Source organism: Salegentibacter agarivorans, from assembly GCF_900113135.1.
GTDB classification, from domain to species: Bacteria; Bacteroidota; Bacteroidia; order Flavobacteriales; family Flavobacteriaceae; genus Salegentibacter; species Salegentibacter agarivorans.
Genome location: NZ_FOOH01000034.1, coordinates 1 through 41,450 on the forward strand (window position 1 = coordinate 1; position 41,450 = coordinate 41,450).

The window sequence follows — 41,450 nt, forward strand, 5'->3', positions numbered from 1 at the left end:
CTTCACCGACAACTAAGGCGTATGGGTTATAAGGGGAATTTTCTTAAGATATCGGTAACCCGATGGAGAAACTCCTCCACCAATTTAATACACTATGCCCTGCCCAATAAGTACTTCTCAGAATTAGGGTTGTACGCAATGGACACAGTTGAAGGGAATACTTTGCATCAGTACTATCAAACAGTACTGAATAAGATTTAACATGAGCCGTGTACGAGACCCGTATGCACGGTTCTGGAAGAGGGATGAAGATAATAAATGCTCAAATATTTATTATCTTCACCCTACTTGATTATGGAATCCTTTAAACGTCATCCTGAATTTATTTCAGAGCCTGCTCCGATTTTATATCGGGGATCTAGGTTGTAACTAATCAAAACATGTTAGAAGCTGAAAACAAGTTCAGCTTGACGTGTGGCCAGGCTTTTATTATAGCTTGTTTTATACTGAAATATTCTGGTTAAACTTATTGTGGCTATCTAATGTAAAACCTCCAAATCAAGTTTTTTAGAAGAATTTGCCTGTACTTTTTTAAATTCAGTTATATTTTCTTCAATTTCTTTATTCCAGAAAGGAATCATCTTTGAAAGTTTTTCCTGCCATTTTTCAGATTTTATTTTCTCAGGAAAAGCAATATTAATTACATTCAGCATAATAGAAACCGCTACTGAAGCTCCCGGCGACGCACCCAGTAAAGCGGTAATAGTACCGTCTTTGCTGTGAACTACATCGGTTCCAAATTCCAGAATTCCACCCTGTTCTTCATCCTTTTTTATAATTTGAACCCGTTTTCCGGCTACTTTTAATTCCCAGTCTTCCGGCCTGGCGTCTTTTATAAAAACCCTAAGATCTTCCATTCGGTCTGAATGGTCCATGGTGATTTGTTTCATCAGGTATTTTGTAAGCGGTAAATTATACCAAAAAACTCCCCACATAGAAGGAATATTTTCTTTATTTATGCTTTTTGGGAGATCTAATTTAGAACCTTCTTTTAGAAATTTAGTAGTAAAACCAGCAAAGGGCCCAAAAAGTAATTCCTTCTTTCCATTAATATATCTCGTATCAAGGTGAGGAGTAGACATTGGGGGAGCATCTGGTCCTGCTTTACTGTAAACCTTAGCCCAATGTTGGTCTATAACTTCCCGGTTTTTGCAAACCAGCCACTGGCCATCTACAGGGAATCCACCATACCCGTCTTTTTCCTCTATTTCTACTTTTTGAAGTAATGGCAATGCGCCGCCACCGGCACCTATAAAAACATGTTCGGCATCATAATATGTAACTTTCCCTGAGTCTAGATTTTGAGCTTCTACCGTCCATTCCAGGGTTTCATCGGGATCTACATCTAAAACATCGGTATTTCTTAAAACCGGTACATTAAATTGTTCTTCCAGAACTTTAAAATATTGTTGTGAGAGTGCTTCAAAATTAACTTCAGTGCCAATTTCCATTCGCGTTGCAGCCATTTTCTCATTCTCACGGCCTTTCGCAATTAAGGGAATCCATTCTTTTAATTTCTCTGGATCTTCAGAAAATTTCATTTCTTCAAACATTGGCGTTTGGACAAGCGCTTCAAATCGCTTTTTAAGAAAATTGATATTATCATCTCCCTGCACCCAGCTATGATGTGGAACCGAATGAATAAAGTTTTCAGGATATTTTATAAGTTTTTGGTCTACCAGGTAGGCCCAAAATTGTTTGCTGTTTTCAAACTGACTAAAAATTTCGATAGCTTTACTAATATCTATGCTACCATCAGCATTTTCTGGGATATAATTAAGTTCACAAAGTGCCGAATGCCCGGTACCGGCATTATTCCAGGCGCCAGAACTTTCTTGAGATACTTCGCCCAGCTTTTCAAAAATAATTATTTTGATTTTGGGATCTATTAACTTCAACATTAAAGCGAGTGTAGCGCTCATTATACCGCCACCTACACAAATAAGATCGTAGTTATTCTCTTTGAGTACTTTTTGATTCATAGCCTGGTTTTTCTCAAACTTAGAAAAATACCAAACCAATCTTACCCAATGAAATATTAAAGCTCGGGAGATTTAATTAATCTATGGTAATATTTCACTCAGATGTTGAGGTTTTATACTCGAGTTCTTTATGCTCGGTTCTAACTTTTTTTACACTTCTGTCTAGCACTAAACTAATAATTAATGCCACGATGATTAAAGCAGTAAAAACATAGAAAACTGGAATATAACTTCCCGTACGGGTATAGATTTGTGAGACCAGGGTGGGACCAATAAGTCCGCCCAGAGACCAGGTAGTTAATAAGTAACCGTGAATTGCTCCAAGTTCTTTTGTGCCAAAAAGATCGCCAATAAATGCCGGGAGATTAGAAAATCCGCCACCGTAACAACTTACTACAAGAAAAATAAATATTTGAAAAATAAGAGCACTTGTAATAATGGGCAGGGTGATAAAAGCAACGAGCTGAATTATAAAGAAAATAATAAACACTTTAGGGCGCGAAATATAATCTGAAGCTGCAGCCCAACCTAATCTTCCTCCGCCATTAAAAATTCCCATAATTCCTACCATAGTAGCTGCTGCACCGGCTGAGAGTCCAACGATATTTTGAGCCATTGGCGAGGCTACAGAAATCATCATAATTCCTGCGCTGGTGTTTATAAGCATCATCGTCCAAAGCATCCAGAAATGCTTGGTTCTAACAGCTTCACCAGACGTAGCTTGCGACAGATCTCTTTTTATTTTTTTGGTTCCGGCTTTTACCGCTGCTTCCATTCCCGTTGGCATCCAGTTTTTTGGCGGTGGTGCGATATAAGAAGCGCCAAGCATCATTAAAATGAAATAAGAGGCTCCTAAAATGTAAAAAGTAGTACTAATTCCTATAGATTCTATTAAACTCGCTGCAACAGGAGCAGTTACCAGAGCTCCGGTTCCAAATCCCAGAACAGCCATTCCTGTGGCTAAACCTCTTTTGTCTGGGAACCATTTTACTAAGGTTGAAACGGGCGCTATATAACCAATTCCAAGGCCGAGTCCACTTAATAAACCATAGGATAGTAGAAATCCTGTTAATGAATCCATTGAAATAGCAAATCCCGATCCCGCCTGGCCTAAACCAAATAAAACTGCGGCCAGCATAGCCGATTTTTTTGGGCCGCTTCGCTCTACAAATTTTCCGAATAATGCAGCAGATCCTCCACCGAGAACCATCATTATGGTAAAGGCGGTGGTAACCGATGCCATAGACCAGCCCTTGGTTTCTACAAGGGGTTGGGTATAAACACTGTATGCGTAAGCAGCACCTATTGAAATATGAATAAAAACTGCCGAAGCGGCAATAAGCCATCGGTTTTTGGTTGGAGCAATCATTTTAAAGAATTTTGCAAGGTTATATTGTTATTAAATTGAATAGGATAACAAGTATAAGTTTTTATTGCGGAAATATAAATGAATTGGCGGCAGTATTATTAATGAGGTAATAAAAAAGCCCGAAAATATTAATTTCGGGCATTAAGATTATTAAGTTAAGTCGCTGAATTAACTAATATCGTTTTCTTCAGTTTCTACGGGCTCAACACTTTCGCTTGCTTCTTCTTCCTCCCGTCTTTCTTCAAGAAAATCTTTCAATTCTTTTCCGTACATGGATTTTTTCACCTTTGGCTCTAAAGATTTATAGATGGTATCTAAATACTTAATATTAGCGTCAAAAACTTCAGAAAGGGCCAGATAAGGAGCTATTTCCAGGTCTTTATTGTTAATCGCAAAATTAACGGTGTAAAGATATTTACGTTTAAGTAAACTTTCATATTGTTTATTCACGTCAATCAGCTGTTCTTCGTTTTCATCGCGTTGGGCTTCAAAGTTTTGCTGAATAAGTTCCAGGTTCTTATCGTTGAAGCGTTGCATCATTGTGCGATATTCTTCTAATTTTTCCTGGTTCTTTGCCCCGGTTATTTCAGCATCGGTAACAAAATTCTCTAAAGTTGTATTGATAGTTACTTCTCCCTCTTCAGCAAAAAAGTCTATACGGTCGTCGTATTGGGAATTATCAACTTTTTTAAGATAGAGGTACATTACCTGTGGGCTTTCTATAAAAGCTTCCAGGCTAATATTGGCATCACCATTAACCACTACGGAGTCCATATCTACCATTAGAGTATCCTCTATCTTTTGAAGATAAACGGTTCCTTTTTTTAGGCCCTCAATATTGGCATTTACTATTAAGTTGCTTTCTTTATTATTACAGGAAGTAAGGGCGGTAATAGCCAATAAAAGAATGCTTAATTTTTTCATTTGTTTTATAATTTTCTCTGGTAGTGGGAATTTATCACAAGCTAATAATTCATCCTGCGAACTCCCATATTTAGTCTCCAGCAACTTGCTGGTTTCAGGTTTCTGATTTAGGCGGCAAATATCTTATAATTTTCTATTTTAAACTAACTCCCGGCGGCGATTTGCATTAAAATAGTAGTAAGAATTGCTCCATAGGTTCCAACTACATATCCAAACACGGCTAATAAAACTCCCACGGTTGCCAGGGAAGGGTGAAAAGCCGCAGCTACCACAGGGGCCGAGGCCGCACCACCAACGTTAGCCTGACTTCCTACAGCGAGGAAAAAGTAAGGTGCTTTAATGAGTTTTGCGGTACCAAAGAGGAAAATAACGTGAATAGACATCCAAATAAGACCAATACCAATTAGTCCCGGATTATCAAATACCATCCCAAGGTCCATTTTCATACCTATGGTAGCTACCAAAATATAAATAAAAATACTGCCTAACTTACTTGCTCCAGCACCTTCGTAGGTTTTGAATCGTGTAAACGAAAGCCCTATTCCAATTGCGGTAGCAATGGTAATCATCCAAAAGAAGGAAGAGGAAAAGGATGAAAGCGCACTTTTACTATCATTAAAAATTTCAAAATTTGAAGATAGATATACCGAAATTTCATCGGCTCCCCAGTGTGCAATTCCCACCGTTACAAAGGCCAGGGCCAGCATAATCATATAATCGGGTAGGTTGGGATTTCTGGTTACACTTTCAGCATAATTAGAAACTTTGTTTTTAAGTTCTGTAATTGCTGAATTATCGGCTTTTAGCCATTTATCAATTTTTTCGGTTTTACCAATTCCCATTAACAGTCCTGCCATAAGGAGGTTGGCTACTACAATATCTACTAAGACCATTCCGCCGTAAAGATCGGGGTTGTATTCGTAAATTTCCAGCATAGCAGCCTGGTTTGCGCCACCACCAATCCAACTACCGGCAATGGTAGAGAGACCTCGCCAAATAGCATCGGGACCAACACCACCCACGGTTTCTGGAGAAATAGCGGAAACAATTAGAATAGCTAGCGGCCCACCTACAATAATTCCTACCGTACCCGCAAAAAACATAATTAAGGCTTTTGGACCCAGGTTAAAAATTGCTTTCAGGTCTATGCTTAAAGTCATTAAAACAAGGGCAGCCGGTAATAGAAATCTACTGGCTACATAGTAAAGTTGAGAAGTACCATCGTCTATAAGTCCCAGGGAATTAAAGATTGCGGGAATTAAATAGCACATTAAAAGAGCCGGTACAATGCCATAGAATTTTTTCCAGAAACCAGCTTCTTTCGAAGAGGTATAAAACACAAAACCCAAAGCGAGCATTAAAAGTCCAAAGACTATAGCATCATTGGTAAAAACGGGAGTATCTTCCATAGGAAATTTTTATAAGCGGCGCCAAAATACAATTTTTCTTAAACTCTTCTTAAAGAATTACGGGAATCCTTCTGTTAGATTTGAAACAACTCTTTTAGGCTATTGGCTACGCCATCTTCCTTTCCGCTTTGGGTAACAATATTAGCAACTTCCAAAACTTCTTTTCTAGCATTACCCACGGCAACGCCCATTCCTACGCCTTTAATCATTTCTACATCATTATAATTATCTCCAAAAGCAATACTTTGCTCTGGCGTTAGATTGAAATGATTTTTCAATAAAAATTTAATAGCCGTAAGTTTTGAAATCTTTTTATTGGCAATTTCAAGGTATGTGGGTTTAGAACGGTATAAATGAAGTTCTCCAGGAAAATTCTCTGATAAATAATCTTTAATTTTATCAATATGGGCTTCGTCTCCCATTGCCATAATTTTATGAGCTCCTTTGTTATCTTTTTTCCATTCTGAAATTACTTCGCGATTAGATCTAAGTTCGGGTTTTACTTTGGTGTTATTTTCTTCCCTAGCAGCCCACTGGTCGTATTGCGGAACGTACCATTCGTCACTATTATATAAACTTAAATGGCAGTTCATACTTTTATTGAAATCAGAAAGATTTTCCAGCGTATTTAAAGAAATTTCAGTAGAACTTATAGCTTTCCTATCTACCAGTATTAATCCGCCGTTATAACAAATAATAGGTTGTTCTTTTATTTCAAGATCGGCTTGCAAATGTATCATTGCTGCTGGCATTCGGGCTGAAATAAGTACGAATGGTAAACTGTCTTTTAAATTTTTTATTGTTGAAATTGTGTTGGGAGATAATTCCCGGTCGTGGTTTAGTAGAGTTCCATCTATGTCTGAAAAAACGATCTTATATTGCATTATTCTTCTTCTTTTTTATTTTTTGGGTGACGTTTTGCTTCTTTTAGGGCTTTATTTAGCATCCACTCAATCTGCCCATTGGTACTCCTGAATTCATCAGCAGCCCATTTTTCAATGGCTTTCAGCATCTTCTCATCAACTCGTAGGGCGAATGCTTTTTTATTACTCATTTTATTTATTTTCCAGATTCTTAATAAAATCGGTTAAAACCGGAATTATTTCGGGATGCAATGGTAATTCAGGATTATTGTAAGTTTGATAGTTTTTAGTCAAATCTTTAGAATTCACTTTTCTAAAAACGTGGTTCATATTTTCCAATAGAACTAATTCTGAATTTTCGGCTGCTGTATGCAGTAATTCAGCCTGTTCTTCCTTTACCTGGGCGTCATTTGTTCCGTTTATAATCAAAACCGGAATTTGCAGTTTTGCAATTTCTTCAGCAGGATCATATTTTATCCAGGAGGCTAAAAAAGCCTGGTTTTGAGGACTAAATAATGAACCTAATATTGATGGGTAATTTGAACTACTTCCATTTTCTTTTATCTCCTTGAGGGCTTGCTCAATATCATCTTTAAGCTGAGGTAATTGAGCCGAAAGTTGTGCAGCCAGAATATTGTCTATACTTTCTCCCGCACCGGCAATAGAAATAAGGGCATCGGCATTATTTTTTGAAGCCAAAATGCCTATTAAAGAGCCCTGGCTATGCCCGGCAATAATTATATTGCTGAAATTTCTGTCTTTTTTAAAATGAATTAAAATATTTTCAACATCCAGTATAAGATCTTCAAACGAAAGTGAATCTAAATTTAACTCCTTCGCTTTCATAATACGTTTATCAAATCTAAAACTTGCAATTCCTTCAGCTGCTAATTCGTGTGCTATTTTTTTAGCAAAATCACTTTTATTATTCATCCCTTCGGGAGAATTCCCATCACGATTTGTAGGCCCCGAACCCTGAATGAAAATTACCAGTGATGGATTTTCAAATTCCGAAGGAGATGTAAGGGTTCCATCGGTAAATTTATCTACCGTAATTTCTTCTTCGGTAAATGTCTTTTCTTGTGCGGAGACAATAAAATTTCCGAAGAAAATTAGGAATAAGCTGAGGATTGAATTTCTCATACAATTTCTAATGATTTAAAGTGCCCGCGTTTACCACCGGCGTTGCATCTTTATCGCTACAAAGTACCACCATTAAATTGCTTACCATAGCGGCACGTCTTTCGGCATCAAGATCTACAAGATTCTTTTCGCTTAACTGGTGTAACGCCATCTCTACCATTCCCACTGCACCCTGTACAATTTTATGACGGGCGGCAACTATTGCGGTTGCTTGCTGGCGTTTAAGCATTGCGCTGGCGATCTCATTAGCATACGCCAGGTAACCAATTCTGGCTTCCAAAACTTCAATTCCGGCAATATTTAAACGTTCTTCGAGCTCCTTTTCCAGGGCGTCACTTACTTCGTTTACGCTGGAACGCAGGGTGATATCCTCGTCTAAGCCTTCATCTGCAAAATTATCATAAGGATAGAGACTGGCAAGTTTTCTAACTGCAGCATCGGTTTGTACCACCACAAAATTTTCATAATTATCTACATCAAAAGAAGCTTTGTAGGTATCACGAACGCGCCAAACCAGGATGGTGCTTATCATTACCGGGTTTCCTAATTTGTCGTTCACTTTTAGGCGCTCGCTATCAAAGTTTCGGGCCCTTAAAGAAATTTTCTTTTTGGTGTAAAATGGGTTCACCCAAAAGAGTCCGTTCTTTTTAACCGTTCCCTTGTAATCACCAAAGAGTAAAAGCACTCTGGAGCCATTTGGATTTACCAGGATTAGCCCGGGTAGGATAAAAAGCGAGATAATGATTCCCAAAATAAACCACGCATTATTTAAAATAATAAATCCGATAATACTTCCGAAGAATAATAATAGAAAAACAAACAACATAATATAGCCGTTTGAAGCATGGAGATCTTTTTCCTGAGTCATAATATTTAAAATTGGTTGATATTAAAATGATATCATAAATATATTGCATTAATTCTTAACTGAGAAAAATTTAACATATTAAAAATTTGGGCTTCGCTATATTTGCCGAAAATCTAAAGGAGATTCACCTATATCTTCTTAATCTTTAAAAATTCAATAAATGAAAAAATTACTGCTATTTGCTTTGTTGGTTATAATTGGAAACACCGGTTTCTCTAATGATAATGAATGGGGGAAAACCGGGCACAGGGCTACTGGAGAAATCGCCGAAAATTATTTAAATAAGAAAGCTAAAAAAGCAATAGATAAAATTTTAAACGGCCAAAGTTTGGCCTTTGTGGCGAATTATGCCGATGATATTAAAAGTGATCCAGATTTTAGGCAATATGGCCCCTGGCATTATGTGAATTTAGCCGAAGGACAAACTCAATATGATGAGAAAACCGCCAACCCAAAAGGAGATCTTTACCAGGCTATTTTAAAATGTAAAAAGGTATTAAAAGATGAAAATGCTTCAAAAGAAGACAGGCAGTTTTATCTGAAAATGCTGGTTCATTTTGTAGGGGACCTTCACCAACCTTTTCACGTGGGAAGAGCTGCCGATAAAGGCGGTAATGATGTGCAGGTTCGTTGGTATAACGAGGGATCTAACATTCACCGGGTTTGGGATAGCCAGATGATAGATTCTTACCAAATGAGCTATACAGAGCTTGCAGTAAATACCAAACAATTAAGCAGAGCTCAAATTAAAGCTATTGAAGAAGGAGAAGTTATAGATTGGGTGTATGAGTCTGGTGAAATGGCAAGCGAGCTTTATAATTCAGTTGAAATGGGGGAGAAATTAGGTTATGAATATATGTATCATCACCTGCCTACTGTTTTGCAGCAATTGCAAAAAGGCGGAATTCGTTTGGCAAAAATATTAAACGAGATTTACGGATAATTTGATTCCAAAACATTCAAAAAAGCCATTGTGGAAACTTCTACAATGGCTTTTTTTATTGAATTTGTCTAAAAGTTAGATTAATTCTGGGTGAAACATCTTTTTTGGTTTTTGGCAGCTGGTGTTTCCAATAATGTTGCATAATGCCTTTCATAATTAAGAGGCTGCCGTGCTGAAGTTCAATTTTTTCTTTCAGGTTTTTGTTGGTTTTATGTTTAAACTGAAAGCTACGAACGCCGCCCAAACTTATAGAAGCAATTAGGGGGTTTTTGCCTAAAACTTGTTCATCATCGGCGTGCCAGCCCATACTGTCGTTTCCATCACGATAAAGGTTTGCTAGGCAGGTATTGAATTCAAAGCCGGAAACTTCTTCGGTTTGTTGTTTTAGATCTAAAATTTCTGAAGAAAAAGTTTCGGGTTTTAACTGTAAGCCCGAATAGGTATAAGAAATTCCTTTTTCAGCAAAAAAAGCGGTTAAACGTGGCTGCGGAATTTCTTTGCCGAAGAGTTTAATATTTTGCTGTTGCCAGGAAACTTCCTTCAGCAATTTTTCGAATAAAAAATTGGCCTTTTCAGTATTAAGAAAATGGGGGAAATATTCTAATTCTGCTTGTGGCAAGCTAAAAATTTTAGACTTCATCTTTAAAATTGTAAATAAAACCAGGCCCAGTACATTAGAAAAAACTGTAACGGTATTCTTAAAATTAAAGCCCATTTTGGGATGTCCGCGCCGGCTTTTTTGGAAGAAAGCATATAAAAATGTACAAGTAGAAAAACTAGGAGCATTAAATTAATCCCGTAGATGGCCAGGTCTTTGGTTTCAGAAAAAAAGAGTAGAAAACCCAGAAAAATTTCTGCCAATCCGCTTAAAAAAACCAGTGGTTTATGCGCCGGTAAATATCGCGGCATAATTCGCATATACATTTGAGGTTTTATAAAGTGAATAATACCGGCTACGATGTACATCGCGCCCATTAGGTAAAGGTGCCAGGGATATTGCATAATTTAAAGATAAAAATATATTTTTATGAGAGCGTGTAATTATAATAATAATACCGCTAGGTATTAAAAATTTTGTGTAATTCACTAAAATAGAGTAATTTTCGGCTCCCAATTTACAACCTAACTTAATCTATATTGAAACATAATTACCTGCTATTTTTATTAGATAATTGAGATTAATATGCCCTGAGGTTTGTCTCATACATTAAATAATTTGTTCGCTACAACGGCTCGTTAAATCGAAGCCGCGTGTTGGAATAGGTTATATAGCTCAAGATTGTTTCCTCAATAAAAAGGGAACTTTCTCTAATCTCTACACAGTTTCAGTCTTAGAAAGTAAGGCTAATAAATTGGGAATTTTCAGCACTAAATTAATCTGTCTTAAAAAAGATGGGTATTTAATATTATTGGTCTTTTTAAAAGAAAATAGGGTTTTCAGAAAATATCTTTTTTACAAAACTTTTACCGTTTTAAGATGAATCCTAAAATTAAGGGAACTATTGGTTGGTCAAATATTAAAAAAAAGTTAATTTAACATAGTCTATAGCCCCTGGGTAAGAACTTAACAAGGAAAATAATTGAGTATAAAGTACATTTCTGTTTTACTAATTTCCCTGGTATCCGGCATTGCTTTCTCACAGTCTAAAGAAAGTGAAAGCTGTGATAGTATTAAGGAACTACTAGACTTATCTACAGATGCCATGTATTCCTATGAATATAACAAGGCCATTGATTATTCCCTGAACTTAATTGAGCTTGCCGAGGAAGAAAAAGATTACTACCACCTTTACCACGGCTATAATAACCTGGGAATTACGTACGATGAATTGTATGATACTATTAGGGCTAAAGAAAGTTATGAGAACGCGCTTAAGTATGCTAAAATTGTAGAGAACGATACTTTACTTTGGTGGGCATACAACAATCTTGGTAATATGTTTACTTCCAATAAGCAAACTATAGACCAGGGTTTTGCATATTACGATAAAGCGATAAAAGCTGCGTCTAACCTTGAAGATGCAGATAGTAGAGCCACACCGCTTATGAATAAAGGCTGGACGCATCTATATTTAGAAGAGTATGACGAAGCTTTTCCCTATCTAGTACAAGTCGAGAAACTGGTAGAAGATATCAAAGATCCTTATATGCTAAGCCAGGTTGCGTCCCTTTTTGGAACCTACTATTTAGGAAAAGAGAATTTAGAAGAATCTAAGAAATATTATGAAAAAGCTATTAAAATAGCTGAAAGAGATTCCCTGTATTATGAGGCGGTAACGGCTTATGATGGTTATGCTGAAGCTTTGTTTAAAAATAACGAATTTAAAGAAGCTTATAACGCGTTAGATAAATATATAGAATATGATGCTGAACTTTATGAAAAGGAAAAGCTAGAACAAATGGAATCTGCGCAGGCGCGGTTTGAAACCAAGCGCTATCGCGAAAATCTTGAAATAGCCAAAAGGGAGCAAAAGTATAAAGATGAGGTAATTGCCAAATCTCAGCAAAATTCCATCATCATGATTATTTCTTTAATCGTGATGTTATTTTTTATAATCCTGCTTGTTAGAAATAACAACTCAAGGAAAAAGCTAATTTCCCAACTAAAAAATAAAAACAGCGAATTATTTTCGGCCAAAGAAGAAGCAGAGCGTTTATCTATGCTAAAAAGCCAGTTTTTCTCTACGGTAAGTCACGAGTTAAGAACCCCGCTCTATGGGGTAGTAGGACTTACCTCGTTATTGCTGGATGATAAAAGCCTGAAGAAACACGAAAGCGATTTAAAATCCTTAAAATTCTCAGCCGATTATCTTTTGGCGCTAATTAACGACGTGTTGCAAATGAATAAAATGGAATCTAAACAGGTAAAACTGGAAAATGTTCCATTTAATCTTCATGAATTAATATTAAGTATTGTAAATACTTTTGAGTTTACACGACTCCAGAACAAGAATAAGGTACATTATAATATAGATGAAAACGTACCCCAAAATCTTATTGGAGACCCTGTAAGGCTTTCTCAAATTTTAATGAACCTGGTGGGAAATGCGGTGAAGTTTACCGAAAATGGTAACATTTATATAAATGTAGAGTTACAGGCTAAGGTAGAGGATAGAGCAATAATCTATTTTGAAGTAAAAGATGACGGAATTGGTATTCCAAAAAGCAAACAAAAATTAATTTTTGAAGAATTTTCTCAGCTTAAACCTTCAAATTATAATTACCAGGGAACCGGCTTAGGTTTGCCTATAGTAAAACGCCTATTACAGTTATTTGAATCTCAAATTCATTTAAAAAGTAAAGAAGGAGAAGGTTCTGTTTTTTGTTTTAGTTTAAGCCTTAAAGAAGATAAATCTTCAACAAAAAAAGTTGGATTTGCGCACGAAGTATATTTGGATAATCTAAAAGAAAAACAAAAAATACTTATTGTAGATGACAATCGGATAAACCAGGTAGTAACGCGACGCATATTAGAGAAACAGAATTTTGAATGCGTGGTTGTTGGCAATGGGGTAGAAGCTATAGAAAGAGTTACTGCCATGGATTTTGACCTTATTTTAATGGATCTAAATATGCCGGGAATTAATGGTATGGAAACTACCCAGCGCATTAGAAACCTGAGTAAAGACGTACCCATTGTTGCACTTACTGCAGTAGAAATTGAAGAAGTAAGAAATGAAATCTTCGCAGCCGGAATGAATGATATTATCGTAAAACCTTATGATATAGAACGATTCTACCAAACCATAAAGCGTAACCTAAACGCAAATTTAGAGACAAGCTCAAGGAATTAAAGTCTATTGGCAAACTTTCCCTTTGTATTAAAGCTTAATCATATAAAATAAAAAAGCCTGGAAAGTCTTGTTACCGTATAGCTGAACTTGTTTCAGCTTCTAACATCTTAGATACTGAAACAAGTTCAGGATGACGATTAAATCAACTTTCCAGACCTTTCTAAATTTTCCTTTTCAAGGAAATTATTTTACCATATCAAAACTACGTTTTACGAAATTGGTTAACTCTTCCCCTTTAAGCAGGTTTTGAGATAATCTCGCAAGATCCAGAGAATGCTTGATTAAGCGTTCCTGTTTCTTTTCGGTTTTGGTATTTAGAATATCAGAAATTAACGGGTGATTGGTATTTACCACAAGGTTATACATTTCTGGCATATTCCCCATTCCAAACATACCACCGCCACCGGTTTGCTGCATTTCCTTCATTCGGCGCATAAACTCCGGTTGTGTGATTAACAAAGGAGCAGCATCACTATCCATAGCTTCCAGTTGTACGGTATATTTTTCCTTCGGAATTACTTTTTCAAAGTCTCCTTTTAATTTCTCTTTTTCTTCTTCAGAAAGTTTTGAAATCTTCTCTTCGTCTTTTTTGATAAGGTTATCTACCTGATCTGAATCTACACGAACAAAAGTGATTTTCTCTTTTTCACCTTCCATTTTTTGAAGCAGGTGAGAAATAATTGGAGAATCTAATAACAACACTTTGTAACCTTTGGCTTTAGCTGCCTCAATATAACTGTGTTGCTCGTCTTGATTAGAAGCATAAAGCACAACCAGGTTTCCATCTTTATCGGTTTGGTTGACTTTTATTTTCTCCTGAAGTTCTTCAAAAGTGAAGTATTCATTCTCTACCGTTGGGTAAAGTGCAAACTTCTGTGCTTTTTCGTAGAACTTGTCTTCAGAAAGCATTCCGTATTCAATAACGATCTTAATATCGTTCCATTTTTGCTCAAAATCCTCACGATTATTATTGAAAAGAGATTTCAATTTATCGGCTACCTTACGGGTAATGTAGCTGGAAATCTTTTTCACAGCACCATCTGCCTGTAGGTAAGAACGGGAAACGTTTAACGGAATATCTGGAGAATCTATAACCCCGCGAAGCATCGTTAAAAATTCAGGAACAATTCCTTCAACATTATCGGTTACATAAACCTGGTTTTGGTAAAGCTGAATTTTATCCTTTTGAATATTCATATCCTGCGTCATCTTAGGGAAATAAAGAATCCCGGTAAGATTAAACGGATAATCTACATTAAGGTGAATGTGAAATAAAGGTTCCTCGAACTGCATTGGATACAATTCACGGTAAAAACTTTTGTAATCTTTATCTTCTAAATCGTTTGGTTGCTTAGTCCACGCCGGTTCAGGGTTATTGATAATATTATCTACCGTTTTGGTTTCTGCTTCGGCGTCTTCAGGAGCATCTTCCGGAAGTGGCAAAGTTTCTTCTTTTGTTCCAAATTTAATTGGGATAGGCATAAACTTGTTATACTTCACCAATAATTCCTGGATCCTGTTTTCTTCCAAAAATTCTTCATCTTCTTCATTTATATGAAGAATGATTTCGGTTCCTCGCTCTTTTTTATCGGCATCGCCAAGTGTGAACTCGGTTGTTCCCTCACAAACCCAATGCGCTGCAGGTTCATCTTTGTAAGATTTGGTAATGATTTCTACTTTATTCGCCACCATAAAGGCAGAATAGAAGCCAAGTCCAAAATGGCCAATAATTCCGCTGTCTTTAGCCGAATCTTTATATTTTTCAAGGAATTCCTCAGCGCCAGAGAAAGCTACTTCGTTAATGTATTTTTCAACTTCTTCTTTCGTCATTCCAACACCCTGGTCTATAACGTGAAGTTTCTTTCCTTCCTTGTCTACTTTAACCTCAATTACCGGGTTACCGTACTTTACATCGGTTTCCCCAATATCGGTAAGGTGTTTTAGCTTTAGAGTTGCATCTGTTGCGTTAGAAATCAATTCTCTTAGAAAGATTTCGTGATCACTGTAAAGAAATTTCTTTATCAGTGGGAAAATGTTTTCTACAGAAACATTAATTTTTCCGGTTGCCATATATTTTCGTTTTTAATACTATTTATTGTTGCTTACCTATAGTCAAAAAAAATACCATTAAAACTCCGCTGACAAACTGACATAACCTGTAATTAATAAAATATCATTTCGTCTAAACTGCTGAAATTCAATTTTAATAGGCAGAGATATTTTTAACAAACATTTTGTTTAATATTATGAATTAAAACTTAAACAAAAGTGTATCTTTGAAAAAGAAATAAAAATTATGGTTACAGCTAAAAAAAATACAACCAGGAAAGTTTTAGATAAAGACAAGCTTATTGCGATGTATATGGACTATGTATTGGAAGAAGAGAAGCGTCCTAAAACGGTTTATAAATTTTGTAAGGAGAATAAGATCAAAGAAGAGGAATTTTATAATTTCTACGGAAGTTTTGAAGGTTTACAGAAGGGAATTTGGGAGCGGTTTTATGAGCATACTATGAATGTGATTAATAAAAGTCCTGAATTTGACAGTTTTTCCAACAGGGAAAAAATGCTCACTTTCTATTACACCTTTTTCGAAATACTTACTGCAAATAGGAGTTACGTTTTGTTCTCATTAAAAGAACATGAAAGTCAGTTAAAAAACCTACAGCAGTTAAAAGGATTAAGAAAGAACGTGAAATCTTTTGCAACGGAACTTATTCAGGATGAAAATTCAGAAAAAGCAATATCAGCTTTACAACAATCAGAGAGAATATTTTCTGAAGCAACCTGGGTACAATTGATGTTTTTAATGAAATTTTGGATGGACGATAATTCTCCTCAATTCGAAAGCACCGATGTTGCAATAGAGAAATCTGTAAACACTGTTTTTGATGTTTTCGATAATACCCCGCTGGAACGGGTTATAGATTTAGGAAAATTCCTCTGGAAAGAAAAAATGGCTTAATTAAAGTCTACCCCAAATTATCATGAAAACTATAGATAAAATACCCACAGGCAAAATTGGCCGAACTTCAAAACTGGTGCAAACCGGAGTAAAGTTGGGAGGCAATTACCTTAAATATTACAGTAAAAGAGCTTTTGATTCTGAGCTTACCCGCGATGAATTAGACCAAAGCAATGCCGATGATATTTACGACAGCCTAAAAAGTTTAAAAGGAAGCGCGCTAAAAGTAGCCCAAATGCTTTCTATGGAAAAAAGCCTTTTACCAAACGCTTATGTTGAGAAATTTAGCCTGGCACAATTTAGTGTGCCGCCACTCTCAGCGCCTTTGGTGAGAAAAACTTTTAAAAAATATAACGGAGCTTACCCTGAAGAGTTGTACGATAGATTTGCTTCAGATTCTGTGAATGCGGCCAGTATTGGCCAGGTTCATAGAGCCGAAAAAGATGGGAAAAAACTTGCTGTGAAAATTCAATATCCCGGCGTGGCAGATAGTATAAGTTCAGATTTGGCGATGGTTAAACCTATTGCTACCAGAATGTTTAATCTTCAGGGTAAGGATTCCGCTAAATATTTTAAGGAAGTAGAAGGAAAATTACTTGAGGAAACCGATTATATTTTGGAAGTAAAACAGAGTAAGGAAATTTCTGAAGCCTGTGCGCATATTCCAAACTTAAAATTTCCAAAATATTACGAAGATTTATCCAGTGAGCGAATTATCACGATGGATTGGATGGATGGAAAGCATCTAAGTGAATTTGCGAAAGAAAATAAAGATCAGGAGAAAGCTAATAAGGTAGGGCAGGCGCTTTGGGACTTTTATATGTACCAAATGCATAGATTGAAGGAAGTACACGCCGATCCTCACCCAGGGAATTTTCTAATTGATAAAGATGCAAACCTTATTGCTATAGATTTTGGTTGCATAAAGCAGGTTCCTGAAGATTTTTATGTGCCATATTTTGAATTGGCAAAAAAGGAAAATATTAATAATCCTGAATTTTTCAACGAGAAATTATTTGAACTGGAAATATTAAGGGAGGATGATTCTGAACGGGAAATCAAATATTTTTCAGAATTATTTTACCAAATGCTGAATTTATTTACAAGCCCGTTTCACGAAGAAACTTTTGATTTTGCCGATGAAACCTTTTGGAATTCAATTACAGCATTGAGTGAAAAGTATAGTAAAGACACAGAATTACGAAAAATGAATGGGAATAGAGGCAGTAAGCATTTCCTTTATATTAATAGAACATTTTTCGGTTTATATAATTTATTGCACGATCTGGAAGCGAAGATCGAGGTTAACAAGTTCCGCGATTACATGTCATAATTGTTGGTTTTATTTATTGGTTAGGTTGTGGAAAAGCGTTATTACCATCTCTGGTAATGGCGCTTTTCCTATTTTTAAACCTAATTGACTTTGTGAAATAAAAAAGCTGTTTGAGAAGGTTTTAAAAACGTCATCCTGAATTTATTTCAGGATCTAACAAGTTGATTACTGTACTCATGTTAGAAGCTGAACCAGTTCAGCCTGACGGAAAAAAACATCTCTCAAACAGCCTAAAAAGTTGGCTATAATTTAGAATTTTAGTCTTTTAATTCTGCTGAAGTTTCAATGTTTCCAGATTCTTCTCTGTTTTTTACATATTTCTCTAACCATTGGTCTTGTTCCCAAAGCACGTGCAAAACAGATTCTTTTGCGCTATAGCCGTGGCTTTCTTTTGGTAGCATCACCAGGCGAGCTGTTGCTCCCAGCCCTTTTAGCGCATTAAAATAACGTTCACTCTGCATTGGGTAAGTCCCTGAATTATTATCGGCTTCCCCGTGAATTAATAATAGTGGAGTCTTCATTTTATCGGCGTGCATAAAAGGAGACATATTATAATATACTTCTGGTGCTTCCCAGTAGTTTCTTTCTTCACTTTGGAAACCAAATGGAGTTAGCGTTCTGTTATAAGCACCACTTCTGGCAATTCCCGCTGCAAAAAGATTGGAATGTGATAAAAGGTTTGCCGTCATAAATGCACCATAACTGTGGCCACCCACGGCCACACGATCACGATCTACATAACCTTTTTCAGCTACGGCATCTATTGCAGCCTTTCCATTTGCCACTAATTGTTCTCTAAAACTATCGTTTGGTTGTTCATTACCTTCCCCTATAATTGGAAAAGACGCATCATCTAATACCACATAACCTCGATTTACCCAGTAGATTGGCGATCCATAATAAGGATAAGTGAAATCGTTGGCGTTGGAAGTATTTTGCGAAGCTGAATTTTTATCCTTGTATTCTCTTGGGTAAGCCCAAACAATCATAGGATGTTCTTCGGGGTTTTCTTTATCAAAACCTGCCGGAAGATAAAGCGTTCCGTTTAATTCCAGGCCATCTTCGCGCTCGTACGTAATCACCTCTTTACTTACATTCTTAAGACTTTTAAAAGGATTTTCAAAAGAAGTGATTTGTGTTAAGTCTTCTTTATCGTCTATATCCCTAATGTAATAATTAGGATATTCGGTAGCCGATTCTATTCTTACCAGGATTTCCCCATCTTCAATATCTAATGCTTCTACAAGAGTTTCTTTTTTATCGTTGTATTCAGATTGGTATAAACGTTCAGTTTCACCATTTTCCAGATCTATTTTATCGGCAAATGGAAACTGACCTTCTTCACTATAACCTGCGCCAAGTAAAAAAGCATCTTCTCCGTCTAATTTTAATACATTTTGCCCAAATTCATTTTTAGTGGTTACAAATCGCCCGGGATCGCTATATCTATCCTGGTAATTTCTGTCAAAAATAACTTCAGGTTCTTCTGATGCATCAGATGGATTAAATACATAAGTTCAGGTATTTCTTGTATTCCACCAGTAATCATCAGCAAGAGCAATTTCATCATTTCCCCACGTAATTCCAGAAAAACGATCTTTTGTTTTTAAAATAGATTTTCCTTCACCCTTAAACGGAGCTTCCAAAACAAAAACCTCATCTCTATAATCTACTTCTACCTCCGGATCACCTTCATCCAAAGCTTTTACATAAACCAGGCTTGCCGGTTTGTCGTTTCTCCATTGCACGCTTCTTCTCCCGGTTTGAGTAGACATAAAACCTTGCGGAAGATCTTCTAATAGCGGTTCGTCGTTTACCTGGTTTACCAATTCTCCTGAAACTTTATAAATATTAGTTTCTGAAGGGAATCTATAATAAGGTACCAGGTAGGAAAAAGGTTTTTTGATATGATTAACCATCACATATTCTCCATTGGGAGAGAAGGAAACGCTGCTATACATTTTGGCATCCATCCATTTTTCGGAAGTACCGTCTAAATTAATTTTCACCAATTCTGAACGCGCTAATTGTTCAAAATTATATTCATCATTAGGATTTTTAAGTAAATCCTGGTAAGTACGGTTCTGAGCTTCTTTCCCATCACTCACAGAAATTGTTGGTCCGGTTGGAACTGCGGTCTCGGGATCAATTAAATCTTTACGATCCTCTGGAAGCATTTTTACTAAAACGGACGAGTTGTCTTTAAACCAGTTAATAACATCACGCATATTTGCGTTTAGGTTTGCATCGGTTAATTTTCTCGCTTGTGCATTTTCAATATCTAATACCCAAAGTTCTACGCCGGTATTTGTAGTATGGGTAAAAGCGATCCTGGATTCGTCTGGAGACCAGCTGAAATTTGATAACCTAGGATTTTCAGGCAGGCCCTTTACCTGGGTTGGTGTTTCGGCTTCAATTTCTTTTAATTCAAGATTGTTATAATAAGTTGCACGGCTGCTAATATTAGTTACAGGGTTAATTCTTAATCCGCCCAGTCTCAATTCTTCTTCGCTTAATTCAGCAATAGATTTATATTGGTCGCGATATAAAAAGATCATCATTTCCCCATCACTATCTAAAATTGTAGAAGGCGCCAGGGGTACATCTACCAAATTCAGGATCTCCTGTGGCGGTTTCTGGTAAGTTAAATTTTCCTGGGCAAAAAGCGTGGGCAAACTTAGCAATAGGCTAAAAATGCTTAAAATAATTTTTCTCATAAATTTGTGGTTTTAGGAAATGAAAATAAAAATGCGTCATAATCGCAGTCATGCTAATCTTTAGTATATTGCGGACCCATTTTTTATTAAATGCTTAAATTTAAATTCAATAAGGTCTAAATATACTAAACAATAGAATATGTATCAATCTAAAATAGCCGGAGTTGGGAGTTACGTGCCAGAAAATGTTGTTACTAATGATGATTTGGCTAAAAGAATGGATACCAACGATGAATGGATCCAGGAAAGAACAGGTATCAAAGAACGCCGACATATAAAAAAAGGCGACGGTAATTCTACCGCTAAAATGGGCGTAAAAGCCGCTAAAATTGCTATTGAACGTGCTAAAATAGATAAAGACGATATAGACCTAATAGTTTTTGCAACCCTAAGTCCAGATTATTATTTTCCTGGTTGTGGGGTTCAGGTTCAGGAAATGTTAGATATAAAAACCTGCCCGGCATTAGATGTGAGAAACCAATGCAGCGGTTTCATCTATGCACTTTCTACTGCCGATCAATTTATTAAAACCGGAATGTATAAAAACGTTTTGGTTATTGGAAGTGAAAACCATAGCGGTGGACTCGATTTTACCACACGTGGCCGGTCTGTTTCAGTGATTTTTGGAGATGGAGCAGGAGCAGTGGTTTTAACCCGAAGCGACCATAATGGAGAGGGAATACTTTCTACACACTTACATTCTGAAGGAAAACACGCTTTAGAACTTTCTTTAAAAGGCCCAAGTACAGAGCACTGGGTTCCTGAAATTATTGCTGAAAACCCACAGGGAGACGATATTCCTTATTATCCATATATGAATGGGCAATTTGTATTTAAAAATGCCATTCAGCGTTTTTCTGAAGTTATTATGGAAGGTCTAAAAGCGAACGGACTTGAAGTGAAAGATATTGATATGTTAATTCCGCACCAGGCAAATTTGCGTATATCACAATATGTTCAGCAAAAATTTAAATTGAGTGACGAGCAGGTGCATAATAATATTCAGAAATACGGGAACACTACTGCAGCTTCTATTCCTATTGCTTTATGCGAAGCCTGGGAACAGGGCAAAATTAAAAATGAAGATATAGTGGTTCTTGCAGCTTTTGGGAGCGGATTTACCTGGGCAAGTGCTGTAATTAGCTGGTAAGAATATTAATTACTAAGATTAAAAAAGGTTATTTCGTTGCGCGAAATAACCTTTTTTATTTTCTAAATTCTTATAGAAATTTCTTCTGAAAAATTGATTCAAACTTTCCTGAAATATCGGAACAGGTCGTAAAGTCCAAAAACTATAAAACCAACCGCGAGTACCGAGCCAAAATTATCGGTTTCTTCTGCAGATAGGTGTGAATAGAGTCTATAAACTCCATAAACCAGAAATAGAATTCCCAGTATTAAATACCATTTATTACGTCTTCCTCCTTCGTTGAGGTTACTCATCTGTATAATCTTTTGGGAAGGTGGTTTTAGCTATTTTCAAGGCTTCGTCGTAATGATTTTTAACTACAAAAAGTTGCACCTGTCCTCGTAGGCCTCCGCCAAATCCGGCTCGTAATCCTGAATCAAAATCGTTTCTAACCCGGGAAGAAATATTGGCTTTATCAAATAATTCCTGCAAATATTGCACATTGGGCTCCGAACCCGTATATACTCTTTCGTAAGATTCGTCTAAACTCATAATTAATAGTTTTTAGTCCTATCTAAAATACAAATAACAATATAGCTTAATGTGTATTTTATACTGAGTTTAACGTTCTATGCGTTATAATATTTACTTCGCCAAATAGCCGAACTAAAATTCTTTCCTTTTTTGAAGCCATAGAAAATTGAAAGTCCTGCCACCCATTTAAAAACAAAGAAAAAGATCAAAAAAAACTGGGTAGTGGTTTGCTGTGGTGAGAAAAGTCCGTCGGGAATTAAAAGTGCAATTACAAAGCTAAGCACAAGCAAGAAGCCAACAAAATTCTCAAGATGTCTAAACGGCCACATTAATAATTTTCTCAATCGATGTAGGTCGTTGCCCCATTTATGTATTAGGTAAAAATAATCGTTCCCCATGGGAGCGAAAAGTAAGGGATCGTCAGCATTTTCCAGTTTAAAAAGTTTAGATGGCGCAACTATTTTAAAACCTTTCAGGGTAATTTGTTGTTCCTTTTCTATAGCCTTAATCCTGCTCACGGCTTCATAAGGAATTTTACCTTTAAAATAACTGCTGTCTAAGAAGCGTAGGCGATAATCAATACATAGTTTTTCAATATCTGAGAGATGAAAAATTCTAGAGCTTTCTAATAAATCAAGATTAAAATGGTTGTTTCCAGAATTTCCACCTTGAATCTCTTTTAGAATATTATCGTCCTTAGTGGTTTCCTGTTCAAAGATTTCCTGAACCTGTTGCAGAATATTTTCAGAAGAAACTCTTTGTTTTCGGGATTTATATAACTGCTCTTCCAGATTAGTGCGGCGCAAGCCTAACTTCAACTTCATTTTCTTTTTCTTTAGCATCTTTCACTAAATTAAGTAATTAAGATGATTCATGCAATCCATTTTTTTAACCGAATGCATGTTAAACCTTTCATAATTGGTTAAATTTAGAAATTGTTTAACTAAAATAGAATTAAATTAGACAAAAGTTGGATAATTAGGTTTTCTGAATAAATATTCGCAGAACAGATTTTATCTAATAAATCACTTAAAAATAATTGTTATGAGAAAATTAAAACACTTAGGAATTCTTTGTTTCCTATTTATTGGAGGGACTTTAATGGCCCAAAACGGATCTACAATGGTTGGTGGTGCAGAAATGTACCCCAGCAAGAATATTGTGGAAAATGCTTCACAATCTAAAGATCATACCACCCTCGTTGCAGCAGTAAAAGCTGCCGGTTTGGTAGAGACTTTACAGGGCGATGGTCCTTTTACCGTATTTGCTCCCACAAATGCGGCATTTGAAAAACTACCTTCTGGAACCGTGGAAACTTTACTAAAGCCAGAGAATAAAGCTAAACTACAAGCAGTACTTACATACCACGTAATAGCTGGGAATTTTAGTGCTAACGATGTGGTAGCGGCAATTAAAGAGGCTGATGGTAAAGCCACTTTTGAAACGGTAAGCGGTGCAAAACTTTATGCTATGATGGAAGATGGTAAAGTAAAGCTTAAAGACGCTTCAGGGAATGTTGCAACTGTAACTATTGCAAATGTGAACCAGTCAAACGGGGTTATTCACGTAATTGATACTGTAGTATTACCGGGGAAATAAATTGCTATTGAAAGAAAACTTAAGAGCGGCCTAAATGGCCGCTTTTGTTTGTTAATTAAATATCAATTAGGAAAGATCCTTTTTTTAATTATAAAGTAAAACTTATTTTCATTTAAATTTGAAACTTATGAAGAAATTGAAACTTTTAATTACCACAATTATGGCGGCTGCTTTTTTGATGTCTTGCGGCTCTGGAAGCAATATTTCTAAAGATTCTTCCAAAAAATTAAAAAATTACGATACCTATTCTTATTTGCCAAATCAGGACACTATTTTGAATCGGGATTATAATAATGACCGTGTACACGAGGTGATTATCTCTACCATAAACAATAATATGGCTAGCGAAGATTTTGCAATAGATAATCGTCAACCCGATGTGTTAGTCTATGTGCACACTATGTTTGATGAAAAGGTAGATGTAAATGCGAATCCTGTGTATACAAATTTCTCATATTATCGTCCGGGACTTTATATAGGGCCATATTATGAAGATTATACCTACGAGAATTATTTTACGATTCAGCGTATTGGAGCCGATGGTGCCATTAGACAAATACCTTATAAAGAAAAATCTATTGTTATAGATTTTATAGACCGCAGAACCAATCAAATCTTATGGCGTGGAACCGCCGATGAGGAAATTGGGTCAAGAAGATTAGAAAGAGATCTAAGAAATTATGTAGATGAAATCTTTAAAAAATTTCCATAGTTTATCTTAGCTAAAAATAGAAATTGGCTGTTTAAATGCTCCTAACGTCACTCTGAACTTGTTTCAGAGTCTAAGCTAAATTGAAACTTAATTCAAGTTAGAACCTGAAATAAATTCAGGTTGACGTAAGATGGAAATTTAAACAGCCAATTTTATATAATTACCTCAACTCAGCCTTAAGTTCTTCTTCAAAACTTTGCTGAAGCTTTTTCATCATTTTATCTACCTGCTTATCGGTTAGAGTTTTGTGTTCATCCTGAAATTTAAAACTCACAGCGTAACTTTTCTTGCCTTCGGGAAGATTTTTTCCCTGGTAAACATCAAAAAGATCAACTTCTTTTAAGAGTTTTTTCTCTGTTTTTAAGGCTATTTCTTCAATTTGATCGTAAGAAATATTATTATTCAGTAATAAGGCAAAATCACGTCTTACGGCCGGATATTTAGGAATTGCGCTAAAATTAGTTTTCCTGGATTTTACAACGTCCAGTAAAGCATCCCAGTTAATATCGGCATAAAGTACTTCCTGCTCAATATCAAAATGCTTTAAAACCTTTTTGCGAATCACTCCAAAAGAAACCAGATTGTTTTTTGCTGAAGAAAATATAAGTCCTTCAGAAAATACATCAGATTTTACTGCGGAAGGCTTTAAATTTTCAATTCCAAATCTTTGAAAAATTGACTGAATTACTCCTTTCAATAAAAAGAAATCTGTTCTGGCAGAAACTGAATTCCAACGTTCGGCATTTCGGTTTCCACTAATAAAAATGGAGAGGTGTTTGTTTTCTACACGGCTTCCATTAAAATCGTGATACGTTTTCCCGAATTCAAATAATTTAAGATCACTGCGTTTCCTGTTAATGTTATAACTCACAGACTCCAGTCCCGAATATAACATAGATTGTCTCAAAACAGATAAATCCTGACTTAACGGATTTAGCATTTGAACATTCTGAGATTCTTTAATTTGCTCACTCAATCCAGAATAAGCCGGTGTAGTTAAAGAATTGGCCATGGTTTCATAAAAACCCTGACCCACCAACTGGTTGGCAATTATATTTTGAAGTTTATAATCTTCATACTTTGAAGAATTAGCAACTGAAGCATTTAGTTTTTCGCCAAATTTAATATTGTTATAGCCATAAACTCTTAAAATCTCCTCTATTACATCGGCTTCCCGCTGCACGTCTACGCGATAAGAAGGAATGGTAAGTCCCATCCCGGTTTCGGTAACATTGTTTACCCTAATTTCAAGCGACGCAAGGATAGATTTTATAGTTTCTTCTTCAAGATTTTCCCCAATTAGTTTATTCACTTTATCAAAGGTTAGGAAAACCTGGAAATCTTCAATTTTCTTAGGATAAAGATCATCAATATCACTGGTTACTTCGCCGCCGGCAATTTCTGTAATTAAAAGTGCAGCGCGTTTTAAAGCATATTCAGTAATGTTGGGGTCAATTCCTCGTTCAAATCTAAAAGAAGCATCGGTATTTAAACCGTGTCTTTTTGCCGTTTTTCTAACGCTCACCGGGTTAAAATAAGCGCTTTCTAAAAAGATTTGGGTGGTAGCCTGGGTTACCCCGCTGGTAGCACCGCCAAAAACTCCTGCAATACAAAGCGGTTTTTCGGCATCACAAATCATTAAATCTTCTTCGTGAAGCTCTCTCTCTACTTCATCCAAAGTGGTAAATTTCGTTCCTTTTTCCAGGGTTTTTACATTGATTTCATTACCGGCAATTTTTGCAGCATCAAATGCGTGTAGCGGTTGCCCAAGCTCGTGCATCACGTAATTGGTAGCATCTACCACGTTGTTTTTTGGGCCAAGACCTATCGCTTTTAATCTATTCTGAAGCCATTTTGGTGATTCTTCTACTTTAAGCCCGGATATAGTAACGCCGCAATATCTCGGTGCCAGCGCCGAATCTTCTACCTGTATCTGTACTTTTAAACTTCTGTTGTCTACATGAAAACTACTAACTGAAGGGGTGATTAGTTCTAAATTCCTTCCTTGTTGGGTGTAACCGGCTTTTAGATCTCTGGCAACGCCCCAGTGGCTCATTGCATCGGCACGGTTTGGAGTAAGACCAATTTCAAAAACCTGGTCGTTTTCAACATCAAAAATTTCGGCAACAGGAGTTCCGGGAATTAGGTCGTCTTGCATCACCATAATTCCTTCATGGCTTTGTCCCAGGCCAAGTTCTTTTTCAGAGCAAATCATCCCGTAACTGGCTTCACCTCTAATTTTACCTTTCTTAATTGGCCAGGCTTCACCTTTTTCATCATAGAGAGTTGTACCAATAGTCGCTACAGGAACTTTTTGCCCAGCACCAATATTGGGTGCACCGCAAACAATTTGTACGTGCTCGCCATTTCCTAGATCTACGTTAGTAAGTTGTAGCTTATCAGCATTTGGATGACTTTTACATTCCAGCACGTGGCCCACAACAATACCTTCAAGACCACCTTTAATGCTTTGAAAAGGCTGTAGTCCTTCTACTTCAAGGCCAAGATCGGTGAGTAATTCTCCCGTTTTCTCCGAATCTTCGGGAAGTTTAATAAATTGTTTAAGCCAGTTATATGAAATTTTCATGTCTCAATATTTTCAGTTCGCAAAGATAGTATTACGAATAGTTTTGGCATAATTTCAAATTTTAATTTTATGCCTTATTTTAAGAAATGTGAGAATTAAGAATGAGGAAGAAGATTCATCATTTTTTTAAACCTTAAGTCTAGCTAATATAATTCCAGATATTTTTATGTTTTGCCACCTGCGCGTAAGTAAAACGAAGCACTTTATTCTTTTCCATAGAGAGGTTAGAATCCTCTTTTAAAATCTTCATAGCGTGATGTCGCGCCAATTTTAGGATGTCATTATCCTTAACAATATCGGCGATCTTTAAATTTAAAACACCGCTTTGCTGGGTGCCCATAATATCGCCGGGGCCTCGTAATTTTAAATCAACCTCGGCAATCTCAAATCCGTCGTTGGTTGCGGTCATGGTTTCCAACCTGGTTTTACTGTCGTTAGATAATTTGTGACCCGTCATTAAAATACAGAAACTCTGTTCGGCACCACGGCCTACACGTCCTCTCAGCTGGTGAAGCTGTGAAAGCCCAAATCGTTCGGCACTTTCAATAATCATGACACTGGCATTTGGGACATTTACTCCAACTTCAATTACAGTGGTGGCGACCATAATTTGAGTTTCGCCTCGTACAAAACGCTCCATTTCATAATCTTTGGCGTCCGATTTCATCTGGCCATGAACTATAGAAATTTGCTTATCTGGAAACTCCCGGGCAATACTTTCATAACCATCCATTAAATCTTTATAATCCATTTTTTCCGATTCCTGGATCAATGGATAAACGATATATACCTGCCGACCTTTTTTTATTTCATCTTTTATAAAAGCGAAAACTTTAAGTCGGTTGCTGTCATAACGATGTACGGTTTTAATTGGTTTTCTGCCGGGTGGTAATTCATCTATTACCGAAATGTCTAAATCGCCATAAAGACTCATCGCTAAGGTTCTTGGAATTGGAGTAGCGGTCATCACTAAAATATGGGGTGGCACCTGGTTTTTTCGCCATAATTTGGCCCGTTGCGCTACGCCAAAACGATGTTGTTCATCTATAACTGCCAGCCCTAAATTTTTAAATTTTACTTTGTCTTCCAGCAAAGCGTGAGTACCAATTAGAATATCTATTTCCCCATTTTCAAGCTTTTCGTGAATTTCGCGGCGGGCTTTAGTTTTGGAAGAACCGGTAAGTAAATAAATACTGGTGTCCAGGTTTTCGCAAAGTTCTACTAGACCGTTATAATGCTGAATGGCGAGAATTTCTGTAGGTGCCATTAGGCAGGCCTGGAAACCATTATCTAGCGCAATAAACATAGACATTAAGGCCACAATGGTTTTTCCTGAGCCTACATCGCCCTGCAGCAAACGGTTCATTTGCGCACCGCTGCCAAGATCGGCTCTAATTTCTTTAATTACTCGTTTTTGAGCACCCGTAAGTTCAAAAGGAAGATGGTTTTTATAGAATTCACTGAAATTCTGCCCAATTTCTTCAAAAACAAAACCTTTTATTTTTTGCTTCTGAAGCATATTTTTAATCAACAATTGCAGCTGAATATAAAATAGTTCTTCAAATTTTAAGCGGAATTGTGCTTTAGCCAGCAGTTCCTGGCTCTGCGGAAAATGAATATTAAATACGGCTTCTGCCTTTGGGATCAGTTTTAATTCTGAAGTGATTTCTTCAGAAAGCGTATCGTAGAATTTCCCTTTGGTTTCAATAAAAAGTTGCTGCATCAGTTTATTGATAACCCGGTTGGTAATGCCTGATTTTGCTAATTTTTCTGTAGAAGGATAAATTGGCTGCATCGCGGTACGCAGTTGCTTTTTATATTCCTCTACCGGTTCCATTTCCGGATGCGGCATACTAAAAAGACCGTTAAACCAATTGGTTTTTCCAAAAATAACATAAGGTGTGTTGATCTTTAAATTCTCCCGAATCCATTTTTGGCCACGAAACCAAACCAGTTCCATTTTTCCGGTATCATCAATAAAATCGGCTACCAGGCGCTTGCCGCGTTTTTGTTCTACACTTCTTATATGGGTGATTTTGCCCACCACCTGCACTTCAGCCGAGTTTCTTTGCAACTCGTTTATTTTATAAAAACGGGTTTTGTCCAGGTAACGGTTTGGAAATAAATTTAATAGATCCTGGTAGGTGTGAATGCCAAGTTCCTTCCGCAGTAGATCGGCGCGGTTTGGACCTACCCCTTTTAGATAATCTATGGGTGTTTGCAAAATATTGGCGTTCATGCAAACGAAGATATTAAAATCAGGTTTTTTAGGCTGAATTTCACTTAAAAATTAAACCTGAAATTTTCAGCGATTAAATTTATCCAGTTTTTGTAATTTGTGCCCTGTAGTTTTTTAGTATGAAATATTCATTTATCGCCCTCCTTTTTTGCTGTAGCTGGAACTTTTATAGCCAGGCTCCCATTGCAGATTCCCTTAATCAAGTTGAAAATATAGATTTTATAAAAGCTGATGCAGAAATTTTTGTAGATCCGGTAAATAAAGAGGTTTCGGGCGAGATTAATTACGAGTTCGAAATTTTAAAAAGCATCGATTCCTTCTATGTTGATGCGCGTAATATGAATTTTGATGAGGTTTTGCTGAACGGGGAACAAAAAAACTTCAGGAATTCCGGAACCCGTATTTGGATGAAAAATGAAATAAATCCATCAGAAAATAATTCTCTTCAACTTAAATATTCTGTTAAACCAAAAGAAGCGGTATACTTTATAAATTGGGATATAGACGATTCTATAACGGCTCCCAAACAAATATGGACACAGGGACAGGGGAAATACACGTCTAATTGGTTGCCTTCTTTTGACGATCAGCGGGAAAAAGTAGAATTTGATATCACGTATCATTTTCCGAATGATTTAGAAGTGATGGCCAACGGAAAACTTTCTGGTACATCGGTTAGTGATTCTTTAAAAAGTTGGAATTTTGATATGCAACAGCCTATGAGCAGTTATTTACTGGCTTTTGCAGCGGCAAATTATGTTGTGGAAGAAAAGAAATCTGCTTCAGGGGTTTCTTTACAGTTTTATATGCCGGTTTCAGAAAAGAAAAATATGGAACCGACTTATAGGCACAGTAAAGAGATTTTCGACTTTCTCGAAACTGAAATTGGGGTAGCATATCCGTGGCAAAATTACAAGCAGGCACCGGTACGCGATTTTCTATATTCTGGAATGGAAAATACTACGGCTACTATTTTTGACCACGCTTTTATTACCGATTCGATAGGTTTTACAGACCGAAATTATGTGAGCGTCAATGCACACGAACTGGCCCACCAATGGTTTGGAAATTTGGTGACCGCTGAAACGAATAACGATCACTGGCTACACGAAGGATTTTCTACTTATTACGCGCTGCTGGCCGAACGTGAAATCTTTGGAGATGATTACTATTACTGGCAACTTTATGAATCTGGTGAAAAACTGAAAGAAATAAGCGATAGCGGAAAAGGTGAACCGGTTACCAAAGCTAGGGCAACATCCTTAACCTATTATCAAAAAGGAGCCTGGGTTTTGCATATTTTGCGTGAGCGAGTGGGAGATGGGGCGTTTAAAAAAGCGGTGAAAAATTATTTGGAACGCTACAAGTTTCAAACCGCTACTACAGAGAATTTTATTGCTGAGGTTGAAGCCGCTGCCAATGTTAGCTTATCTGACTTTATGGCGAAATGGTTAAACCAAACCGCTTTTCAGGGGTTTGCGGCTCTAAATTCTTTAAAGAATTCAGATTTTATTCAAAATCATTTAAATATTCTGGCACTGCGAGAAACACCTATAGAAAAAAAGGAAGAACTTTTAAGTGCAGAACTCGATTTCCCGGTAAGCGATTATACCGGCCAGGAAGTGGTTTATCAATTAGAAGGTGAAACTTCTGCCGGAGCTATAAATCTTTACAAAAAAGCATTTGAAACAAACAATATTTACGTTCGCCAGGCTATTGCCACCAGTATGGAGAGAATTCCGCAGGAATTAAAATCAAAATTTGAATCTCTGCTCAAGGATGAATCCTATGTTACTAAAGAAGCCGCTCTGCTTAAATTATGGATGAATTTTCCCCAAGAAGTTTCCACCTATTTAGATCAGACCAAGGGAATCGAAGGATTTACCAATAAAAATGTACGAATGCTCTGGCTTACCTTAAACCTGGTGACACCAAATTACGAACCTGAGAAACAACAGGAAACATATAATGAGCTTTCGGGTTATACCGCTACCCATTTTCCAATTGAAGTAAGGGAGAATGCTTTTGGCTATTTATACCAGATAAATAGTTTTACCAATCAAAACCTGCTGGACTTGATGCAGGGAACCCAGCACCCAACTTACAGGTTTAGAAATTATTCCAGGCAGTTATTAAATGAGCTGCTTAAAAACGAAGAATATCGTAAGAAATTCTTAGCTTTAAAGGATAGTCTTTCTCAAAAAGAACAGGATTATTTGCAAACAAAACTCAATTAATGAGGGCATTGGTAATATCGGGAGGAGGCAGTAAAGGCGCTTTTGCCGGTGGGGTAGCCCAGTATTTAATTGAAGAATTACAGCGCGATTACGAACTATATTTAGGAACTTCTACGGGGAGTTTACTTATTTCTCATCTTGCTTTAAATAAGTGTGAAAAAATAAAAAACATTTATACTACGGTAAATCAAAGTAGTATCTTTAGTAATCGCCCTTTTCTTATAAAAAGACGTCACGGCTACGATCAAATTAGCATAAATCACTTAAACGTACTTCTAAATTTTCTAAAAGGAAAAAAGACTTTTGGTGAAAGTAAAAACCTTAAAAAACTTATTGAAGCCACTTTAACCAAAGAAGAATTCTTAAGTTTACAAGCCGCGAAAAAGGATATTGTGGTAACGGTTTCTAATATTTCTTTAAATACGGTAGAATATAAATCGATTAAAGATTTTGAATACGAGGAGTTTTGTGAATGGATCTGGATTTCCTGTAATTACACGCCTTTTATGAGTCTTGTGCAAAAAAATGGTTGCGAATATGCCGATGGTGGGCTGGGAACGATGGTCCCAATTGAAGAAGCAATAAAAAGAGGCGCTACCCATATTGATGCGATTATTTTACAAACTGAAGCTACTTTTTATAATAGGATGCCTTCTAAAAACGTTTTTGGACTCATTACTAATTTGTTTCGGTTTATGTTGGACAGGATCGAATCTCAGAATATTAAAATAGGGAAATTTGCGGCAGCCAATAAAAATGTAACTATAAATTTTTACTACACCCCTACGGTATTGACTACCAATTCCCTTATTTTTGATGAAAAGCAAATGAAATCCTGGTGGAAAAGCGGTTATAAGTTTGCCGAAGAAAAAAGCGAGGAAATTAATCAAATTGAACCTTAATGCGTGCACTGGTAATATCTGGCGGGGGCAGTAAAGGCGCCTTCGCAGGAGGCGTTGCTCAATATTTAATTCAGGAAGAGGGCAAGAAATACGATTTGTTTCTTGGTACTTCAACCGGGAGCTTGCTTATTCCGCATCTCGCGATGGGAAATATAGATAAGGTTTACGAGATCTACACCAATGTAAACCAGCGTAAGATTTTTAGCATAAATCCTTTTGTAGTTAAACGAAAAGAAGGAAGGGAGTATGTGACCATCAATTACTTTAATATGTTCTGGCAGTTTGTGCGGAAGAAAAGAACTTTTGGAGAAAGCCAAAACCTTAGAAAACATATAAAAAGAAATTTTTCTGAAGAAGATTTTAGTAAGCTTAAAAACCAGGTTGAAGATGTAATTGTAACAGTTTCCAATTTATCTAAAAACCGCGTAGAATATAAGTCGATTAACGATTTTTCTTACGAAGATTTTTGCGACTGGATTTGGATAAGTTGTAATTATATTCCATTTATGAGCCTTGCTAATAAAGACGGATTTGAATATGCCGATGGCGGACTTGGTTGCGTGGTACCTATACGGGAAGCCATAAAACGCGGCGCAACAGAAGTTGATGCGATTATTCTTGAAGCCGAAAATATGGAGTATAATAAGGTTCTGGGGAAAAATCCATTTTCGTTAATGATCAATCTTTTTGGATTTTTACTGGACCAGGTAGAATACCACGATATTGTAGAGGGCAAACTAGCGGCTTTAAACAAAAAAGTAAAACTAAATACCTATTACACGCCAACAAAATTGACCGAAAACTCACTGGTTTTTAATAAAAAATTAATGGGGGAATGGTGGCAGCAAGGTTACGATCACGCCAAGGAAAAGCATTTGCAATTTCTGGCAACCAAACGCAAAAGTTTCTTCGGATTGTTTTAAATGAAGCGTTTTACTTCATTTTTTAAGTAAGCGATCGCAGCTTCAGTAGGAGATTGTTTTTCCATTAAATTCTTCAAAATTATTTCTCTTAATTTATCGGCATCAGTAACTCCTTCCTGTTGGTTAGCCTTTCTAATGATACCAATAGTAGCGTTTTTAGCCGTTTTAATATAATCCCAACATTCAACCGAAAGATAGATTTGTTGCGCAAGGTTATGTTCAAATTCCTGTTCAATGGTATTTATTAATGCCCGCTCATAAGCTTCTTTATCATTAGAATTCGGCTTTACCCTAAATAAAATTTTTCCGGGTGAAATTCTTTCTAAAAATAACGTCATCCTTTCGTAAGCCTGCAACTTTAAAGGAAGCGAAGTTTTCTGATTTTCTCTATGTAAAAGAAAGCGTCTTCTGTTTTCTTCATTTTTGTTATAGGAACTAAAAAAATAAAAAGCTACTATACCAACAATTAAAGCCGGTAAAATAGCTAAAAGTATTTGGGAAAGTTCTATCTGGTTCATTCGTTCTTATTATGGGGTGCAGTTTCTTCGGTTTCGGCTTCTTTAGTGGTTACTTCTTTTTGCTTATGAATTCCACCAAGATGTGGGCTATCCATATGTGTTTGAATACCGTCGAAAGGTACTTTTTCTTTGTGATATGCAAAAGTGATGGCCAGGGTTTTTGCCAGGTTCTTATCGCTTAAATTTATCTCTACATCGTCCATAGTAAACTGTGCGGGGTGCTCGTAACCACAGGCGTGTGTAATCTCTAAAAGTTCTTTTCTAAATTTGGTAAAATAGTAATTTACCCGTCGCGCCTTGTCTTTTACATTAATTCCCGCCTGCAACCATTTGTTTTGTGTAGCAACGCCGGTAGGGCAGGTGTTATTGTGGCAGGCCTGCGCCTGTATACAGCCAATACTCATCATTGCTTCCCTGGCTACATTTATACAATCTGCGCCCAGGGCAAAGGCCATTGCAGCTTTTGCAGGAAACCCGAGTTTTCCACTTCCAATAAAGACAATTCTATCGGTAATCCCTTCATTTAGGAATATTTGGTAAACATCGGTAAATGCGTAAATCCAGGGTAGTGAAACGTGATCGGCAAAACTTGGAGGCGCGGCCCCGGTTCCGCCTTCGCCACCGTCAATAGTAATAAAATCGGGTCCTCGTTTGGTTTTTGCCATAAGAGCGGCAAGTTCTTCCCATTGATTTAACCTTCCCACGGCCGATTTAATCCCTACCGGAAGTCCGGTTGCTTCAGCGATATCTTCAATAAAATCTACCAATTCTGGAATATTGTCGAAAGCAGAATGATTTGGAGGGGACAGGATGTCCTGCCCCATAGGAACGTGCCTAATTTCAGAAATCTCTTTAGTAATTTTTGAAGCAGGCAGCACGCCGCCTTTTCCAGGTTTTGCACCCTGCGAAAGTTTAATTTCAATAGCGCGGATTTGAGGATTCTCTTTTACAAGCGCCACCATTCTATCCATAGAAAAGTTTCCATTTTCATCGCGAACTCCAAAATATCCGGTTCCAAAATGAAAAACCACATCGGCTCCTTTTTTGTGATATTGCGAAAGTCCGCCTTCCCCGGTATTGTGGTAGGCTCCGGCTTCTTTACAACCTGCGTTTAGTGATTCTATTGCCCTGGCTGAAAGTGAACCAAAGCTCATTGCCGAAACATTGATGATAGAGGCCGGTCTAAACGGACGCTTTCTTTTGTTAAATTCGCCCATCACCTTTGCACAGGCAATGAAATTAGGGTCTATTCTGTTGGGATGCTTTTCGTCCAGTTTAAAAGGAATCATCGCATTATTTATAAAAATATAATGCGTTGAAAAAATATCCTGATCGGTTCCAAAACCTTCGTAATTGTTTTCATTTTTTGCTGAAGCATAAATCCAGCCTCGTTCTACCCGGTTAAACGGTAATTCTTCCCGGTTGCTGGCAACGATATATTGCCGCAGTTCCGGGCCAATTCCTTCCAGGAAATACCGCAAATGCCCTACCACAGGAAAATTGTGTTTTATGGTGTGCGCACGGCTAAAGAAGATATCTTTTATAGCAATTAAAACAATAACGATAAGAATCCATCCCCACCAGGGAATACTTCCAAAAAAATCTAAAATACTTTCCATAAATTATTGGTTTAGGTAATCTATAGCCAGTTGAGACATTGTTTTTACACCCAGTAACATTCCGCTTTCATCTATGAAAAAGTCGGGAGTGTGGTGGGGTGCCGGTTCATTGGAATCTAAAGGTTTTCCACCCAGGAAATAATAGAACCCGGGAATTTCTTCCTGGAAGAAAGAGAAATCTTCCCCGCCGGTTGTTGCTTTGGCTAAAACCACATTTTCTTCTCCAGCGACTTTCTGTAATGTCGGCAACATTTTGCTGGTAAGCTCAGGATCGTTATATGTAATGGCGGTATTATTTTGAATTTCTACAGCAGCTTCCCCGCCATAAGCTTTCGCAATCGCCGGAACCATTTCGTTCATTCTTTTCAGAATTAATTTTTTCATATCTGGATCAAGAGTTCTTATTGTACCAATCATTTCGGCAGTTTCAGGAATTATATTGAAGCGAACGCCACTGGTAATTTTTCCTACGGAAATTACCGCAGCGGCATCTACTAATTTAGATTCCCGGCTGATTATTGTTTGCAAACCATCTATAATTTTTGCTGAAATAAGAATAGGATCGGTCCCGCTCCAGGGAGCAGATCCGTGGGTTTGTTTTCCTTTTACATTTATTACAAAACGTTCTACAGCAGCCATAGTGCCTTCAGGTTTATAACGAATTGTTCCCACGGGTGTTTCCGAATTAATATGAAGTCCGAAAATTGCATCTACATCAGGATTTTTAAGAACGCCCTCCTTAACCATAAGGGAAGCACCACCTTCTTCTCCCGGTGGCGGGCCCTCTTCTGCGGGTTGGAAGATAAACTTTACCGTACCATTTATTTTATCTTTATGCTTTGAAAGCACTTCAGCAACACCCATCATAATTGCGATGTGAGTATCGTGACCACAGGCGTGCATCACCCCGGTTTCTGAACCTAAAAATTCTGTTCTTACTTCAGATTTAAACGGGAGATCATTTCTTTCGGTTACTGGGAGCGCATCAATATCTGCTCTTAAAGCCACGGTTTTGCCTTCATTATTGCCTTTTAGAATTCCTACCACGCCGGTTTTTGCTATTCCGGTAGTAGTTTCAATTCCCCAACTTTGTAAATGAGCTGCAATTTTTTTAGCGGTTTCGGTTTCCCGGTTGGAAAGTTCAGGGTGCTGATGAAAATCCCTTCGCCACTCAATCACCTGTTCTTCTATTTCTTCAGCAGCCGAAATAATTTCGGGATTAATCTCCTGCGCCGCTAAAGTGAAGCTGAAAAGCCCAAGCAGGCTGAATATAATTTTTTTCATAATAAATTTTATTTCGCGCTCAATTTGGATTGCAGAATTTTAAAGATATTAAAAACTTAAACAATTGCTCCAAGCTAATCTGAGTTTGTTTAAAACAAAGTAGGTTTACGGGTTTATAAATTGTATCATTTTGGTTAATTTCACGCATTTAAAAAACTGAAGAGATTGGAAGCTTATTTAGCCGAATTAAATGATGCACAACGGGCGCCTGTACTGCAAAAGGATGGCGCAATGATTGTGATTGCAGGAGCAGGATCTGGAAAAACGCGGGTGCTTACTTACCGTATTGCTTACCTTATGAGCCAGGGTGTAGATCCTTTTAATATTTTGTCTTTAACCTTTACGAATAAGGCGGCCCGGGAAATGAAAACCCGTATCGCTAAGATTGTAGGGAACAGTGAAGCGAAGAACCTTTGGATGGGTACTTTTCACTCAATTTTCGCTAAAATTTTACGGTTTGAAGCCGATAAATTGGGTTATCCGTCAAACTTCACCATTTACGATACTCAAGATTCTCAAAGCGTGATCAGGGCGATTATTAAAGATATGCGCCTGGATAAAGACGTTTATAAATATAAGCAGGTTTATAGTCGTATTTCTTCCTATAAAAATAGTTTGATTACCGTAAAAGCTTATTTTCAAAACCCGGAATTGAAAGAGGCCGATGCGATGTCTAAAAAGCCGCGTCTTGGTGAAATTTACCAGGAATATGTGGAGCGTTGCTTTAAAGCCGGTGCGATGGATTTTGATGATCTTTTGCTCAAAACCAATGAACTGTTAAACCGTTTTCCTGAAGTGCTTCATAAATACCAGAATCGTTTTAGATATATTCTGGTTGATGAGTACCAGGATACCAATCATTCGCAGTATTTAATTGTAAAAGCACTCTCAGATAAATTTCAGAATATATGTGTGGTAGGTGATGATGCGCAGAGTATTTATGCTTTCCGCGGAGCAAATATTAATAATATCCTGAATTTCCAGAAGGATTATGATAACGTACAAATGTACCGGTTAGAGCAAAATTACCGTTCTACCAAGAATATCGTTAATGCGGCAAACTCTATTATTGAAAAGAATAAAACCAAACTGGAAAAAATAGTTTGGACGGCAAATGATGAAGGGCCAAAAATTGTGGTGAATCGCCTGCTAACTGATGGGGAAGAAGGAAGATTTGTTGCCGGTTCTATTTTTGAGAACCGAATGCAAAATCAGATGAGTAATGGCGATTTTGCCATTCTCTATAGAACCAACGCGCAAAGCAGGGCAATGGAAGACGCGCTTAGAAAAAAGGAAATTCCGTATAGAATTTATGGTGGACTTTCATTTTACCAGCGTAAAGAAATTAAAGACGTCCTGTCTTATTTAAGATTGCTGATCAACCCAAAAGATGAAGAAGCTTTAAAGCGGATAATTAATTATCCGGCTCGAGGAATTGGACAAACCACGATGGATAGGTTAAGCATTGCGGGAAATCAATATGGGAAAACCATTTTTGAAATTATTGAGAATATAGATCATCTGGATCTAAAGATCAATAAAAGTACGCAGACCAAGCTGAATAATTTCGTGAATATGATTAAGAGTTTCACGATTTTAGCCGAAAATGCCGATGCCTTTACTGTTGCAGATACTGTAGCCAAAAAAACAGGATTGGTTCAGGAATTAAAGAAAGATGGTACTCCAGAAGGAATTGCCAGAATTGAAAATATTGAAGAGTTACTTAACGGGATTAAAGACTTTGTAGAAGGCCAAAAAGAGCTGGCAGATGCTGATGGTTCTTTAGCTGAATTTCTGGAAGACGTCGCCCTGGCTACAGATATGGATAAAGATACCGGTGATGACGACCGCGTGGCGTTAATGACCATTCACCTGGCAAAAGGACTGGAGTTTCCTTATGTATATATTGTTGGTTTAGAAGAAGATTTATTTCCTTCAGGAATGAGTATGAATACCCGAAGCGAACTGGAAGAAGAGCGCCGTTTGTTTTATGTAGCCCTTACCCGGGCCGAAAAACAGGCTTACCTGACCTATACGCAGTCACGTTACCGCTGGGGGAAACTTGTAGATGCCGAACCTAGTAGGTTTATTGAAGAAGTAGACGAGCAGTATATGGATTATATGATTCCGCAGGACGATTATAAATATAAACCGTTGATAGATACTGATATTTTTGGGGATGATATTGATAAAAGCAAACTTCGACAGAGTAAACCTAAAAAGGGAACTCCGCCTCCGGCGCATAAACCAAGCGAATCTCAGTTAAGAAAACTTCGAAAATTAAAACCCGCTAGTCCCGAGCCTCAAAAAGCTACAAACGCTATAAAACTCGAGGCTGGGAATGTAGTGGAGCATATGCGTTTTGGAAAAGGAAAAGTACTTGCTATAGATGGGATAGGGCAGGATAAAAAAGCCGAAATTGATTTTGAAAACGGAGGAATTAAAAAATTACTTTTAAGATTTGCTAAGCTGAAATTGATCTCTTAGAACTCGTTAAACTTCTGTTATATAAAGCCGCTTCATGCGGCTTTCTTTTTACCTTCAAAATAAAAAATGATTAAAGAAGGAAGCACTGTTAGTTGGAAATGGGGAAACGGTAAGGCTAAAGGGAAAGTAACTGAAACTTACACTAGAGAAATTACCAAAACAATAGCCGGAAGTGAAATTACCCGAAAAGGCGAAGAAGGCAATAAAGCACTTTTTATAGAACAGGAGGATGGAAGTAAAGTGCTGAAGCTGGAAAGTGAAGTTTCTAAATTAGATTAGTTAGTCTATTTCAAAAATATCTGCACGAAAATTTGTAAATTCTCAATTACTAAAAAATTATAATTATGGCTGAATTACTTAAAATTTATGACGAAAATCCGAGTCAGAAACATATTAATAAAGTAGTAGAAGTCCTAAGAAAAGGAGGGCTTATAATTTATCCAACAGATACTGTTTATGGTCTTGGGTGCGATATAACCAATACCTCGGCATTAGAAAAAATCGCCCAGATCAAGGGCGTAAAACTTGAAAAGGCTAATTTCTCTTTTATTTGTGAAGATTTAAGCAATCTTTCAGATTATGTGAAACAAATAGATTCTGCAACTTTTAAAGTGCTCAAAAGAAATCTTCCCGGCCCTTATACGTTTATTTTACCCGGAAATAATAACCTTCCAAATGTCTTTAAAAAGAAAAAAACAGTAGGGATTAGGGTGCCCGATAATGCGATTTGTAAAAGTATTGTCGCCACTTTGGGGAATCCGATTGTTTCTACCTCTATTTACGATGAAGATGAAGTAATAGAATATACCACAGATCCTGAATTAATTAAAGAAAAATGGGATCATCTCGTAGACTTGGTAATTGATGGTGGTTATGGAGACAATATTCCCTCTACCGTTATAGATCTTACAAATTCTGAACCTGAAGTAATAAGGGAAGGAAAAGGAAGTATTGAAATTATGTAATTTTAAATCTCTCATTGAGGGTTTAATTCCCCGAGAATGGTCTCGAAATTATAAAATAGTTTTCTAGTTCATACCTCCTAGGTTTCCCCTGGGTTCTTGGTTAAAATTTTGAAAACACGTTAAAAGCCTGCTAAATGCGGGCTTTATTTTTTTAGACTAAGCTTTAGTGCATAACTTAATAAAAAAATAAGCAATGAATTATATAGAGACTAAAAACGAAGAGAAAGGAAATAAGATTAAACTTTTCTATGAAGATTATGGCGAAGGGCAACCGGTGATTCTAATTCACGGCTGGCCTTTAAGTCATAGGATGTGGGAATACCAGGTAGAGAAAATTGTAGATGCGGGGTTTAGATGTATAAGCTATGACCGTCGAGGATTTGGCGACAGTGATAAACCCTGGGAAGGTTATGATTACGATACTTTGGCTTCAGATTTAAACGATGTTATCACTGTATTAGGACTTTCAAAAACAATTCTCGTAGGTTTCTCTATGGGTGGAGGAGAAGTAGCCCGCTTTATTGGAAAATATGGAACTGCAAATATTGAAAAAGCTGCCTTGATCTCTGCTGTGCCGCCTTTTATGCTGAAAACAGACGATAATCCTGATGGGCTTGAGAAAGAAGTTTTTGAAGGTTTTAAAGAGGAGATTAGAAAAGACCGCGCAGGTTTCTTAGCGGGGTTTGGTGATAAGTTTTACAACTTCAGCAAAAATAAAGATCGTATTAGTGAAGACCAGAAACATTATGACTGGAGTATTGCTTGTAAAGCTTCAGCTAAAGCCACACTAGATTGTGTAGATTCTTTTGGATTGACAGATTTTAGAGAAGATCTAAAACAGTTTGATGTACCAACGCTAATAGTCCATGGAGATGATGATGAAATTGTGCCAATAGATATTGCCGGTAAGAAAAGTAAAGATCTGGTTAAGGATAATACTTTTGAAGTAATTAAAGGCGCACCACACGGCCTGGTGATGACGCACAAAAAGGAGTTTAATGAGATCTTATTGCGCTTTTTAAAGAAATAATATTATCAACCTGTTAGAAAATAAAAGAGGCTGTCTGAAAAGGCAGCCTTTCTTGTTGGATTATTTTGAGGTTTTTATTATTTTCATGTAATGAAAGCTAAAGTTGTATTTAAGACCTATAACCAGTCGCAGTTAAGTCTTTTACCTCCCAGTTATGATGATTTGGTTCCTGTAAATCATCCCGTTAGAATCGTCAATACGATTATTGATCAAATCGACATCGCTGACCTGGAGCGAAGTTACAAAGGAGGTGGTACTTCCAGTTACCATCCTCGGATGCTTCTTAAGGTGATCATCTATGCGTACCTGCGCAATATGTATTCCTCTCGTAAGATAGAACAGGCTCTTCTGGAGAACATTCATTTTATGTGGCTC

At 37.0% G+C, this 41,450-nt stretch carries 35 protein-coding genes and 1 pseudogene; 16 read left to right on the forward strand and 20 right to left on the reverse strand.

The window, feature by feature from the left end:
- Window positions 1-201 (forward strand): hypothetical protein (locus tag BM084_RS19310; RefSeq protein WP_218152259.1); only part of this gene is annotated, 201 nt, incomplete at its 5' end.
- 278 nt (window positions 202-479) lie between these two features.
- Here BM084_RS19310 and mqo read toward each other — a convergent pair.
- The 8 genes from mqo to BM084_RS17515 all read right to left on the reverse strand — a co-directional run bounded on the left by mqo (window position 480) and on the right by BM084_RS17515 (window position 8,558).
- Window positions 480-1,982 (reverse strand): malate dehydrogenase (quinone), encoded by a 1,503-nt coding sequence (gene mqo, locus BM084_RS17480; protein ID WP_093306379.1) that lies wholly within the window; start codon window positions 1,980-1,982, stop codon window positions 480-482.
- A 94-nt stretch (window positions 1,983-2,076) separates the two neighbouring features.
- Window positions 2,077-3,351, reverse strand: coding sequence for an L-lactate MFS transporter (locus BM084_RS17485; RefSeq protein ID WP_093306342.1), 1,275 nt, complete (start codon window positions 3,349-3,351; stop codon window positions 2,077-2,079).
- Window positions 3,352-3,519: 168 nt separating this feature from the next.
- Window positions 3,520-4,275, reverse strand: coding sequence for a DUF4369 domain-containing protein (locus BM084_RS17490; RefSeq protein WP_093306381.1), 756 nt, complete (start codon window positions 4,273-4,275; stop codon window positions 3,520-3,522).
- Window positions 4,276-4,418: 143 nt separating this feature from the next.
- Window positions 4,419-5,684 carry a DUF819 family protein gene (locus BM084_RS17495; RefSeq protein WP_075326015.1) on the reverse strand — a complete coding sequence of 422 codons (1,266 nt, stop codon included), beginning with the start codon at window positions 5,682-5,684 and terminating at the stop codon, window positions 4,419-4,421.
- 74 nt (window positions 5,685-5,758) lie between these two features.
- Complete coding sequence (locus tag BM084_RS17500; protein WP_093306345.1) at window positions 5,759-6,568, reverse strand: HAD family hydrolase; 810 nt, start codon at window positions 6,566-6,568, stop codon at window positions 5,759-5,761.
- The gene (locus tag BM084_RS17505) at window positions 6,568-6,738 is read right to left on the reverse strand and encodes a type II toxin-antitoxin system antitoxin (protein WP_075326017.1); all 171 of its coding nucleotides are present in this window, start codon (window positions 6,736-6,738) and stop codon (window positions 6,568-6,570) included. Before BM084_RS17505 ends, BM084_RS17500 begins: the two co-directional genes overlap by 1 nt.
- A gap of 1 nt (window position 6,739) precedes the next feature.
- Window positions 6,740-7,690, reverse strand: coding sequence for an alpha/beta hydrolase family protein (locus tag BM084_RS17510; RefSeq protein WP_093306347.1), 951 nt, complete (start codon window positions 7,688-7,690; stop codon window positions 6,740-6,742).
- A gap of 7 nt (window positions 7,691-7,697) precedes the next feature.
- Window positions 7,698-8,558: an SPFH domain-containing protein gene (locus BM084_RS17515; protein WP_075326019.1), complete on the reverse strand. Its 861-nt coding sequence runs from the start codon at window positions 8,556-8,558 to the stop codon at window positions 7,698-7,700.
- 160 nt (window positions 8,559-8,718) lie between these two features.
- Here BM084_RS17515 and BM084_RS17520 point away from each other — a divergent pair, with 160 nt between their 5' ends.
- Window positions 8,719-9,501 carry a S1/P1 nuclease gene (locus BM084_RS17520; protein ID WP_093306349.1) on the forward strand — a complete coding sequence of 261 codons (783 nt, stop codon included), beginning with the start codon at window positions 8,719-8,721 and terminating at the stop codon, window positions 9,499-9,501.
- Window positions 9,502-9,556: 55 nt separating this feature from the next.
- On the opposite strand, the gene BM084_RS17525 is transcribed toward BM084_RS17520, so the two are convergent.
- On the reverse strand, window positions 9,557-10,141 hold the full coding sequence (locus BM084_RS17525) for an alpha-ketoglutarate-dependent dioxygenase AlkB family protein (RefSeq protein ID WP_093306351.1): 585 nt from the start codon (window positions 10,139-10,141) through the stop codon (window positions 9,557-9,559).
- A gap of 2 nt (window positions 10,142-10,143) precedes the next feature.
- A complete protein-coding gene (locus tag BM084_RS17530) occupies window positions 10,144-10,503 on the reverse strand; it encodes a DoxX family protein (RefSeq protein ID WP_093306353.1) in 360 nt (119 codons plus the stop codon).
- A gap of 578 nt (window positions 10,504-11,081) precedes the next feature.
- Here BM084_RS17530 and BM084_RS17535 point away from each other — a divergent pair.
- Complete coding sequence (locus BM084_RS17535; RefSeq protein WP_093306355.1) at window positions 11,082-13,295, forward strand: tetratricopeptide repeat-containing hybrid sensor histidine kinase/response regulator; 2,214 nt, start codon at window positions 11,082-11,084, stop codon at window positions 13,293-13,295.
- Between the two features lie 183 nt (window positions 13,296-13,478).
- Here the strand turns inward: BM084_RS17535 and htpG are convergent, their stop codons facing one another.
- The gene (gene htpG / locus BM084_RS17540) at window positions 13,479-15,365 is read right to left on the reverse strand and encodes a molecular chaperone HtpG (protein WP_093306358.1); all 1,887 of its coding nucleotides are present in this window, start codon (window positions 15,363-15,365) and stop codon (window positions 13,479-13,481) included.
- A gap of 226 nt (window positions 15,366-15,591) precedes the next feature.
- Here htpG and BM084_RS17545 point away from each other — a divergent pair, with 226 nt between their 5' ends.
- Together BM084_RS17545 and BM084_RS17550 are read left to right on the forward strand one after the other, a co-directional pair.
- Window positions 15,592-16,260, forward strand: coding sequence for a TetR family transcriptional regulator C-terminal domain-containing protein (locus BM084_RS17545; protein WP_075326026.1), 669 nt, complete (start codon window positions 15,592-15,594; stop codon window positions 16,258-16,260).
- Window positions 16,261-16,282: 22 nt separating this feature from the next.
- Entirely contained in the window at window positions 16,283-17,593 is a 1,311-nt protein-coding gene (locus BM084_RS17550; RefSeq protein ID WP_075326027.1) for an ABC1 kinase family protein, read from the forward strand.
- Window positions 17,594-17,850: 257 nt separating this feature from the next.
- Here the strand turns inward: BM084_RS17550 and BM084_RS17555 are convergent.
- Window positions 17,851-20,310, reverse strand: a pseudogene (locus BM084_RS17555) (S9 family peptidase).
- 139 nt (window positions 20,311-20,449) lie between these two features.
- Here BM084_RS17555 and BM084_RS17560 point away from each other — a divergent pair.
- Window positions 20,450-21,460 carry a 3-oxoacyl-ACP synthase III family protein gene (locus BM084_RS17560; protein WP_075326029.1) on the forward strand — a complete coding sequence of 337 codons (1,011 nt, stop codon included), beginning with the start codon at window positions 20,450-20,452 and terminating at the stop codon, window positions 21,458-21,460.
- 98 nt (window positions 21,461-21,558) lie between these two features.
- Here BM084_RS17560 and BM084_RS17565 read toward each other — a convergent pair whose 3' ends face one another.
- The 3 genes from BM084_RS17565 to BM084_RS17575 all read right to left on the reverse strand — a co-directional run bounded on the left by BM084_RS17565 (window position 21,559) and on the right by BM084_RS17575 (window position 22,797).
- The gene (locus tag BM084_RS17565; protein ID WP_075326030.1) at window positions 21,559-21,753 is read right to left on the reverse strand and encodes a hypothetical protein; all 195 of its coding nucleotides are present in this window, start codon (window positions 21,751-21,753) and stop codon (window positions 21,559-21,561) included.
- Window positions 21,746-21,991, reverse strand: a complete 246-nt coding sequence (locus BM084_RS17570) for a putative signal transducing protein (RefSeq protein ID WP_075326031.1) — start codon at window positions 21,989-21,991, stop codon at window positions 21,746-21,748. Before BM084_RS17570 ends, BM084_RS17565 begins: the two co-directional genes overlap by 8 nt.
- Window positions 21,992-22,068: 77 nt before the next feature.
- A complete protein-coding gene (locus tag BM084_RS17575; RefSeq protein ID WP_093306360.1) occupies window positions 22,069-22,797 on the reverse strand; it encodes a hypothetical protein in 729 nt (242 codons plus the stop codon).
- Window positions 22,798-23,017: 220 nt separating this feature from the next.
- Between BM084_RS17575 and BM084_RS17580 the strand changes: the two genes are divergently transcribed.
- Entirely contained in the window at window positions 23,018-23,572 is a 555-nt protein-coding gene (locus BM084_RS17580; protein ID WP_075326033.1) for a fasciclin domain-containing protein, read from the forward strand.
- A 127-nt stretch (window positions 23,573-23,699) separates the two neighbouring features.
- The gene (locus BM084_RS17585; protein ID WP_245764404.1) at window positions 23,700-24,284 is read left to right on the forward strand and encodes a DUF4136 domain-containing protein; all 585 of its coding nucleotides are present in this window, start codon (window positions 23,700-23,702) and stop codon (window positions 24,282-24,284) included.
- 160 nt (window positions 24,285-24,444) lie between these two features.
- Here BM084_RS17585 and pheT read toward each other — a convergent pair whose 3' ends face one another.
- Window positions 24,445-26,871 (reverse strand): phenylalanine--tRNA ligase subunit beta, encoded by a 2,427-nt coding sequence (pheT, locus tag BM084_RS17590; RefSeq protein WP_093306365.1) that lies wholly within the window; start codon window positions 26,869-26,871, stop codon window positions 24,445-24,447.
- A gap of 139 nt (window positions 26,872-27,010) precedes the next feature.
- Window positions 27,011-29,110: an ATP-dependent DNA helicase RecG gene (gene recG, locus BM084_RS17595; protein WP_093306367.1), complete on the reverse strand. Its 2,100-nt coding sequence runs from the start codon at window positions 29,108-29,110 to the stop codon at window positions 27,011-27,013.
- A 119-nt stretch (window positions 29,111-29,229) separates the two neighbouring features.
- On the opposite strand from recG, the gene BM084_RS17600 reads away from it, so the two are divergent.
- The 3 genes from BM084_RS17600 to BM084_RS17610 are packed head-to-tail and all read left to right on the forward strand — an operon-like array spanning window position 29,230 to window position 33,172.
- Entirely contained in the window at window positions 29,230-31,347 is a 2,118-nt protein-coding gene (locus BM084_RS17600) for a M1 family metallopeptidase (protein ID WP_093306369.1), read from the forward strand.
- Entirely contained in the window at window positions 31,347-32,249 is a 903-nt protein-coding gene (locus tag BM084_RS17605; RefSeq protein WP_075326038.1) for a patatin-like phospholipase family protein, read from the forward strand. The genes BM084_RS17600 and BM084_RS17605 overlap by 1 nt, the downstream gene beginning before the upstream one ends.
- Window positions 32,249-33,172, forward strand: a complete 924-nt coding sequence (locus BM084_RS17610; protein WP_075326039.1) for a patatin-like phospholipase family protein — start codon at window positions 32,249-32,251, stop codon at window positions 33,170-33,172. The genes BM084_RS17605 and BM084_RS17610 overlap by 1 nt, the downstream gene beginning before the upstream one ends.
- On the opposite strand, the gene BM084_RS17615 is transcribed toward BM084_RS17610, so the two are convergent.
- Genes BM084_RS17615 through BM084_RS17625 form a run of 3 tightly spaced genes read right to left on the reverse strand, consistent with a single transcriptional unit; the run spans window position 33,169 to window position 36,593 of the window.
- Window positions 33,169-33,690 (reverse strand): DUF7935 family protein, encoded by a 522-nt coding sequence (locus BM084_RS17615; RefSeq protein ID WP_093306371.1) that lies wholly within the window; start codon window positions 33,688-33,690, stop codon window positions 33,169-33,171. The genes BM084_RS17610 and BM084_RS17615 overlap by 4 nt on opposite strands.
- A complete protein-coding gene (locus tag BM084_RS17620; RefSeq protein WP_093306373.1) occupies window positions 33,687-35,309 on the reverse strand; it encodes an FMN-binding glutamate synthase family protein in 1,623 nt (540 codons plus the stop codon). Before BM084_RS17620 ends, BM084_RS17615 begins: the two co-directional genes overlap by 4 nt.
- Before the next feature lie 3 nt (window positions 35,310-35,312).
- Complete coding sequence (locus BM084_RS17625; RefSeq protein WP_093306375.1) at window positions 35,313-36,593, reverse strand: amidohydrolase; 1,281 nt, start codon at window positions 36,591-36,593, stop codon at window positions 35,313-35,315.
- A gap of 165 nt (window positions 36,594-36,758) precedes the next feature.
- Between BM084_RS17625 and BM084_RS17630 the strand changes: the two genes are divergently transcribed.
- The 5 genes from BM084_RS17630 to BM084_RS17650 all read left to right on the forward strand — a co-directional run.
- Entirely contained in the window at window positions 36,759-39,080 is a 2,322-nt protein-coding gene (locus BM084_RS17630) for an ATP-dependent helicase (protein WP_075326043.1), read from the forward strand.
- A 66-nt stretch (window positions 39,081-39,146) separates the two neighbouring features.
- Window positions 39,147-39,359, forward strand: a complete 213-nt coding sequence (locus tag BM084_RS17635) for a hypervirulence associated TUDOR domain-containing protein (RefSeq protein ID WP_075326044.1) — start codon at window positions 39,147-39,149, stop codon at window positions 39,357-39,359.
- 65 nt (window positions 39,360-39,424) lie between these two features.
- The gene (locus tag BM084_RS17640) at window positions 39,425-40,045 is read left to right on the forward strand and encodes an L-threonylcarbamoyladenylate synthase (RefSeq protein ID WP_075326045.1); all 621 of its coding nucleotides are present in this window, start codon (window positions 39,425-39,427) and stop codon (window positions 40,043-40,045) included.
- Window positions 40,046-40,238: 193 nt separating this feature from the next.
- The gene (locus tag BM084_RS17645; RefSeq protein ID WP_093306377.1) at window positions 40,239-41,075 is read left to right on the forward strand and encodes an alpha/beta fold hydrolase; all 837 of its coding nucleotides are present in this window, start codon (window positions 40,239-40,241) and stop codon (window positions 41,073-41,075) included.
- 90 nt (window positions 41,076-41,165) lie between these two features.
- Window positions 41,166-41,450 (forward strand): transposase (locus BM084_RS17650; protein WP_143083681.1); only part of this gene is annotated, 285 nt, incomplete at its 3' end.

What these genes read in the sequence shown, in the direction of transcription:
- mqo (WP_093306379.1), bottom strand. Translation starts at nt 1,982, where the DNA reads ATGAATCAAAAAGTACTCAAAGAGAATAACTACGATCTTATTTGTGTA.
- BM084_RS17485 (WP_093306342.1), bottom strand. Translation starts at nt 3,351, where the DNA reads ATGATTGCTCCAACCAAAAACCGATGGCTTATTGCCGCTTCGGCAGTT.
- BM084_RS17490 (WP_093306381.1), bottom strand. Translation starts at nt 4,275, where the DNA reads ATGAAAAAATTAAGCATTCTTTTATTGGCTATTACCGCCCTTACTTCC.
- BM084_RS17495 (WP_075326015.1), bottom strand. Translation starts at nt 5,684, where the DNA reads ATGGAAGATACTCCCGTTTTTACCAATGATGCTATAGTCTTTGGACTT.
- BM084_RS17500 (WP_093306345.1), bottom strand. Translation starts at nt 6,568, where the DNA reads ATGCAATATAAGATCGTTTTTTCAGACATAGATGGAACTCTACTAAAC.
- BM084_RS17505 (WP_075326017.1), bottom strand. Translation starts at nt 6,738, where the DNA reads ATGAGTAATAAAAAAGCATTCGCCCTACGAGTTGATGAGAAGATGCTG.
- BM084_RS17510 (WP_093306347.1), bottom strand. Translation starts at nt 7,690, where the DNA reads ATGAGAAATTCAATCCTCAGCTTATTCCTAATTTTCTTCGGAAATTTT.
- BM084_RS17515 (WP_075326019.1), bottom strand. Translation starts at nt 8,558, where the DNA reads ATGACTCAGGAAAAAGATCTCCATGCTTCAAACGGCTATATTATGTTG.
- BM084_RS17520 (WP_093306349.1), top strand. Translation starts at nt 8,719, where the DNA reads ATGAAAAAATTACTGCTATTTGCTTTGTTGGTTATAATTGGAAACACC.
- BM084_RS17525 (WP_093306351.1), bottom strand. Translation starts at nt 10,141, where the DNA reads ATGAAGTCTAAAATTTTTAGCTTGCCACAAGCAGAATTAGAATATTTC.
- BM084_RS17530 (WP_093306353.1), bottom strand. Translation starts at nt 10,503, where the DNA reads ATGCAATATCCCTGGCACCTTTACCTAATGGGCGCGATGTACATCGTA.
- htpG (WP_093306358.1), bottom strand. Translation starts at nt 15,365, where the DNA reads ATGGCAACCGGAAAAATTAATGTTTCTGTAGAAAACATTTTCCCACTG.
- BM084_RS17545 (WP_075326026.1), top strand. Translation starts at nt 15,592, where the DNA reads ATGGTTACAGCTAAAAAAAATACAACCAGGAAAGTTTTAGATAAAGAC.
- BM084_RS17550 (WP_075326027.1), top strand. Translation starts at nt 16,283, where the DNA reads ATGAAAACTATAGATAAAATACCCACAGGCAAAATTGGCCGAACTTCA.
- BM084_RS17560 (WP_075326029.1), top strand. Translation starts at nt 20,450, where the DNA reads ATGTATCAATCTAAAATAGCCGGAGTTGGGAGTTACGTGCCAGAAAAT.
- BM084_RS17565 (WP_075326030.1), bottom strand. Translation starts at nt 21,753, where the DNA reads ATGAGTAACCTCAACGAAGGAGGAAGACGTAATAAATGGTATTTAATA.
- BM084_RS17570 (WP_075326031.1), bottom strand. Translation starts at nt 21,991, where the DNA reads ATGAGTTTAGACGAATCTTACGAAAGAGTATATACGGGTTCGGAGCCC.
- BM084_RS17575 (WP_093306360.1), bottom strand. Translation starts at nt 22,797, where the DNA reads ATGAAGTTGAAGTTAGGCTTGCGCCGCACTAATCTGGAAGAGCAGTTA.
- BM084_RS17580 (WP_075326033.1), top strand. Translation starts at nt 23,018, where the DNA reads ATGAGAAAATTAAAACACTTAGGAATTCTTTGTTTCCTATTTATTGGA.
- BM084_RS17585 (WP_245764404.1), top strand. Translation starts at nt 23,700, where the DNA reads ATGAAGAAATTGAAACTTTTAATTACCACAATTATGGCGGCTGCTTTT.
- pheT (WP_093306365.1), bottom strand. Translation starts at nt 26,871, where the DNA reads ATGAAAATTTCATATAACTGGCTTAAACAATTTATTAAACTTCCCGAA.
- recG (WP_093306367.1), bottom strand. Translation starts at nt 29,110, where the DNA reads ATGAACGCCAATATTTTGCAAACACCCATAGATTATCTAAAAGGGGTA.
- BM084_RS17600 (WP_093306369.1), top strand. Translation starts at nt 29,230, where the DNA reads ATGAAATATTCATTTATCGCCCTCCTTTTTTGCTGTAGCTGGAACTTT.
- BM084_RS17605 (WP_075326038.1), top strand. Translation starts at nt 31,347, where the DNA reads ATGAGGGCATTGGTAATATCGGGAGGAGGCAGTAAAGGCGCTTTTGCC.
- BM084_RS17610 (WP_075326039.1), top strand. Translation starts at nt 32,249, where the DNA reads ATGCGTGCACTGGTAATATCTGGCGGGGGCAGTAAAGGCGCCTTCGCA.
- BM084_RS17615 (WP_093306371.1), bottom strand. Translation starts at nt 33,690, where the DNA reads ATGAACCAGATAGAACTTTCCCAAATACTTTTAGCTATTTTACCGGCT.
- BM084_RS17620 (WP_093306373.1), bottom strand. Translation starts at nt 35,309, where the DNA reads ATGGAAAGTATTTTAGATTTTTTTGGAAGTATTCCCTGGTGGGGATGG.
- BM084_RS17625 (WP_093306375.1), bottom strand. Translation starts at nt 36,593, where the DNA reads ATGAAAAAAATTATATTCAGCCTGCTTGGGCTTTTCAGCTTCACTTTA.
- BM084_RS17635 (WP_075326044.1), top strand. Translation starts at nt 39,147, where the DNA reads ATGATTAAAGAAGGAAGCACTGTTAGTTGGAAATGGGGAAACGGTAAG.
- BM084_RS17640 (WP_075326045.1), top strand. Translation starts at nt 39,425, where the DNA reads ATGGCTGAATTACTTAAAATTTATGACGAAAATCCGAGTCAGAAACAT.
- BM084_RS17645 (WP_093306377.1), top strand. Translation starts at nt 40,239, where the DNA reads ATGAATTATATAGAGACTAAAAACGAAGAGAAAGGAAATAAGATTAAA.